The organism is Streptococcus mobilis, from assembly GCF_059727625.1.
In genome coordinates this window covers 1787197-1844867 of record NZ_AP041823.1, presented here as the reverse complement: position 1 = coordinate 1844867, position 57671 = coordinate 1787197, and the positions used below count along the sequence as shown (strand labels likewise).

Annotated in this window: 49 protein-coding genes, 2 tRNA genes, 3 rRNA genes and 3 pseudogenes (2 of these 57 only partly in view); 45 read left to right on the top strand and 12 right to left on the bottom strand. The window is 41.6% G+C overall.

Going from position 1 to position 57671, the window contains the following annotated elements; translation table 11 throughout:
- Positions 1-344: the 3' portion of a Fe-S cluster assembly protein SufB gene (gene sufB / locus AC6IZR_RS08860; RefSeq protein ID WP_003010279.1), read on the top strand. It extends 1069 nt beyond the left edge of the window; 344 of the gene's 1413 nt are visible here — the last part of the coding sequence; its start codon lies off the left edge, out of view; it ends in the stop codon at positions 342-344.
- A gap of 56 nt (positions 345-400) precedes the next feature.
- On the opposite strand, the gene AC6IZR_RS08855 is transcribed toward sufB, so the two are convergent.
- Positions 401-1642, bottom strand: coding sequence for a serine hydrolase (locus AC6IZR_RS08855; RefSeq protein WP_497848453.1), 1242 nt, complete (start codon positions 1640-1642; stop codon positions 401-403).
- 205 nt (positions 1643-1847) lie between these two features.
- Between AC6IZR_RS08855 and AC6IZR_RS08850 the strand changes: the two genes are divergently transcribed.
- From AC6IZR_RS08850 to AC6IZR_RS08805, 10 genes are all read left to right on the top strand, one after another.
- Positions 1848-3833 carry a peptide ABC transporter substrate-binding protein gene (locus AC6IZR_RS08850; RefSeq protein ID WP_497848452.1) on the top strand — a complete coding sequence of 662 codons (1986 nt, stop codon included), beginning with the start codon at positions 1848-1850 and terminating at the stop codon, positions 3831-3833.
- Positions 3834-3906: 73 nt separating this feature from the next.
- Positions 3907-5406 carry an ABC transporter permease gene (locus AC6IZR_RS08845; RefSeq protein ID WP_049475083.1) on the top strand — a complete coding sequence of 500 codons (1500 nt, stop codon included), beginning with the start codon at positions 3907-3909 and terminating at the stop codon, positions 5404-5406.
- Entirely contained in the window at positions 5406-6332 is a 927-nt protein-coding gene (gene oppC, locus AC6IZR_RS08840) for an oligopeptide ABC transporter permease OppC (protein ID WP_049475082.1), read from the top strand. The genes AC6IZR_RS08845 and oppC overlap by 1 nt, the downstream gene beginning before the upstream one ends.
- 11 nt (positions 6333-6343) lie before the next feature.
- Positions 6344-7411, top strand: a complete 1068-nt coding sequence (locus tag AC6IZR_RS08835; protein WP_003004369.1) for an ABC transporter ATP-binding protein — start codon at positions 6344-6346, stop codon at positions 7409-7411.
- 10 nt (positions 7412-7421) lie between these two features.
- On the top strand, positions 7422-8348 hold the full coding sequence (locus AC6IZR_RS08830; protein ID WP_003010296.1) for an ATP-binding cassette domain-containing protein: 927 nt from the start codon (positions 7422-7424) through the stop codon (positions 8346-8348).
- Positions 8349-8599: 251 nt separating this feature from the next.
- Positions 8600-10146 (top strand): 16S ribosomal RNA (locus tag AC6IZR_RS08825).
- A gap of 53 nt (positions 10147-10199) precedes the next feature.
- Positions 10200-10272, top strand: a tRNA-Ala gene (locus tag AC6IZR_RS08820).
- Between the two features lie 123 nt (positions 10273-10395).
- Positions 10396-13293 (top strand): 23S ribosomal RNA (locus AC6IZR_RS08815).
- A 79-nt stretch (positions 13294-13372) separates the two neighbouring features.
- Positions 13373-13488: ribosomal RNA gene (gene rrf, locus AC6IZR_RS08810) — 5S ribosomal RNA — on the top strand.
- Together the 16S, 23S and 5S rRNA genes with 2 tRNA genes alongside form the textbook arrangement of a ribosomal RNA operon.
- Before the next feature lie 5 nt (positions 13489-13493).
- Positions 13494-13567, top strand: a tRNA-Asn gene (locus AC6IZR_RS08805).
- Between the two features lie 40 nt (positions 13568-13607).
- On the opposite strand, the pseudogene AC6IZR_RS08800 reads toward AC6IZR_RS08805, so the two are convergent.
- Positions 13608-13712: pseudogene (locus AC6IZR_RS08800) on the bottom strand (IS30 family transposase); the annotation flags it as partial.
- Positions 13713-13875: 163 nt separating this feature from the next.
- Here AC6IZR_RS08800 and AC6IZR_RS08795 point away from each other — a divergent pair.
- A protein-coding gene (locus AC6IZR_RS08795) for an IS3 family transposase (RefSeq protein WP_152903631.1) occupies positions 13876-15227 on the top strand; the annotation gives its coding sequence in 2 pieces (ribosomal slippage) (positions 13876-14317 and positions 14317-15227; 1353 coding nt in all).
- Between the two features lie 56 nt (positions 15228-15283).
- Here AC6IZR_RS08795 and AC6IZR_RS08790 read toward each other — a convergent pair.
- On the bottom strand, positions 15284-16639 hold the full coding sequence (locus tag AC6IZR_RS08790) for an aspartate kinase (RefSeq protein WP_070586268.1): 1356 nt from the start codon (positions 16637-16639) through the stop codon (positions 15284-15286).
- A 240-nt stretch (positions 16640-16879) separates the two neighbouring features.
- Between AC6IZR_RS08790 and fabM the strand changes: the two genes are divergently transcribed.
- The 13 genes from fabM (at position 16880) to AC6IZR_RS08725 (ending at position 27548) form a co-directional block, all read left to right on the top strand.
- Positions 16880-17671 carry a trans-2-decenoyl-ACP isomerase gene (gene fabM, locus AC6IZR_RS08785; protein WP_070586269.1) on the top strand — a complete coding sequence of 264 codons (792 nt, stop codon included), beginning with the start codon at positions 16880-16882 and terminating at the stop codon, positions 17669-17671.
- Between the two features lie 96 nt (positions 17672-17767).
- Entirely contained in the window at positions 17768-18202 is a 435-nt protein-coding gene (gene fabT / locus AC6IZR_RS08780; RefSeq protein ID WP_003003993.1) for a fatty acid biosynthesis transcriptional regulator FabT, read from the top strand.
- The gene (locus AC6IZR_RS08775; RefSeq protein ID WP_497848451.1) at positions 18202-19176 is read left to right on the top strand and encodes a beta-ketoacyl-ACP synthase III; all 975 of its coding nucleotides are present in this window, start codon (positions 18202-18204) and stop codon (positions 19174-19176) included. The genes fabT and AC6IZR_RS08775 overlap by 1 nt, the downstream gene beginning before the upstream one ends.
- Positions 19177-19234: 58 nt before the next feature.
- On the top strand, positions 19235-19459 hold the full coding sequence (locus AC6IZR_RS08770) for an acyl carrier protein (RefSeq protein ID WP_003003892.1): 225 nt from the start codon (positions 19235-19237) through the stop codon (positions 19457-19459).
- Between the two features lie 114 nt (positions 19460-19573).
- Entirely contained in the window at positions 19574-20539 is a 966-nt protein-coding gene (gene fabK, locus AC6IZR_RS08765; RefSeq protein WP_497848450.1) for an enoyl-[acyl-carrier-protein] reductase FabK, read from the top strand.
- 22 nt (positions 20540-20561) lie between these two features.
- Positions 20562-21482, top strand: coding sequence for an ACP S-malonyltransferase (fabD, locus tag AC6IZR_RS08760; protein ID WP_061455934.1), 921 nt, complete (start codon positions 20562-20564; stop codon positions 21480-21482).
- 12 nt (positions 21483-21494) lie between these two features.
- Positions 21495-22229, top strand: a complete 735-nt coding sequence (fabG, locus tag AC6IZR_RS08755; protein ID WP_497848449.1) for a 3-oxoacyl-[acyl-carrier-protein] reductase — start codon at positions 21495-21497, stop codon at positions 22227-22229.
- A 61-nt stretch (positions 22230-22290) separates the two neighbouring features.
- Positions 22291-23523 (top strand): beta-ketoacyl-ACP synthase II, encoded by a 1233-nt coding sequence (gene fabF / locus AC6IZR_RS08750; protein WP_497848448.1) that lies wholly within the window; start codon positions 22291-22293, stop codon positions 23521-23523.
- 3 nt (positions 23524-23526) lie between these two features.
- Positions 23527-24015, top strand: coding sequence for an acetyl-CoA carboxylase biotin carboxyl carrier protein (accB, locus tag AC6IZR_RS08745; protein ID WP_070586272.1), 489 nt, complete (start codon positions 23527-23529; stop codon positions 24013-24015).
- A complete protein-coding gene (gene fabZ, locus AC6IZR_RS08740; protein ID WP_003004019.1) occupies positions 24012-24437 on the top strand; it encodes a 3-hydroxyacyl-ACP dehydratase FabZ in 426 nt (141 codons plus the stop codon). Before accB ends, fabZ begins: the two co-directional genes overlap by 4 nt.
- A gap of 13 nt (positions 24438-24450) precedes the next feature.
- Positions 24451-25815 (top strand): acetyl-CoA carboxylase biotin carboxylase subunit, encoded by a 1365-nt coding sequence (locus AC6IZR_RS08735; RefSeq protein WP_497848447.1) that lies wholly within the window; start codon positions 24451-24453, stop codon positions 25813-25815.
- A 103-nt stretch (positions 25816-25918) separates the two neighbouring features.
- Positions 25919-26785, top strand: coding sequence for an acetyl-CoA carboxylase, carboxyltransferase subunit beta (gene accD, locus AC6IZR_RS08730; RefSeq protein ID WP_003003810.1), 867 nt, complete (start codon positions 25919-25921; stop codon positions 26783-26785).
- A complete protein-coding gene (locus tag AC6IZR_RS08725) occupies positions 26778-27548 on the top strand; it encodes an acetyl-CoA carboxylase carboxyl transferase subunit alpha (RefSeq protein ID WP_151191458.1) in 771 nt (256 codons plus the stop codon). The genes accD and AC6IZR_RS08725 overlap by 8 nt, the downstream gene beginning before the upstream one ends.
- Positions 27549-27590: 42 nt before the next feature.
- On the opposite strand, the gene serS is transcribed toward AC6IZR_RS08725, so the two are convergent.
- The 7 genes from serS to AC6IZR_RS08690 all read right to left on the bottom strand — a co-directional run bounded on the left by serS (position 27591) and on the right by AC6IZR_RS08690 (position 34684).
- Complete coding sequence (gene serS / locus AC6IZR_RS08720; RefSeq protein WP_155200065.1) at positions 27591-28868, bottom strand: serine--tRNA ligase; 1278 nt, start codon at positions 28866-28868, stop codon at positions 27591-27593.
- A gap of 217 nt (positions 28869-29085) precedes the next feature.
- Complete coding sequence (locus tag AC6IZR_RS08715) at positions 29086-29454, bottom strand: DUF956 family protein (protein WP_023920226.1); 369 nt, start codon at positions 29452-29454, stop codon at positions 29086-29088.
- 80 nt (positions 29455-29534) lie between these two features.
- The gene (locus AC6IZR_RS08710) at positions 29535-30446 is read right to left on the bottom strand and encodes a PTS system mannose/fructose/sorbose family transporter subunit IID (protein WP_070586274.1); all 912 of its coding nucleotides are present in this window, start codon (positions 30444-30446) and stop codon (positions 29535-29537) included.
- Positions 30447-30464: 18 nt separating this feature from the next.
- Positions 30465-31268, bottom strand: a complete 804-nt coding sequence (locus AC6IZR_RS08705; RefSeq protein WP_003003888.1) for a PTS mannose/fructose/sorbose transporter subunit IIC — start codon at positions 31266-31268, stop codon at positions 30465-30467.
- Between the two features lie 27 nt (positions 31269-31295).
- The gene (locus tag AC6IZR_RS08700; protein ID WP_003003964.1) at positions 31296-32285 is read right to left on the bottom strand and encodes a PTS sugar transporter subunit IIB; all 990 of its coding nucleotides are present in this window, start codon (positions 32283-32285) and stop codon (positions 31296-31298) included.
- Between the two features lie 373 nt (positions 32286-32658).
- The gene (gene adhP, locus AC6IZR_RS08695; RefSeq protein ID WP_003003874.1) at positions 32659-33681 is read right to left on the bottom strand and encodes an alcohol dehydrogenase AdhP; all 1023 of its coding nucleotides are present in this window, start codon (positions 33679-33681) and stop codon (positions 32659-32661) included.
- 190 nt (positions 33682-33871) lie between these two features.
- Entirely contained in the window at positions 33872-34684 is an 813-nt protein-coding gene (locus tag AC6IZR_RS08690) for a Cof-type HAD-IIB family hydrolase (RefSeq protein WP_497848446.1), read from the bottom strand.
- A 175-nt stretch (positions 34685-34859) separates the two neighbouring features.
- On the opposite strand from AC6IZR_RS08690, the gene AC6IZR_RS08685 reads away from it, so the two are divergent.
- The 4 genes from AC6IZR_RS08685 (at position 34860) to lytR (ending at position 38850) form a co-directional block, all read left to right on the top strand.
- Entirely contained in the window at positions 34860-36281 is a 1422-nt protein-coding gene (locus AC6IZR_RS08685; protein WP_497848445.1) for an NCS2 family permease, read from the top strand.
- A 383-nt stretch (positions 36282-36664) separates the two neighbouring features.
- Positions 36665-37120, top strand: coding sequence for a tRNA (adenosine(37)-N6)-threonylcarbamoyltransferase complex ATPase subunit type 1 TsaE (gene tsaE, locus AC6IZR_RS08680; protein WP_031575203.1), 456 nt, complete (start codon positions 36665-36667; stop codon positions 37118-37120).
- A complete protein-coding gene (locus tag AC6IZR_RS08675) occupies positions 37113-37643 on the top strand; it encodes a GNAT family N-acetyltransferase (RefSeq protein WP_497848444.1) in 531 nt (176 codons plus the stop codon). Before tsaE ends, AC6IZR_RS08675 begins: the two co-directional genes overlap by 8 nt.
- 13 nt (positions 37644-37656) lie before the next feature.
- Positions 37657-38850 carry a glycopolymer--peptidoglycan transferase LytR gene (gene lytR, locus AC6IZR_RS08670; RefSeq protein ID WP_371585618.1) on the top strand — a complete coding sequence of 398 codons (1194 nt, stop codon included), beginning with the start codon at positions 37657-37659 and terminating at the stop codon, positions 38848-38850.
- Between the two features lie 21 nt (positions 38851-38871).
- Here lytR and AC6IZR_RS08665 read toward each other — a convergent pair whose 3' ends face one another.
- Both AC6IZR_RS08665 and AC6IZR_RS08660 read right to left on the bottom strand, forming a co-directional pair.
- The gene (locus AC6IZR_RS08665; protein ID WP_462129093.1) at positions 38872-39162 is read right to left on the bottom strand and encodes a hypothetical protein; all 291 of its coding nucleotides are present in this window, start codon (positions 39160-39162) and stop codon (positions 38872-38874) included.
- Between the two features lie 12 nt (positions 39163-39174).
- The gene (locus tag AC6IZR_RS08660; RefSeq protein ID WP_003012582.1) at positions 39175-39588 is read right to left on the bottom strand and encodes an HIT family protein; all 414 of its coding nucleotides are present in this window, start codon (positions 39586-39588) and stop codon (positions 39175-39177) included.
- A 67-nt stretch (positions 39589-39655) separates the two neighbouring features.
- Here AC6IZR_RS08660 and AC6IZR_RS08655 point away from each other — a divergent pair, with 67 nt between their 5' ends.
- From AC6IZR_RS08655 to AC6IZR_RS08580, 16 genes and pseudogenes are all read left to right on the top strand, one after another.
- Positions 39656-40387, top strand: a complete 732-nt coding sequence (locus tag AC6IZR_RS08655; RefSeq protein WP_049472475.1) for an ABC transporter ATP-binding protein — start codon at positions 39656-39658, stop codon at positions 40385-40387.
- Positions 40384-41439 carry an ABC transporter permease gene (locus tag AC6IZR_RS08650; RefSeq protein ID WP_497848443.1) on the top strand — a complete coding sequence of 352 codons (1056 nt, stop codon included), beginning with the start codon at positions 40384-40386 and terminating at the stop codon, positions 41437-41439. Before AC6IZR_RS08655 ends, AC6IZR_RS08650 begins: the two co-directional genes overlap by 4 nt.
- A 40-nt stretch (positions 41440-41479) precedes the next feature.
- On the top strand, positions 41480-42274 hold the full coding sequence (ccrZ, locus tag AC6IZR_RS08645) for a cell cycle regulator CcrZ (protein WP_003003852.1): 795 nt from the start codon (positions 41480-41482) through the stop codon (positions 42272-42274).
- A complete protein-coding gene (trmB, locus tag AC6IZR_RS08640; protein WP_024056398.1) occupies positions 42271-42906 on the top strand; it encodes a tRNA (guanosine(46)-N7)-methyltransferase TrmB in 636 nt (211 codons plus the stop codon). The genes ccrZ and trmB overlap by 4 nt, the downstream gene beginning before the upstream one ends.
- Positions 42907-43003: 97 nt before the next feature.
- Positions 43004-43483 carry a ribosome maturation factor RimP gene (rimP, locus tag AC6IZR_RS08635; protein WP_021154518.1) on the top strand — a complete coding sequence of 160 codons (480 nt, stop codon included), beginning with the start codon at positions 43004-43006 and terminating at the stop codon, positions 43481-43483.
- A gap of 44 nt (positions 43484-43527) precedes the next feature.
- Positions 43528-44670 carry a transcription termination factor NusA gene (gene nusA, locus AC6IZR_RS08630; protein WP_497848442.1) on the top strand — a complete coding sequence of 381 codons (1143 nt, stop codon included), beginning with the start codon at positions 43528-43530 and terminating at the stop codon, positions 44668-44670.
- Positions 44671-44684: 14 nt separating this feature from the next.
- Positions 44685-44981 carry an RNase P modulator RnpM gene (gene rnpM / locus AC6IZR_RS08625; protein WP_003010401.1) on the top strand — a complete coding sequence of 99 codons (297 nt, stop codon included), beginning with the start codon at positions 44685-44687 and terminating at the stop codon, positions 44979-44981.
- The gene (locus tag AC6IZR_RS08620; RefSeq protein WP_003010399.1) at positions 44974-45273 is read left to right on the top strand and encodes a YlxQ-related RNA-binding protein; all 300 of its coding nucleotides are present in this window, start codon (positions 44974-44976) and stop codon (positions 45271-45273) included. The genes rnpM and AC6IZR_RS08620 overlap by 8 nt, the downstream gene beginning before the upstream one ends.
- Before the next feature lie 16 nt (positions 45274-45289).
- Positions 45290-45413 (top strand): annotated as a pseudogene (locus AC6IZR_RS08615) (translation initiation factor IF-2 N-terminal domain-containing protein); the annotation flags it as partial.
- Between the two features lie 95 nt (positions 45414-45508).
- Positions 45509-48004: pseudogene (gene infB, locus AC6IZR_RS08610) on the top strand (translation initiation factor IF-2); the annotation flags it as partial.
- A gap of 72 nt (positions 48005-48076) precedes the next feature.
- Complete coding sequence (gene rbfA / locus AC6IZR_RS08605; RefSeq protein WP_003003976.1) at positions 48077-48427, top strand: 30S ribosome-binding factor RbfA; 351 nt, start codon at positions 48077-48079, stop codon at positions 48425-48427.
- 450 nt (positions 48428-48877) lie between these two features.
- Positions 48878-50509: a Na/Pi cotransporter family protein gene (locus tag AC6IZR_RS08600; protein WP_070586282.1), complete on the top strand. Its 1632-nt coding sequence runs from the start codon at positions 48878-48880 to the stop codon at positions 50507-50509.
- Between the two features lie 153 nt (positions 50510-50662).
- A complete protein-coding gene (gene nagA / locus AC6IZR_RS08595; protein WP_042760248.1) occupies positions 50663-51820 on the top strand; it encodes an N-acetylglucosamine-6-phosphate deacetylase in 1158 nt (385 codons plus the stop codon).
- Positions 51821-51992: 172 nt separating this feature from the next.
- Positions 51993-52211: a hypothetical protein gene (locus AC6IZR_RS08590; protein ID WP_003018530.1), complete on the top strand. Its 219-nt coding sequence runs from the start codon at positions 51993-51995 to the stop codon at positions 52209-52211.
- Positions 52208-53050 (top strand): aldo/keto reductase, encoded by an 843-nt coding sequence (locus AC6IZR_RS08585; protein WP_497848441.1) that lies wholly within the window; start codon positions 52208-52210, stop codon positions 53048-53050. The genes AC6IZR_RS08590 and AC6IZR_RS08585 overlap by 4 nt, the downstream gene beginning before the upstream one ends.
- 269 nt (positions 53051-53319) lie before the next feature.
- A protein-coding gene (locus AC6IZR_RS08580; protein ID WP_497848440.1) for a S8 family serine peptidase crosses the window boundary here: on the top strand, positions 53320-57671 show its 5' portion. It continues 67 nt past the right edge of the window; 4352 of the gene's 4419 nt are visible here — the first part of the coding sequence; it begins with the start codon at positions 53320-53322; its stop codon lies beyond the right edge, outside the window.

Sequence of the window (57671 nt, the reverse complement as noted above, 5' to 3'; positions counted from 1 at the left end):
GAAAGGTAGACTACCGTGGACAAGTTACCTTTAACAAAAATTCCAAGAAATCAGTTTCTCACATCGAGTGTGACACCATTATCATGGATGATTTATCTGCATCAGATACGATTCCATTTAATGAAATCCACAACTCACAAGTTGCTTTGGAGCACGAAGCCAAGGTTTCAAAAATTTCAGAAGAGCAACTGTATTATTTGATGAGTCGTGGTTTGTCTGAATCAGAAGCGACAGAAATGATTGTCATGGGATTTGTAGAGCCCTTTACAAAAGAACTTCCAATGGAATACGCCGTTGAGTTAAATCGACTCATTAGCTACGAAATGGAAGGATCTGTAGGATAATTCATTTTCATCTATCAAAAATCACAATGGATTTGACTCCATTGTGATTTTTTTGCTTATAATTTTTCGTTGACATAACGGACGAATTCATTCCACCAAACCTTTAAGAAAAAGCTTTTCTCAATGGTTCTTCCTGCTACCATATCGACCGTTGGCTCTTTATCTTCTAAGTAGCCACGTCCGATTTTATCTGGATCAGTGTAGTGTAATTTTCCAAGACTTGTGCCTGATTTGACAGGTGCTCGGAATGATTCTTGGTTACTCTTGAATTGAATTTTTGGTTCCGCTTGGCTGCCTTGCTTTTCGACGATATAGAAGTCTTTTTTTGCAACAGCTAAAACAGTCTCTGACTTCCCATCCATGATAGTTGCCTTACTTTTTCCGTAGGGATCTCCTTTTTTGACGACGATGGAAGAAACAAAGGTCCGTACCACGTAGTTCATCAGAGAAGAAGTAGCCACAAAGCGTGCGTATGGATCACCGTCAACTGCCTCAACTCCTAGGACAACTGTGATCATATGGATGCCATTTTGCGTCGTTGATGCAGCAAAGGTGATGCCTCCTTTGGTAGAGTTGCTGACCCGAAGGCCGTCAACGCCTGAACGGTAATTCGGCATGCCTTCTAGCATCAGATTGGGGTTTTCAATCTGCGTGTTTGAAAAAAGAGCAGTGGGTTTTGAAGTATATTTGGTCACTTCAGGAAAATCCTGGAGTAAGTGCTTGGCAATAACAGCAATATCATAAGCACTCAATTGATTTTCGTCTTCTTTCCCGTCAGGATCTCCATTGATGGTTTGAGTATTTAATCCGGTAGCATTGATTAAATGAGGAGATTGAATGCCCCATTCAGAAAGTTTTTGCTTCATTTTTTCAACGAAGCTTTTCTCAGAGCCCCCCACTTTCTCAGCTAAGGCCAAGGCAGCGGTGCTAGAATTTCCAACTAAAAGAGCAGTCAATAGCTGATCAACCGTATATTGGTTCGCCTCCATAGGAAGAGTACCAGCACCTTCGATATCATTTAAGGCCAGAGCTTTCTCAGACAATTTAATAGGATCTTTCAGAGAAAGTTTTTTTTCATGAATGGCTTCGAAAATCAGATAAGTGGTCAAGAGTGTAGATAGTCCCCCCACATCTCGCCTTTTCTCTGAATCCTTTTCATATAAGATTTTACCTGTATCAGCTTCAACAGCAATAGCACTTTGAGCAGGAAGATCTAGATCGTCTGCTAGAACGACATGATAAGGTAAACTGCATAACAGCAGGATGAAGGTTAAAAAAGAAAGAAAGAATTTTTTCACAGTTGTTTCCTCGTTGCTTAGTCCTCTCTATTGTATCATACAAATGATTAATGGAAAATTGTAAAATCATCAATTAGCCTAAAAAGTCAGTCATAGCAAGGTTTTTGAATAGTGAAAAATCAAATATTCAGAAAATTTAGTTTACTTTTTTTTCTACTTGTGATATAATCTTAAACAAATCTAAAAAAACTATTGGAGAATTCCTATGAAAAAAGGTAAAGTATTCGCAGTTGCCGGAGTAACACTCCTTGCAGCTGGATTGTTAGCTGCATGTTCTAGTTCAAATACTAGCAAAGCAAGCTCAGACGAAGACAAAAACTATGGTTATGTCTACACAGATGATCCTCAAACTTTGGACTACACTGTATCTTCTAAAGCTGCTACACATGATATCACTACAAATGTCGTAGATGGTTTGATGGCAAATGACAAGTATGGTAATCTCGTACCATCACTTGCAGAAGATTGGTCTGTTTCAAAAGATGGTTTGACTTATACCTACAAGATTCGTAAGGGTGTTAAATGGTACGATGCAGATGGTGAAGAACATGGTGAAGTGACTGCCAAAGACTTCGTGACTGGTTTGAAACACGCTGCAGATAAAAAATCTGAAACCCTTTCACTTGTTCAAGGTTCTGTCAAAGGCTTGGATGATTATGTCCAAGGGAAAATCACAGACTTCAGCCAAGTTGGTGTCAAAGCTGTAGACGATTATACACTTCAGTACACATTGAACAAACCTGAAACTTTCTGGAACTCTAAAACTACAAACGGAATCTTGTTCCCAATTAGCACAGAGTTCTTGAAGAGTAAGGGTGATGATTTTGGTCAACCAAACGATGTGAAATCAATCCTTGCAAACGGACCTTTCCTTCTTAAATCAATCACTTCAAAATCATCTGTTGTATTTGAAAAGAATGACAACTACTGGGATAAGAAAAATGTTCACCTTAAAGAAGTGAAACTCACTTATTATGATGGATCAGACCAAGATTCATTGGCGCGTGGTTTCTCTGATGGTGCTTATACAGCTGCTCGTCTTTTCCCGGCAAGTTCAAACTTTGCAACTGTATCTAAAAAATACAAAGACAACATCTATAATACACCGGCTGGTTCAGGTGTAGCGGTTCTTGGTTTCAACATTGACCGTCAATCATACAAACACACTGCTAAGAAATCAGATGCTGAAAAGACTGCGACTAAGAAAGCAATCTTGAACAAAGATTTCCGTCAAGCTATTACTTTTGCCTTGAACCGTGAAAACTACTCAGCACAAGTAAATAGTAAAGCATTTGCTAAACCAGCTATCCGTAATACCTACACAGCTCCAGCCTTTGTGCAAGTAAATGGAAAAGACTTTGGAGATGTGGTTGCAGATAAATTGAGCACATATGGTGATCAATGGAAAGGTGTCAACCTAGCAGATGGTCAAGATGGTCTTTACAACAAAGACAAAGCAAAAGCACAACTTGAAAAAGCAAAAGCTGAACTTCAAAAAGATGGCGTTCAATTCCCAATTCATATTGACGTACCAGTAGCACAAAACTCTACAAACTTTGTTTCACGGATGCAATCATTGAAACAAACAGTGGAAGATACTCTTGGTAAAGACAATGTCGTTCTTGACCTTCAAATGATGGACCAAGACGAAGTGTTGAACATCACATTGAATGTTCCATCAGCTGCAGATGCAGATTGGGATCTTCAAGGATTGGTTGGATGGAACCCAGACTATGATGATCCATCAACTTACCTTGATACTCTTCAACCATCATCAGAAGACCAAACAAAAGTCTACCTTGGTTTTGCAGGTGGTGTAGATAATGCTTCAGCCAAAGCAGTTGGCTTGGATGAGTATGCGAAACTTCTTGCAGATGCTAATAGCGAATCACTTGATGTAGCTAAACGTTACGAAAAATATGCTGCTGCTCAAGCTTGGTTGAGTGACAGTGCCTTGGTAATCCCAACAATGTCAAGCACAGGCGCAGCAACAGTTGTTTCTAAAGTGGTTCCATTCTCTGGCCCATCAGCTCAAACAGGTAACAAAGGTTCAGCATACTTCAAATATGTAGAAGTTCAAGATGAGCCGGTTACTAAGAAACAATACGATGAAGCCCTTAAGAAATGGCAAAAAGAAAAAGCTGAGTCAAACAAAAAAGCTCAACAAGATCTTGAAAAACACGTTAAATAATTAAATTATTGATTTTCATTAGAACTTTCTCTTCTAGGGGAGAAAGTTCTTTTGGACATTAAAGGAATGAAATATGAAAAAATATGTTTTTATGCGTATTTTGCGTTCGTTAGTGTCGATCTTTCTCGTCACGACATTAACCTACATGATTATCTATACGCTAACACCGAGAAATCTCATCTTTAAAAATGACCCCAACTACAATAAAGTAGCGAAGACAAAAGATTCGAAGATCAACTACGAAAATACTGTCTACGATCGCATGGGTTATTTGGAATACATGGATTCAAAGAGCTTGCAACAAAAAGCAAGTAAAGAAGATTCTTCCGTAACGGTTGATGCGACAAATGCCAATGAAAAGATCTACAAAAAATATATTGAAAAATTAGGTCATGGTTGGCAGTTGAAACGTTTCCCGGAAAGTAAGTCTTTCTATGCGGTGCGTGAAATTCCGGTTTTTGAACGTGTCATCAGCTTCTATGCGAATTTGATTCAGTTTGATCATCCAGGTTGGGTGAAAGATGCCTCAAATCCAAACCTCAAACGCTATATCCGTATTGAAAATGATCCATCTATTGGTTGGTCAGTAGTAGGTTCTGGTACGAAACACAAATACCTCTTGTACTTTAATGGTCAATTCCCATATGTACACCAAAACTTTGTAACCTTAAACCTTGGAAATTCATATCCAACTTATTCAAATACCCCTGTTCTTCAAGTTATTACCCAAGGACAAGGAACGACTAAGAAGAGTGAAGTGAACTTCCCAACAGGTAAAAAGACATCTTCCATCGATATCTACTCACGTACCTACAAATCACCAAGTAAGGCAGACTCACAAGACATCAGTCGATTTGGTAAAGGGGACGCTTATACAGCAACGTTGAGCAACTATGAGAATCCATCCATGATTGCATCTTCTTCAATCATTGGTTTGATTGGTATTGCGATTGCTTACTTGATTGCGATCCCATTAGGGTCTTACATGGCTCTGTTCAAGAACTCATGGTTTGATAGCATCTCAACAGCAACCTTGACATTTATGATGTCTCTTCCAACTATTGCCCTTGTTTACATTGTGCGTCTAGCAGGTTCATTTGTTGGACTTCCAGACTCATTCCCAGTACTTGGAGCACAGGATTGGCGTTCATATGTATTGCCATCTCTGATTCTTGGTTTGTTGAGTGCGCCATTTATCGCAGTTTGGATTCGTCGTTACATGATCGATATCCACTCGCAAGATTTCGTCCGTTTTGCTCGTTCAAAAGGATTGTCAGAACGTGAGATCTCAAGAAAACACATCTTCAAAAATGCGATGGTTCCATTGGTATCTGGTATTCCAGGTTCTATCATTGGAGTTATCTCAGGTGCGACACTTACTGAAACAGTCTTCGCTTTCCCAGGTATGGGTAAAATGTTGATTGACTCTATTAAAGCATCAAACAACACCATGGTCATCGGACTTGTCTTCATCTTCACATCACTTGGTATCTTTGCTGCCATGTTAGGTGATATCTTGATGACAGTGCTTGATCCACGGATTAAATTAACGAATACGAAAGGAGGCAAATAATGGCTACAATCGATAAAAATAAATTTCAGTTTGTAAAACGCGATGACTTTGCCTCTGAAGTAATCGATGCTCCAGCGTATTCATACTGGAAATCTGTATTCAGACAATTCTTGAAAAAAAGAACCACGATCATTATGCTTGCTATTTTGATTGGGATTCTCTTGATGAGTTTTGTCTACCCGATGTTTTCAAATTTTGATTACAACGACGTAAGTAAGGTAAATGACTTTTCAGCACGTTTGAATCCACCAAGTGGGAAAGCACTATTTGGTACAGATAATAACGGTAAATCCCTCTTTGATGGAGTTTGGTTTGGTGCTCGGAATTCAATTATCATTTCCTTCATCGCCACTGTTATTAACGTGGTTGTCGGAGTCATCGTAGGTGGAATTTGGGGGATCTCAAAATCTATCGACCGTATCATGATGGAAGTTTATAACGTTATTTCAAACATTCCATTTATGTTGATCGTTATCGTCTTGACTTACTCAATGGGATCTGGTTTCTGGAACTTGATTCTTGCCATGTCCTTAACCGGATGGATCGGAATTGCTTATACCATTCGTGTCCAAATCATGCGTTACCGTGATTTGGAGTACAACCTTGCCAGCCGAACATTAGGAACACCAACTTTGAAAATTGTTACGAAAAACATTTTGCCTCAATTGGTATCTGTTATCGTGACACAAACATCACAGTTGCTTCCAAGCTTTATTTCTTACGAAGCCTTCCTTTCCTTCTTCGGACTTGGTCTTCCAATCACAGTTCCAAGTTTGGGACGGTTGATTTCTGACTATTCTCAAAACGTAACTACAAATGCTTACCTATTCTGGATTCCGCTTACTGTTTTGATTTTAGTATCCTTGTCATTCTTTATCGTCGGACAAAACTTGGCCGATGCCAGCGACCCACGTACACATAGATAGGAGGAGTAGATATGACATCAAATAACAATATTATTTTATCTGCTCAAGATATCGTAGTGGAATTTGACGTGCGCGATCGCGTACTGACAGCTATTCGTGGCGTATCGCTTGAGCTAGTAGAAGGTGAAGTTCTTGCCTTGGTTGGTGAGTCCGGTTCAGGGAAATCAGTTTTGACAAAAACGTTCACCGGAATGTTAGAAGATAACGGCCGTATTGCCCAAGGTTCGATTAAATACCGTGGTCAAGAATTGACAGACTTGAAATCGAATAAAGATTGGGAAAATATTCGTGGATCTAAGATCGCTACAATTTTCCAAGACCCAATGACAAGTTTGGACCCAATCAACACAATTGGATCACAAATTACAGAAGTCATTATCAAACACCAAGGGAAAACAGCTAAAGAAGCCAAAGAAATGGCTTTGGACTATATGGAGAAAGTTGGAATTCCAGATGCTGAACGTCGTTTTGATGAGTATCCATTCCAATATTCAGGTGGGATGCGTCAACGGATCGTTATTGCCATCGCCTTGGCCTGCCGTCCAGATATTTTAATCTGTGACGAACCAACAACAGCCCTTGACGTAACCATTCAAGCGCAAATCATTGATTTGTTGAAATCCCTTCAAAAAGAATACCAATTTACAGTTATCTTTATCACCCACGACTTAGGTGTGGTTGCAAGTATTGCAGATAAAGTAGCCGTTATGTATGCTGGAGAAATTGTTGAGTTTGGTAAAGTAGAAGAAATTTTCTACGATCCAAAACATCCATACACATGGAGCTTGCTTTCAAGCTTGCCTCAATTGTCAACCTCAGATGGTGATCTTTACTCTATTCCAGGGACTCCGCCATCATTGTATGCTCCAATCAAAGGAGATGCCTTCGCACTTCGTTCAGACTATGCAATGCAGATTGATTTTGAAGAAGAGGCACCTGCTTTCAAAGTAACCGATACTCACTGGGCGAAGACATGGTTGCTACATCCAGATGCACCAACAGTTCATAAACCAGAAGTAATCGAAAACCTTCACGAAAAGATTGGCTCAAAAATGGGCTTCACTCACATTACAGAATAGGAGGAAGGAAATGACTGAAAAATTAGTTGAAATTAAAGATTTAGAAATTTCCTTCGGTGAAGGAAGTAAAAAATTCGTTGCTGTAAAAAACGCCAACTTTTTCATTAATAAGGGAGAAACGTTCTCTCTTGTTGGTGAATCAGGAAGTGGGAAGACAACAATTGGACGTGCGATCATCGGTTTGAATGATACAAGTGCTGGAGAAATTATTTATGACGGTCGCAAGATCAACGGAAAAAACTCTCATAGTGAAAAATCAGAGTTGATCCGTAAGATTCAAATGATCTTCCAAGACCCAGCAGCAAGTTTGAATGAACGTGCAACAGTTGATTATATTATCTCTGAAGGTTTGATCAACCACCATTTGTTTAACAGTGAAGAAGAACGTCAGGAAAAAGTAAAAAATATTATGCATGAAGTTGGACTTCTTGCAGAACATTTGACACGTTACCCTCACGAATTCTCAGGTGGTCAACGTCAACGGATCGGTATTGCCCGTGCACTTGTCATGGAACCAGAATTTGTCATTGCGGATGAACCAATCTCAGCTCTTGACGTTTCAGTACGTGCGCAAGTTTTGAACCTTTTGAAAAAATTCCAAAGAGAATTAGGCTTGACCTACCTCTTTATCGCCCATGACTTGTCAGTTGTACGCTTCATTTCTGACCGTATTGCAGTTATCTATAAAGGGGTTATTGTAGAAGTGGCAGAAACTGAAGAGCTATTTAACCACCCAATCCATCCATACACACAATCCCTACTTTCAGCAGTCCCAATTCCAGATCCAATTCTAGAACGTAAAAAAGTTCTAAAAATCTATGATCCAGAACAACATGATTACTCTGAAGATAAACCACAAATGGTTGAAATTAAACCAGGTCATTATGTATGGGCTAACAAAGCTGAAGAAAACAAATACAGACAAGAATATAAATAGAGAGGATTCCCTCTCTATTTTATTTTTTTCAAAAAAACTTTCAAAAAAATAAATTTTTTTAAGAAAAAGTGTTGACAGTAAGAGTAGGTCATGATATACTAATATAGTTGTCGCGCGAGAGCGACAAAGACCTTTGAAAACTGAACAAGACGAACCAATGTGCAGGGCACTACAATGAAAGTTGTAGTAACTGAACAATAAAAAAACAATAAATCTGTCAGTGACAGAATGAGTTTAAGACAAACAATTATTTTAATGAGAGTTTGATCCTGGCTCAGGATGAACGCTGGCGGCGTGCCTAATACATGCAAGTAGAACGCTGAAGCTTGGTGCTTGCACCGAGCGGATGAGTTGCGAACGGGTGAGTAACGCGTAGGTAACCTGCCTCTTAGCGGGGGATAACTATTGGAAACGATAGCTAATACCGCATAAAAGTCGATATCGCATGATATTGACTTAAAAGGTGCAATTGCATCACTAAGAGATGGACCTGCGTTGTATTAGCTAGTTGGTGAGGTAACGGCTCACCAAGGCGACGATACATAGCCGACCTGAGAGGGTGATCGGCCACACTGGGACTGAGACACGGCCCAGACTCCTACGGGAGGCAGCAGTAGGGAATCTTCGGCAATGGGGGCAACCCTGACCGAGCAACGCCGCGTGAGTGAAGAAGGTTTTCGGATCGTAAAGCTCTGTTGTAAGAGAAGAACGAGTGTGAGAGTGGAAAGTTCACACTGTGACGGTAACTTACCAGAAAGGGACGGCTAACTACGTGCCAGCAGCCGCGGTAATACGTAGGTCCCGAGCGTTATCCGGATTTATTGGGCGTAAAGCGAGCGCAGGCGGTTAGATAAGTCTGAAGTTAAAGGCTGTGGCTTAACCATAGTACGCTTTGGAAACTGTTTAACTTGAGTGCAGAAGGGGAGAGTGGAATTCCATGTGTAGCGGTGAAATGCGTAGATATATGGAGGAACACCGGTGGCGAAAGCGGCTCTCTGGTCTGTAACTGACGCTGAGGCTCGAAAGCGTGGGGAGCAAACAGGATTAGATACCCTGGTAGTCCACGCCGTAAACGATGAGTGCTAGGTGTTGGGTCCTTTCCGGGACTCAGTGCCGCAGCTAACGCATTAAGCACTCCGCCTGGGGAGTACGACCGCAAGGTTGAAACTCAAAGGAATTGACGGGGGCCCGCACAAGCGGTGGAGCATGTGGTTTAATTCGAAGCAACGCGAAGAACCTTACCAGGTCTTGACATCCCTCTGACCGCTCTAGAGATAGAGTTTTCCTTCGGGACAGAGGTGACAGGTGGTGCATGGTTGTCGTCAGCTCGTGTCGTGAGATGTTGGGTTAAGTCCGCAACGAGCGCAACCCCTATTGTTAGTTGCCATCATTGAGTTGGGCACTCTAGCGAGACTGCCGGTAATAAACCGGAGGAAGGTGGGGATGACGTCAAATCATCATGCCCCTTATGACCTGGGCTACACACGTGCTACAATGGCTGGTACAACGAGTCGCGAGTCGGTGACGGCAAGCTAATCTCTTAAAGCCAGTCTCAGTTCGGATTGTAGGCTGCAACTCGCCTACATGAAGTCGGAATCGCTAGTAATCGCGGATCAGCACGCCGCGGTGAATACGTTCCCGGGCCTTGTACACACCGCCCGTCACACCACGAGAGTTTGTAACACCCGAAGTCGGTGAGGTAACCGTAAGGAGCCAGCCGCCTAAGGTGGGATAGATGATTGGGGTGAAGTCGTAACAAGGTAGCCGTATCGGAAGGTGCGGCTGGATCACCTCCTTTCTAAGGAAATGGAAACCTGTACGTTGGTCTTGTTTAGTTTTGAGAGGTCTTGTGGGGCCTTAGCTCAGCTGGGAGAGCGCCTGCTTTGCACGCAGGAGGTCAGCGGTTCGATCCCGCTAGGCTCCATTAACACTGTAAGGGTGTTAAGATTGAACATTGAAAATTGAATATCTATATCAAATAGTAACAAGAAAATAAACCGAAACGCTGTAAATATTTAAAGAGTTTAGGTCGCAAGACCAAAAATAAGGTTAAGTTAATAAGGGCGCACGGTGGATGCCTTGGCACTAGAAGCCGAAGAAGGACGTGACAAACGACGAAATGCTTTGGGGAGCTGTAAGTAAGCGACGATCCAGAGATGTCCGAATGGGGGAACCCACTAGCTAATGGCTAGTACTCCTATCTGTTAAGGATAGGTAGAGGAAGACGTAGTGAACTGAAACATCTAAGTAGCTGCAGGAAGAGAAAGCAAAAGCGATTGCCTGAGTAGCGGCGAGCGAAACGGCAGGAGGGCAAACCGAAGAGTTTACTCTTCGGGGTTGTAGGACTGCAATGTGGACTTAAAGAATATAGAAGAATGACATGGGAAGGTCAGCCAAAGAGAGTAAGAGCCTCGTATTCGAAATAGTCTTTATACCTAGCAGTATCCTGAGTACGGCGGGACACGAGAAATCCCGTCGGAATCTGGGAGGACCATCTCCCAACCCTAAATACTCTCTAGTGACCGATAGTGAACCAGTACCGTGAGGGAAAGGTGAAAAGCACCCCGGGAGGGGAGTGAAATAGAACCTGAAACCGTGTGCCTACAACAAGTTCGAGCCCGTTAATGGGTGAGAGCGTGCCTTTTGTAGAATGAACCGGCGAGTTACGATATGATGCGAGGTTAAGTTGAAGAGACGGAGCCGTAGGGAAACCGAGTCTGAATAGGGCGGAATAGTATTATGTCGTAGACCCGAAACCATGTGACCTACCCATGAGCAGGTTGAAGGTGAGGTAAAACTCACTGGAGGACCGAACCAGGGCACGTTGAAAAGTGCTTGGATGACTTGTGGGTAGCGGAGAAATTCCAAACGAACTTGGAGATAGCTGGTTCTCTCCGAAATAGCTTTAGGGCTAGCGTCGACATTAAGATTCTTGGAGGTAGAGCACTGTTTGGGTGAGGGGTCCATCCCGGATTACCAATCTCAGATAAACTCCGAATGCCAAAGAATTATGGTCGGCAGTCAGACTGCGAGTGCTAAGATCCGTAGTCGAAAGGGAAACAGCCCAGACCACCAGCTAAGGTCCCAAAATAATTGTTAAGTGGAAAAGGATGTGGGGTTGCACAGACAACTAGGATGTTAGCTTAGAAGCAGCTATTCATTCAAAGAGTGCGTAATAGCTCACTAGTCGAGTGACCCTGCGCCGAAAATGTACCGGGGCTAAAACAATTTACCGAAGCTGTGGATACCTTTATAGGTATGGTAGGAGAGCGTTCTATGTGTGGAGAAGGTGTACCGTGAGGAGCGCTGGAACGCATAGAAGTGAGAATGCCGGTATGAGTAGCGAAAGACAGGTGAGAATCCTGTCCACCGTAAGACTAAGGTTTCCAGGGAAGGCTCGTCCGCCCTGGGTTAGTCGGGACCTAAGGAGAGACCGAAAGGTGTATCCGATGGACAACAGGTTGATATTCCTGTACTAGAGTATGTAGTGAAGGAGGGACGCAGTAGGCTAACTAAAGCGTGCGACTGGAAGTGCACGTCTAAGCAGTGAGGTGTGAATTGAGTTAAATGCTTAATTCTGTAACATTGAGCTGTGATGGGGAGCGAAGTTTAGTAGCGAAGTTAGTGACGTCACACTGCCAAGAAAAGCTTCTAGCGTTAATCATACTCTACCCGTACCGCAAACCGACACAGGTAGTCGAGGCGAGTAGCCTCAGGTGAGCGAGAGAACTCTCGTTAAGGAACTCGGCAAAATGACCCCGTAACTTCGGGAGAAGGGTGCTGGCTTTAAGTCAGCCGCAGTGAATAGGCCCAAGCAACTGTTTATCAAAAACACAGCTCTCTGCTAAATCGTAAGATGATGTATAGGGGGTGACGCCTGCCCGGTGCTGGAAGGTTAAGAGGAGTGCTTAGCGTAAGCGAAGGTATGAATTGAAGCCCCAGTAAACGGCGGCCGTAACTATAACGGTCCTAAGGTAGCGAAATTCCTTGTCGGGTAAGTTCCGACCCGCACGAAAGGCGTAATGATTTGGGCACTGTCTCAACGAGAGACTCGGTGAAATTTTAGTACCTGTGAAGATGCAGGTTACCCGCGACAGGACGGAAAGACCCCATGGAGCTTTACTGCAGTTTGATATTGAGTGTCTGTGCCACATGTACAGGATAGGTAGGAGCCATTGAGATCGGGACGCCAGTTTCGATGGAGGCGTTGTTGGGATACTACCCTTGTGTTATGGCCACTCTAACCCGGTAGGTTAATCATCTACGGAGACAGTGTCTGACGGGCAGTTTGACTGGGGCGGTCGCCTCCTAAAAGGTAACGGAGGCGCCCAAAGGTTCCCTCAGAATGGTTGGAAATCATTCGCAGAGTGTAAAGGTATAAGGGAGCTTGACTGCGAGAGCTACAACTCGAGCAGGGACGAAAGTCGGGCTTAGTGATCCGGTGGTTCCGTATGGAAGGGCCATCGCTCAACGGATAAAAGCTACCCTGGGGATAACAGGCTTATCTCCCCCAAGAGTTCACATCGACGGGGAGGTTTGGCACCTCGATGTCGGCTCGTCGCATCCTGGGGCTGTAGTCGGTCCCAAGGGTTGGGCTGTTCGCCCATTAAAGCGGCACGCGAGCTGGGTTCAGAACGTCGTGAGACAGTTCGGTCCCTATCCGTCGCGGGCGTAGGAAATTTGAGAGGATCTGCTCCTAGTACGAGAGGACCAGAGTGGACTTACCGCTGGTGTACCAGTTGTCTCGCCAGAGGCATCGCTGGGTAGCTATGTAGGGAAGGGATAAACGCTGAAAGCATCTAAGTGTGAAACCCACCTCAAGATGAGATTTCCCATGATTATATATCAGTAAGAGCCCTGAGAGAAGATCAGGTAGATAGGTTAGGAGTGGAAGTTGTGTGAGCAATGGAGCGGACTAATACTAATAGCTCGAGGACTTATCCAAAGAGTCAGAAGATATTGACAACGAAAGGTTAACTTGTTAGAATATAGATGTTCAATTTTGAATGTTTAATCATTCAGAGTTAAGTGACGATAGCCTAGGAGATACACCTGTACCCATGCCGAACACAGCAGTTAAGCCCTAGAACGCCGGAAGTAGTTGGGGGTTGCCCCCTGTGAGATAAGGTAGTCGCTTAGCTTTTTTCCGCCATAGCTCAGTTGGTAGTAGCGCATGACTGTTAATCATGATGTCGTAGGTTCGAGTCCTACTGGCGGAGTATAAGAATTAGATCAGCGGGCTGGTCTTTTTTATTTTCATTTTGATCTGCCAAGTGATGTCACAATATCTGAAACTTTTAGGTTTTCTTGATAGTATGCCTCTATCATTACAAGCTCGTTTGTGGTAAGATGAGTATGGGTCATTTATGTTAGTTCCTTTCAGACAAATGTGGTGTTTATCTGAGCCTAACATAAATAGCTTTTTTGGTCTTGCTTAATTTTACAAATTGGGAAATATAAAAGCTCCGTTTTGAACTGCACCCCAAAAGTTAGACAGAAAAAATCTAACTTTTGGGGTGTTTTTATTATGAAATTGACTTATAAAGATAAAGTTCAGATCTATGAACTTAGAAAACAAGGATATAGCTTAGAGCAACTTTCAAATAAATTTGGGATAAACAATTCTAATCTTAGGTACATGATTAAATTGATTGATTGTTATGGAATAGAGTTCGTCAAAAAAGGAAAAAATCGTTACTACTCTCCTGAATTAAAACAAGAAATGATTGATAAAGTTCTACATGAAAACTGGTCTCAAGATAGAGTTTCTCTCGAATATGCTCTCCCAAATCGTGGTATGCTTCCAAATTGGATGGCACAATACAAGAAAAACGGGTATACTATTGTTGAGAAAACAAGAGGGAGAGTACCTAAAATGGGACGTAAACGTAAGAAAACTTGGGAAGAAATGACAGAACTAGAGCGGCTCCAAGAAGAGAATGAACGCTTACGTACCGAGGTGGCTTACTTAAAAAAGTTAAAAGAGCTAGAAGTCAGGGACGAAGCCTTACAACTAGAAAGGCAGAGACAATTAGAGAAATGGCTTCAGGAGGATTTCGACTAGATTTACTTCTTGAAGCGGCTCGTTTACCTCGCTCAACTTACTACTATCAGTTGAAGCAACTGGATAGGTTTGACAAAGATAAAGATCTTAAAGCTGAAATTCAATCTATTTTTACTGAGCACAAAGGAAATTATGGCTTTCGCCGAATGACTCTTGAATTGAGAAATCGTGGTTATGTGGTCAATCACAAAAGAGTTCAACGCCTGATGAAGGTCCTTGGTTTAAGTGCTCGAATTCGTCGTAAACGGAAGTATTCTTCATACCAAGGAGAGATTGGAAAGAAAGCAGCCAACCTTATTCAACGCCAATTTGAAGCATCCAAACCAATGGAAAAGTGCTACACAGATGTGACAGAATTTACCATTCCAGCAAGCAGTCAAAAACTCTATTTATCGCCGGTTTTAGATGGCTTTAATAGCGAAATTATCGCCTATAATCTTTCGACTTCACCAAATTTAGAACAAGTGAAATCTATGTTAGACCAGGCCTTCAGTGAGGATCATTACACAAATACTATTCTCCATAGTGACCAAGGATGGCAGTATCAACATCAGTATTATCATCATTTTTTAGAGGATAAAGGAATCCAACCGTCCATGTCACGTAAAGGAAACAGCCCAGATAATGGCATGATGGAGTCCTTCTTTGGCATTCTTAAGTCTGAGATGTTTTACGGTTATGAGAAGACATTTCACTCACTTGAGCAATTGGAGCAAGCTATTGTAGACTATATTGATTATTACAACAACAAACGAATTAAGGTAAAACTAAAAGGACTCAGTCCTGTGCAATACAGAACTAAATCCTTTGGATAAATTAATTGTCTAACTTTTTGGGGTCAATACATTTTTATAACGGAGCTTTTATACTTTTAGTTATTTGGGAAAAATGCATTATATAAGGCTTTAATGGCTTTTTCTTCTTGATCTTTACTTACAACGAACATAATAGAAACCTCACTAGATCCTTGTGAGATCATTTGAATATTAATTTCATTTTCTGACAGTGCCTTAGCTGCAGTTGCGGTAACCCCTACTTGGCTCTTCATTTTTTCACCAACAATCATAATGATTGAAAGATCATGTTCAATTTCAGCTGTGTCAACTTCGAGTTTTTGTGTTAATTGTTTCAGAATTTCTTGTTCTTTGATCGGAGTCAGTTCACGTGAACGCAAAATGATAGACAAGTCATCGATTCCAGTTGGCATATGTTCCCAACTAATATTGAGATCTTCTAAAATTTGAAGGACTTTTCGACCAAAACCGACTTCTCGGTTCATGAGGTATTTGGTAGTGTTGATACTAACGAATCCTGAATCACCTGCAATCCCTACAACAGTCACATGATCATTTGAATGTTCCAAAACAATTCGGGTTCCTGGATGGTCTGGATTATTTGTATTTTTAATGACTAATGGAATTTTACCTCTGTATGCTGGAACGAGTGCTTCATCATGTAAGACTGAAAAACCTGCATAGGCTAATTCACGCATTTCCTTGTAAGTTAATTCAGGAATTGAATGTGGGTGTTTAATAATACCTGGATGTGCTGCAAAGATACCATTTACATCTGTATAGTTTTCGTATAAGTCTGCTTTTACGCCAGCTGCAATGATAGATCCTGTAATGTCAGATCCACCACGAGAAAATGTACAAATGTCCCCATCTTGGGTAACACCAAAAAAACCTGGAATGACAATTACTTCACTTGCATCTTTTAGTTCTTCAATTTTATCGTAACTAGAAGGTAAAATACGAGCGTTGGAAGGTTCTGCGGTGACTGTAATTCCTGCTTCTTTTGGATGGATATATTTTGCTTCTAATCCATTTTGATTAAAATAGGCAGCTATGAGTTTAGCGTTGTTGTTTTCACCGGCTGCCAAAAATGCATCGTATGTAAATGGATTTCCTTTTTTAGGCAAATTTGTCAGATCATAGATATCTTCAGCAATTTCTTGAATGATAGAATCTTTGAGACCCAATTCTTCTGTAATGGCACGATAACGCTCAATAATCCACTGTTGTGTTTGCGTAACATCTTTATCTGAAGTGAATTCTTTATAATAACGGATCAGTGCATCTGTTACTTTTGTATCTTCTGCATTTCGCTTACCAGGAGCTGATACAACTACAAATCTTCTTTCTGGATCATCTTTAATGATATTAAGTACTTTTTTTAATTGTGGAGCTGATGCTAGAGAACTTCCACCGAATTTAGTTACTTTCATATTTTCTCCTTAATAGTTTCATTAGTACATTATACCAAACTTCAGTTGTTGATACAATGTATTTATAAATAGGGCATAGAATAGGTGGATCTTATGAGGCTAGAAATTGTCATAATTCAAATTTTACAATTTTGTTACATCTTATAGATATATTTTACTATTCTTATTTTTTATGGTATGATATGTTATACTTAAAAAGTTTTAATATCAAAATATTTTATATTTAAACAAAAGGAGTCTGTGATGTTTGAAACAATTTTGTATTCTGTCGAAAACGATCTCGCGTCAATTTCTTTAAATCGTCCTGAAGTTTCCAATGGTTTTAACATTCCAATGTGTCAGGAAATTTTAGCTGCCTTGGAAGATGCAGAAAAAAATGAGGAAGTAAAATTCATTATTCTATCAGCAGAAGGGAAAATCTTTTCAGTTGGTGGAGATTTGAGTGAAATGAAACGCGCAGTCGATGCAGATGACATCGAGTCTCTTGTTTTAATTGCTGAATTAGTTAATACTATTTCTAAGAAGATTAAGCAATTACCTAAGCCGGTTATTATGGTAGCTGATGGAGCGGTCGCAGGAGCGGCGGCCAACATAGCAGTAGCTGTTGATTTTTGTATTATTAGTGATCGTACTAAATTTATTCAAGCCTTTGTTGGGGTTGGTTTAGCACCAGATGCGGGTGGGTTATTCTTATTAGGAAAAGCTATTGGTATGTCTCGGGCTACTCATTTAGTAATGACGGGTGAAGCTTTGACTGCTGAAAAGGCATTTGATTATGGCCTAGCTTATCGTCTTTGTGAATCTGAAAGACTCGATAAAACAGTTGAGCAATTGCTTAAAAAATTAAGAAGAGGATCTTCAAATTCTTATGCTGCCATGAAAGAAATGGTTTGGGAAGCATTCTTGAAAGAATGGGACCAATATGCGGGTCTTGAATTGGATTTGCAAAAGAAACTAGCATTTACAGAAGATTTCAAGGAAGGGGTTATTGCCTACTCTGAGAAACGTCGGCCACAATTTAAAGGAAAATAAATTTGTAATTTTTCTATGTTTTGTGAAAAAATACTTGCAAATTATTTTCATTTTTGATAAAATTTGACTATCAAAGTAAAATTAGGAGGTGGAGTTTTGAATTACCAATTAGTTAACGACTATTTAACATCCATCTTTAATAATGTTTTGGTTATTGAGGAGTCGAGCCTAAGAGCAAGTCGATTCAAAGATGTTTCTATTAAAGAAATGCATACGATCGATGTGATTGGTTCGACACCGAATGCAACCCCGAGTGATATTTCACGGGAGTTGATGGTGACTTTGGGGACTGTCACGACAAGTTTGAATAATCTTGAGCGCAAAGGGTATATCGAAAGAAGAAGATCGGAAGTTGATCGCCGGGTTGTACACTTGAGTTTAACAAAGAACGGTCGTCTACTTTATCGTCTTCATCAGCAATTCCATAAACGGATGGTCAACCAGATTATTGGAGATATGAGTCCCGAAGAGAAGAAAGTGATGCAAAAAGGATTGCAAAATCTGTATCGTTTCTTGGAGGAAATTAAATAATGGTCTTTGCTAAAATTAGTCAAGTTGCTCATTATGCACCTGACCAAGTCGTATCAAATGATGATTTGGCTGAGATCATGGATACAAGTGATGAATGGATCAGTAGTCGGACAGGTATCCTTCGGCGTCACATTTCAAAAGATGAGACGACAAGTGATCTAGCAACAATTGTTGCACAAAGATTATTAGCAAAAGCAAACTTAGATGCTGAGGAAATTGATTTCATCGTTGTTGCTACGATTACTCCAGACAGCTTAATGCCATCAACTGCAGCCCGGGTACAAGCTAATATTGGAGCTTCTCGAGCTTTTGCCTTTGATCTGACTGCAGCATGCAGTGGATTTGTATTTGCATTAGCCACTGCTGAAAAATACATTTCTTCAGGTATGTACCGGCGAGGAATTGTGATCGGTAGTGAGACGCTTTCAAAAGTATTAGACTGGTCAGACCGTTCCACTTCAGTCCTTTTTGGAGATGGAGCTGGTGGTGTCTTGCTTGAAGCAAGCGATCAAAAATCGTTTTTTGCTGAGAATCTTTTTACAGATGGTAGCCGAGGTGCTAGTCTTGAGTCTTGCTATTTGGGTCTGTCTTCCCCTTATTCAGAGGAAGTTTCCGATCGAAGATATCTGACAATGGATGGACGGGCAGTTTTTGATTTTGCCATTCGTGATGTCACGAAAAGTATTCAAAAAATTATAGCAGACGCCTCTATGGAAGCAGAAGAGATTGACTATTTTCTGTTACACCAGGCGAATGACCGAATGTTAGATAAGATGTCAAAAAAACTGGGTGTCTCTAGAGAGAAAATCCCAGCAAATATGATGGAATATGGGAACACTAGTGCTGCTAGTATCCCCATTCTATTATCGGAGTGTGTCGAGAATCATCGAATCAAGATGGATGGAAGTCAAAAAATTCTTCTGACAGGATTCGGTGGAGGTTTGACATGGGGCACACTTCTTGTTACAATCTAGTTAAACATGTGGAAACACATTTTAAAAATTTATATATTATTTTTTAAGGAGGCCTATCATGGCAGTATTTGAAAAAGTACAAGAAATTATCGTTGAAGAACTTGGTAAAGAACCATCAGAAGTAACTCTTGAATCTACATTCGAAGATTTAGAAGCAGATTCATTGGATTTGTTCCAAGTTATCTCTGAAATTGAAGATGCTTTTGACATCCAAATCGAAACTGAAGAAGGATTGTCTACAGTTGGTGACCTTGTCGCTTACGTAGAAGAAAAAACAAAATAATGATAGATGAGAGTATCGAAAGATATTCTCTCTTGTTTAGGTAATAGTTTGAGGCTCAAAGAAACAATCTTTTAAACTCAAACTATTACTTAAGCGAAAAAAGAGGTAGGTATAATGCAAACACGAATTACTGAACTATTGAATATTAAATATCCAATCTTCCAAGGTGGGATGGCATGGGTCGCTGATGGTGACTTGGCTGGAGCAGTATCAAATGCCGGTGGTCTTGGAATCATTGGTGGCGGGAACGCTCCAAAAGAAGTTGTAAAGGCTAACATTGATAAAGTGAAGTCTATTACAGATAAACCTTTTGGTGTAAATATCATGCTCTTGTCCCCATTCGCGGATGACATTGTTGACCTGGTGATTGAAGAAGGTGTAAAAGTTGTTACAACTGGTGCTGGAAATCCTGGGAAATACATGGATCGTTTCCATGAAGCAGGGATCACTGTCATTCCTGTTGTTCCATCTGTTGCCCTTGCAAAACGGATGGAAAAATTGGGTGCCGATGCAGTGATTGCAGAAGGAATGGAAGCTGGAGGTCACGTTGGTAAATTGACGACTATGACCTTGGTTCGTCAAGTGGTTGAAGCTGTTTCTATTCCAGTAATTGGTGCTGGAGGTGTCGCTGATGGTGCCGGTGCTGCAGCTGTCTTTATGTTAGGTGCCGAAGCTGTTCAGGTGGGAACTCGTTTCGTGGTTGCTAAAGAATCTAATGCTCACCAAAACTTTAAGAATAAAATCTTGAAAGCGAAAGATATTGATACGGTAGTTTCAGCATCAGTTGTTGGACACCCTGTTCGTGCGATCAAGAATAAATTGGCTTCTGCCTATAACCAAGCTGAAAAAGATTTCTTGGCAGGTAAGAAGACTCAAGAAGAAATTGAAGAATTAGGAGCAGGTGCCCTTCGCAATGCCGTTGTTGATGGAGATGTTGACAATGGATCTGTAATGGCAGGTCAAATTGCTGGACTTGTCAGCAAGGAAGAAACTTGTGCTGAAATTCTAGAAGATATCTATTATGGTGCAGCCAAGGTGATTCAAAGAGAGGCTGCTCGTTGGGCAGATGTAAACGTCTAAAAACGTCGAAAGGATTAGGATAGTGACAAAACGTGCGTTCTTATTTGCTGGTCAAGGGGCTCAGAAATTGGGCATGGCGAGCGATTTGTATGCGGCTTATCCCGTTGTTAAAGAGACATTTGATACGGCTAGTCGTATTCTAGGTTATGATTTGCGTGAATTGATTGATTCTAACGAAGAAAAACTGAATCAGACACGCTATACTCAACCAGCTATTTTGACAACGTCAGTAGCCATTTATCGTCTCTTAGCAGAAAATGGTATCACTCCTGATATTGTTGCCGGCCTCTCTTTGGGGGAATATTCTGCCTTAGTTGCGGCTGGAGCTCTTTCGTTTGAAGATGCAGTAGCTTTGGTTGCGAAACGTGGTGAATTCATGGAAACAGCAGCTCCTGCTGGAAGTGGGAAAATGGTTGCTGTTATGAATACAGATCCAAGTTTGATCGAGGAGATTTGTCAACAAGCATCCGAAAAGGGTGTAGTAACACCAGCTAACTACAATACGCCAGCACAAATTGTGATTGGTGGTGAGGTTGCGGCTGTGGACTATGCTGTGGAACTATTGCAGGAAGCAGGTGCCAAACGCTTGATCCCTTTGAATGTGTCAGGTCCATTCCACACAGCTTTACTGGAATCTGCTAGTCAAAAATTGGCGGCTGAACTAGAAAAAGTATCATTTAATGATTTTGATCTTCCTTTAGTTGGGAATACAGAAGCTACTATCATGAAGTCAGAAGATGTGAAAGCACTTTTGGCACGTCAAGTAAAAGAACCGGTTCGTTTCTATGATTCAATTGCTACGATTCAAGACTTTGGTGTAGATGAAGTCATCGAGATCGGACCTGGAAAAGTCTTGTCAGGATTCTTGAAGAAAATTGATAAAACTCTTCCAACTCATAACGTCGAAGATCAGGCTAGTCTAGATGCACTTCTGAATGCTTAAAACGAGGTAAAGATGGAACTTAAGAATAAAAATGTTTTTGTAACAGGTTCAACACGCGGAATTGGATTGGCTGTGGCTCATAAATTTGCGAGTCTCGGTGCCAATGTTGTCCTAAATGGACGTTCTGAAATTTCTGAGGACTTGCTTGCACAGTTTGCTGACTATGGTGTGACTGTTGTTGGTATTTCTGGGGATATTTCTAATGGCGAAGATGCGCAACGTATGGTTGCTGAAGCTATTGAAAAGCTTGGTAGTGTTGATGTTTTGGTCAATAACGCTGGCATCACAAACGACAAGTTGATGTTGAAAATGACTGAAGAAGATTTTGAACGGGTCTTGAAAATCAACTTGACCGGTGCCTTTAATATGACACAAGCTGTCTTAAAACCGATGTCTAAGGCTCGTCAAGGTGCCATTATCAACATGTCCTCTGTTGTTGGTCTAATGGGGAATATCGGTCAAGCTAACTATGCGGCTTCAAAAGCTGGTTTGATTGGTTTCACTAAATCAGTAGCGCGTGAAGTTGCGGCTCGTGGCGTTCGTGTGAATGCCATTGCACCTGGTTTCATTGAATCAGATATGACTGATGCTATTCCAGAGAAAATGAAAGATGCCATGCTAGCTCAAGTGCCAATGAAACGAATTGGTCAAGCTGAAGAAGTGGCAGAAGTTGCGGCTTTCATAGCAGGTCAAGAATATTTAACTGGTCAAACAATTGCCATTGATGGCGGCATGACTATGCAATAATGAATGCTCACTGATCGAAAATCACTTACTTAAATATCCATCCGACAAAAGGAGAATATATATGTCTACAAATCGTGTTGTTGTTACAGGTTACGGTGTAACCTCACCAATCGGAAATACACCAGAGGAGTTCTGGAATAGCCTTCATGAAGGAAAAATTGGAATCAAGCCTATTACGAAATTTGATGCTTCTGAAATTCCAGTCTTTAATGCTGGTGAAATTCAAGATTTCCCATTCGATAAATATTTCGTGAAAAAAGATCAAAATCGTATGGATACTTACTCATTGTATGCAATCTATGCTGCAATGGAAGCTATTGAAAATTCAGGCTTGAACATGGAAGAAGAAGATCGCGATCGTGTTGGTGTGATTGTCTCATCTGGTATCGGTGGTTTGCAAGAATTGGAAGATCAAATTATCCGGATGCATGAACGTGGGATGAAGAGAATCCAACCAATGTTTATTCCAAAAGCTCTTTCAAACATGGGGGCTGGAAACATCGCACTTAAGATTGGGGCTCAAGGGGTATGTAAATCCGTGACAACAGCTTGTGCTTCTGCCAATGATGCAATTGGTGAAGCTTTCCGTGAAATTAAATTTGGTATGCATGATGTTGTTTTGGCAGGTGGTGCTGAAGCTTCGATTACTAAGATTGGTATCGGTGGTTTCAATGCCCTGACGGCCCTTTCAACAACGGAAGACCCAGAACGTTCATCTATTCCATTTGACAAAGACCGTAATGGTTTTGTGATGGGGGAAGGTGCAGGGGTTCTCGTTATTGAAAGCTTGGAACATGCTCAAAAACGTGGTGCTAACATCTTGGCTGAGATTGTTGGTTACGGATCAAACTGTGATGCTTACCATATGACAACACCAACACCAGATGGTTCAGGTGCGGCTAAAGCGATTAAATTGGCTATTAATGAAGCTGGTATCAAACCTGAAGATGTTGATTATGTTAATGCTCACGGGACATCAACACCTGCCAATGAAAAAGGTGAAAGTGGTGCCATTGTTTCTGTACTTGGTAAAGAAGTTCCTGTATCATCTACTAAATCATTTACAGGGCACTTGCTTGGTGCTGCTGGTGCGGTTGAAGCGATTGCTACTATCGAAGCGATTCGTCACAGCTTTGTACCAAAAACTGCTGGTACCAAAGAATTGTCTGACTATATCGAAGCAAACGTTGTTTATGATGAAGGTCAAGAAGCGGATATTCAGTATGCTATCTCAAATACCTTTGGTTTTGGAGGACACAATGCTGTTCTGGCCTTTAAACGTTGGGAGGGTTAATTCATGAATATTTCTGAAATCAAAGATTTGTTGGCTCAATTTGATGCGTCAACTTTGCGTGAATTCTCATATAAAAATAATGGCGAAGAATTGAATTTGAGTAAAAACCAAACGAGTTCAGTTGCGACTACACCGGTTTCTCCTGCAGTTGAAGTGGTAGCAACTCCTCAAACTCCTGTAGTAGCCCCTGTTGTTGAAGCACCAGCAACTCCAGCTGTAGCGGCTGAACCAGTTGCTGCTCCAGCTCAGGCTGCAGAAGGTGATGTGGTTGAAAGTCCATTGGTTGGGGTGGCTTACTTGTCGCCAGCTCCGGATAAACCAGCCTTTGTATCTGTAGGAGACAAAGTTACTAAGGGTCAAACACTCTTGATTATCGAAGCCATGAAAGTGATGAATGAAGTCCCAGCACCAAAAGATGGGGTAGTCACTGAAATTTTGGTAACGAATGAAGAAATGGTTGAATTTGGAAAAGGATTGGTTCGAATCAAATGACAATTGATATTAATGCTATTCGTGAGGCTTTGCCGCATCGTTACCCAATGCTTTTGGTGGATCGCGTTTTAGAAACAAGCGAAGATACGATTGTTGCCATTAAAAACGTGACAATTAATGAACCATTTTTTAATGGACATTTTCCACAATATCCTGTTATGCCAGGTGTTCTCATCATGGAAGCTTTGGCACAAACAGCAGGTGTATTAGAGTTGTCAAAACCTGAAAATAAAGGGAAATTAGTCTTTTATGCAGGGATGGACAAGGTGAAGTTTAAAAAACAAGTCGTTCCAGGAGATCAACTGGTGATGACAGCTACTTTTGTCAAACGTCGTGGAACCATTGCTGTTGTTGAAGCGAAAGCAGAGGTAGACGGTAAGCTTGCAGCTTCAGGAACGCTTACTTTTGCAATTGGAAATTAAGAAAGGCCTATCTATGTTTCGTAAGATCTTAATCGCCAATCGTGGTGAGATTGCAGTACGCATTATTCGTGCGGCTCGTGAACTTGGCATCGAGACGGTTGCGGTGTATTCTACTGCTGATAAAGAAGCCTTGCATACCTTACTAGCGGATGAAGCAGTCTGTATTGGCCCTGCTAAATCAACAGAATCTTATTTGAATATGAGTGCTGTCTTGTCTGCAGCTGTTCTAACAGGAGCAGAAGCTATCCATCCTGGTTTTGGATTTTTAAGTGAAAACTCAAAATTTGCGACCATGTGTGAGGAAGTGGGCATTAAATTTATTGGTCCTTCTGCTAAAGTCATGGATTTGATGGGGGATAAGATTAATGCTCGTAAACAGATGATCAAAGCAGGAGTGCCTGTTATTCCTGGATCAGATGGTGAAGTGTATACTGCTGAAGAAGCCCTCGAGATTGCAGAGCGTATTGGTTACCCTGTGATGTTGAAAGCATCTGCAGGAGGCGGTGGTAAGGGAATTCGGAAGGTTGAAAAATCAGAAGATTTGGTTGCTGCTTTTGAATCTGCTTCCTCAGAAGCTCAAGCTGCTTTTGGGAATGGTGCCATGTATATGGAGCGGGTGATTTATCCGGCACGCCACATTGAAGTACAGATTTTAGCGGATCAGCATGGACATGTCATTCACTTAGGTGAACGCGATTGCTCTCTTCAACGGAACAATCAAAAAGTTCTAGAAGAATCCCCTTCAATTGCTATCGGAAAAACTCTTCGTAATCAAATTGGTTCTGCTGCTGTTCGGGCTGCTGAATCAGTTGGGTATGAGAATGCTGGAACGATTGAATTCTTGTATGATGAAGGCAAGGGTGAGTTCTACTTTATGGAAATGAATACCCGTGTGCAAGTAGAGCATCCTGTCACGGAATTTGTAACAGGAGTTGATATCGTTAAGGAACAGATTAAAATCGCAGCTGGACAAGAATTATCCGTTACTCAAGAGGATATTGTCATTAAAGGTCATGCGATTGAATGCCGGATCAATGCGGAAAATCCTTCCTTTAACTTTGCACCAAGCCCAGGTAAGATCACTAATCTCTATCTTCCAAGTGGTGGGGTTGGCTTGCGTGTGGATTCTGCTGTGTATCCTGGTTATACGATTCCGCCATACTATGATAGTATGATTGCTAAGATCATTGTCCATGGTGAAAATCGCTTTGATGCACTGATGAAAATGCAGCGTGCTCTTTATGAGTTGGAAATCGATGGTGTCATAACCAATAGCAGTTTCCAGTTGGATTTGATTTCAGATTCACATGTGATCGCTGGTGATTATGACACTGCATTTTTGATGGAACAATTCCTTCCAAATTATAATAAGGAATGATGAAAAAGCCTGGACTTGTGAGGGAAGTATGAACATCATCTTCACAGTTTCAGGCTTTTATAGTAATGCTGCAGATACTGTAGCATATTATAAGGAGTAAGTAATGGCATTATTTTCTAAAAAAGATAAATATATTCGGATCAATCCGAATAGGTCAGCCTGGAAGGAGCCTCAGCCAAAACCTGAAGTTCCTGATGAACTATTTTCACAATGCCCAGGTTGTAAACATACCATTTACCAAAAGGATTTAGGTAGTGAGCGTGTCTGCCCGAATTGTGGCTATACCTTCCGTATTTCTGCTAAAGAACGCTTGGCGCTGACAGTGGATCCGGCTAGCTTTGAAGAAATGTTTACAGGAATCGAAACAACAGATCCTTTGAATTTCCCAAATTATAAGAAGAAACTAGCAGCAGTGCGGGAAATGACAGGACTGGATGAAGCTGTTCTGACTGGAACTGCCTTGATTAAAGGACAAAAAGTTGCGCTTGGGATCATGGATTCCAACTTTATCATGGCTTCAATGGGTTCTGTAGTAGGCGAAAAAATTACTCGTTTATTTGAATTTGCGACAAAAGAAAAATTGCCAGTTGTTCTTTTTACCGCTTCCGGTGGTGCTCGGATGCAAGAAGGAATCGTGAGTTTGATGCAAATGGCAAAAATTTCTGCGGCTGTTCAACGTCATTCTAAAGAAAAATTATTCTATTTGACGGTATTGACAGATCCGACAACAGGTGGGGTGACAGCTTCGTTTGCTATGGAGGGTGATATTATCATGGCAGAGAGTCAGGCTTTGGTTGGCTTTGCTGGTCGACGCGTGATCGAATCAACTGTGCGTGAAAAATTGCCAGATGATTTCCAAAAAGCAGAATTTCTACAAGAACATGGATTTGTAGACTTGATCGTGGAGAGAAGCCAAATCCGAGCAACGGTTGGACAATTATTGGCCCTTCATGGAGGTAAACATGAGTAAAATAACACAGATTATTAAAGAGGCACGTGACCAAGGAAGATTGACTGCGCTTGATTTTGCTCAAGGAATTTTTGATGATTTTATCGAATTGCATGGAGATCGAAACTTCCGTGATGATGGTGCGGTGATTGGTGGGATTGGACGCTTAGGCGGTCAAACGGTTACAGTCGTTGGAATCCAAAAAGGAAAAAATCTTCAGGATAATCTAAAACGTAATTTTGGGCAACCCCATCCAGAAGGCTATCGAAAAGCTCTGCGCCTCATGAAGCAAGCAGAGAAATTTGGCCGTCCAGTTGTGACCTTTATCAATACAGCGGGTGCTTATCCTGGTGTTGGAGCTGAAGAACGAGGACAAGGTGAAGCCATTGCCCGCAACCTCATGGAAATGAGTGATCTAAAAGTTCCAATTATCGCGATTATCATCGGAGAAGGTGGCTCTGGTGGTGCCTTGGCTCTTGCTGTGGCAGATAAGGTCTGGATGCTTGAGAACTCCATCTATGCGGTCTTGAGTCCAGAAGGTTTTGCCTCTATTCTTTGGAAAGATGGAAGTCGTGCCATGGAAGCAGCAGAGTTGATGAAGATTACTTCTCACGAATTGTTAAATATGGAAATTGTCGATAAGGTGATTCCCGAGCATGGATTTTCAAATGGAGAACTACTGGCTCAAGTGAAGAAGGAATTACAGGAAGAGTTAAAGGTTTTACAAGCCTTACCTCTCGAAGAGCTTCTGGAGCAACGCTACCAACGTTTTCGTAAATATTAAAAAACTGAGCTTGCAATTTGCAAGTCTCAGTTTTTTTAAACTTTATTTTGGTGCGATGACTTCAGCGCCACCCATATATGGACGAAGAACTTCAGGAATGGTTACAGAACCATCTTCGTTTTGATAGTTTTCAAGAATAGCAGCGACGGTACGTCCAACAGCTAACCCTGAACCGTTCAAAGTGTGAAGAAGTTTGACTTTACCATCTGCTTCGTCACGGTAGCGGATTTGCGCACGGCGAGCTTGGAAATCTTCTGTATTGGAACAGCTTGAGATTTCACGGTAGGTGTTTTGCGCTGGAATCCACACTTCTAAGTCATAAGTCTTAGCAGCTGAGAAGCCCATGTCTCCAGTGGAGAGAGCTACCACACGGTATGGAAGGTTCAGTTTTTGAAGGATATTTTCAGCATTGACAACCATTTTTTCCAATTCATCATATGATTCTTCTGGTTTAGCAAATTTCACCATTTCAACCTTATGGAATTGGTGCAAACGGATCAAGCCGCGAGTATCACGACCAGCTGAACCAGCTTCTGAACGGAATGATGGACTCATAGCGGTGAAGTAGATTGGAAGGTCTTTTCCATCAAGAATTTCATCGCGGTAGTAGTTCGTCAAAGGAACTTCAGCAGTTGGAATGAGGACATAATTGGTATCGCTAAGTTCAAAAGTATCTTCCTTGAATTTTGGATACTGACCAGTACCAAACATAGAATCATGGTTGACCATGTAAGGAGGGATGACTTCAGTGTAGCCTTCCTTGCCATGTTCGTCCAACATGAAGTTGTAGATAGCACGTTCTAAGCGAGCTCCAAGACCTTTGTAGAAGAGGAAACGAGCACCAGTGACTTTAGCCCCGCGTTCCCAGTCAAGGATATCAAGGTCTTCTCCTAAATCCCAGTGAGCTTTTGGTTCGAAGTCAAACTCGCGAGGAGTTCCCCAACGGCGAACTTCAACGTTGTCATCCTCATCTGCTCCAACAGGGACACTATCAGCAGGGATATTTGGAAGGGTAGTAGTGAATTCAGTTAATTTGGCATCGATTTCAGCCAATTCTGTATCCAATGCTTTGACTTCTGCAGAGAGGGTTTGCATGGCAGCAATCTTATCATCTGCATTTTCCTTGTTGCGTTTAGCTTGTGCGATTTCAGCAGATACAGTGTTACGCTCTGCTTTGAGATTTTCTACTTTGACTAAGATATCTCGACGTTTAGCATCGATTTCTTTCATTTCATTCAAAATAGCTGCATCTACGCCACGTGTTGCCAATTTTTTAGCAACAGCATCAAAGTCTGTACGAATTCGTTTAATATCTAACATAGCTTCTCCTTTAACAAAAAACACACCTGTTAGAGTGTTGGAGTGGCAGAGCCACGGTTCCATCCAACTTCACAGGTGTGCACTTGATTCGATATTGTATTTTAAAGAAACGGTAGAATTTCAATTAAGATTTCTATCTGCTCGCAGCAACCGCAGACTTTCTGAAAGAACCTCTTAACTTACTTATCCGTTTGCGTCTATTATACAAGAAAAGATCCTATTTTGCAAATAGATTTTTAATTTTAGCCGTGATGATTTGGATCAACGTAGGAAGTTTGACAATTTTATCATTTCCTAGATGTTCCCGAGCAATCTTTAAAATTTTTCCAGAGTCTTTTGAAGCAAAGAGAAATTTTGATTCTCTGGTATAGATTTCAAAATGGCGGCTAATTTTACGTCCGGATACATTGGCTCCGATTCGCTCGATTTCTTGCCAGGGAATTTGGATGTAGTCTTCTACATTTGCATCCGCATAAAATTCAAAAGCGGCATTCCCGACTAGGATTTTTCCAACCTTTCCCCCCACTCCAAGGTAAGAAACCCCTGTAGTATGGAATTCAACGGTTTTATTCAATGATTGAGCCATGAGATCCTCCTGTATTGCTGTTCACTCCATTATATCATAATAAAAAGAAGGCCGAAACCTTCTTTTTTGTTGATCTTTGCTTACATCAAGCCAGCAACGTGTGCTAATACACCGATTACAAAGAGAGCGATGATGATAGTGATTGGAGATACTTTTTTCTTCAACAACCACATACAAGCAAAAGTAAGAAGCAATCCCATCAAACCAGGAATCAATGAATCCAAGTTTTGTTGGAAAGTTGTAACTTTTTCAGGTGTTTGAGATAGGCCTGAACCAACTTGAGCGAAGGCTTCTTGGATACCCTTGTATCCTTCAGGAAGTTTATCCCAGTGGATATAAGCTTTATCGGCTAATTTGACAGAAGAAACATTGAAGACGAATTTAATAGATACCCAACGTTCTACCAAAACAGCGAGGATGAACATCCCAAGGATAGAAGCCCCTTTAGTGATGTCTTGCAAGATCCCACCAGACATATCTTTGGTAATTTCAGAACCTGCTTTGTAGCCAAGTTCTTGCGTGTACCACAAGAAGGCCATACGAATTGCATTCCATGCGATAAAGAAGATAAGTGGACCAAGGATATTACCAGACGCAGCAAGTGATGCACCAAGGGCACCAAGGATAGGACGTACTGTAAACCAGAAGACTGGATCTCCGATACCCGCCAAAGGACCCATCATACCAATTTTAACCCCTTGGATGGCAGCATCGTCAATCGCAGCACCGTTTGCTCTTTCTTCTTCAAGAGCAAGTGTTACCCCGATGATAGGAGCGGCAACGTATGGGTGAGTGTTAAAGAATTCCATGTGACGTTCAAGAGCAGCCGCTTGGTCTTCTTTCTTTGTGTAGAGTTTTTTGATAGCTGGGATCAATGAGTAAGCCCAACCCAAGTTTTGCATCCGTTCATAGTTCCAAGAACCTTGCAAGAAGGTTGAACGCCACCAAACTTTTTGACGATCTGATTTAGATAATTGTAATTTTTCAGTCATGATAGTGTCACACCTTTCTTAATAGTCTTCGAGAATGTCGCCAATTGGATCGTTAGAAGTAGCGGCACCGCCACCTCCATTGCCACCTTTCTTAGAAAGAGTAAGGTAGATCAAGGCAAGGGCAACACCAATTGCTCCAAGGGCAATCAAGGTCAATTGGCTAACAGCTGCAAGAGCAAAACCGATGGCAAAGAATGGCCATACTTCACGGCTCGCCATCATGTTGATAACCATGGCATAACCAACGGCTACAACCATACCACCACCGATTTGCATTCCATCAGAGAGCCATTTTGGCATTTGTTCAAGAGCAGTTTTGACAGTTTCAGCAGGAATCATCAACAAGAGGGCTGCAGGAATGGCGATACGAAGACCTTGAAGAAGAAGGGCCACAAAGTGAGCGCGTTCTACACCTTTGATATCCCCTTTTCTAGCAGCAGCGTCGGCAGTGTGAACCAAACCAACGGAAAGGGTACGGACGATCATGGTCAAGAAAAGACCAGCAACTGCAAGTGGAATAGCGACACTTTGAGCGACAGCGATTCCTTTTGTACTGAAGTCTCCCCCAAGTACCATGATGATGGCAGCAGCGACAGATGCAAGGGCAGCATCGGGTGCAACTGCGGCACCAATGTTTGCCCAGCCAAGTGCAATAAATTGAAGTGAACCACCAAGCATAATGCCAGCAGTCAAATTACCTGTTACCAAACCGATTAAGGTACAAGCAACAAGGGGTTGGTGGAATTGGAATTGGTCAAGGATACCTTCAAGACCTGCTAAGAAGGCAACAACGACCACTAATACCATAGAAATAATAGACATGTTTAAAATCCTTTCGTAAGTAATCGATTATTGAACGTTAGCTTTGTTAATTAAGTCAAACAAATCTTTCTTAGAGTCATTTGGCACTTTACGGACGTCAAATTCAACTCCAAGATCACGCATTTTTTCAAATGTAGCCACATCATCTTTATCCATTGATAACACATTGTTCACCATGGTTTTACCAGTTGAGTGGGCCATTGAACCAACGTTCAAGGTTTTAATCGGAACACCACCTTCGATGGCGCGAAGAGCATCTTGAGGTGTTTCAAATAAGATCAAAGCATGGGTATTTCCAAAACGTGGATCTTTTGCAACGTCGATCAATTTTTGAATTGGGACAACGTTTGCTTTCACACCATTCGGTGCCGCTTGTTTGATCAATTCCTTACGGAGTTCATCTTTAGCAACAGAATCTGAAGCAACAATGATCCGATCGGCTTTTGAATCAGGTGTCCAAGCAGTTGCGACTTGTCCATGAAGAAGACGTGTATCTAAGCGGGCAAGGTTAATCTTGAGTTTTCCATCTCCGATAACCGTTCCTTCTGGAATAGCAGCTTGGGCTACAGGAGCAGCAGTGGCTGTACTAGCTTCTTCAACAGGATTCAATTCTTCTGGAAGGGCTTTGACACCGTCTTTTGCTTCCTTGATGATGTTTGCAGCGACTTGATCAACGCCGGCATTTGCATCCATCAAACGTTCTGTATAAGCTTGAATCAACATCGGAAGGTTCAATCCTGTGATGATCGCAAATTTACGATCTGGATTTTCTCCCATGACGCGACTTGCTTGGTTAAATGGAGAACCACTCCAAAGGTCAGCCAAAACCAAGACTTCATCTTCTGCATCAAATGCGGCAACAGCTGCATTAAATTTAGCATAGAGATCATCCGGGCCTTCACTTGGCATGAACGTAACCACTTGAACTTTCTCTTGATCCCCAAAGATCATCGAGCCGGATTGGTGGATTCCAGCTGCAAATTCACCGTGGCTAGCAATAATGATACCAATACTCATTATTGACATTCCTCCTTATAAAATTTGTTTGACTTTCAGTTTAAGAAAACTTTAAGCTACTTTATTATAAATCGTTTCCACACTTAAGTCAATTTTTCTATCAAAATCTCGATGTAAAAACATTGATTTATTATATTAAATCATCGTTAGATAGAAAAAGAATGCTCTTGAATGAATTTTGTTTATTACTTGTTGATGCTTAAAAAATCAATAATAGATATGTTTTATAGGATTTTGTTCTCAATGAAAAGATTCCGAGAATCAAACGATATTCTCGAAAACAAAAATAAATATATAACAAATTGTATATGAGAGTGATTGAGAGCACTCAAAAAGACTAGCCCAGTTGGGCTAGTCCTGTAGGTTCAGTTGTTTAGTTTGTAAAGTCAAGTACCATACGTCCTTGAATGGTTCCGGCTTCCATTTCGTCAAAGACTTTGACAGCATCTTCTACTGGACGTTTTTGAACGACAGGGACTACCAAGCCTTCTGCACCAAATTGGAAAGCTTCTTCCAAGTCTTTACGAGTTCCTACAAGAGAACCAATGACTTGGATACCATCTAATACAGTTTTCACAATGCTGAGGTCCATCATTTCAGAAGGAAGACCAACTGCGACCACGCGGCCACCAGCACGAACAGAATCTACTGCTTGGTTGAAAGCTACTTTAGAAACGGCTGTTACGACAGCAGAGTGAGCTCCACCGTTTGTTTTTTCTTTGATCAATCCTGGGACATCTTCGACTTCGCGACCGTTGATGACAAAGTCTGCACCAACTTCTTTCGCCAATTCTAGTTTATCATTGTTGATATCGACAGCGATGACATGTGCGTTGAAGACTTTCTTAGCATATTGAACAGCCAAGTTTCCTAGTCCACCAGCTCCATAGATAACGATCCATTGTCCTGGTTCAGCTTTGGCTTCTTTGATGGCTTTGTAAGTTGTAACACCTGCACACGTAATAGAAGATGCTTGGGCTGGATCTAATCCTTCAGGTACTTTCACTGCGTAATCTGCAGTAACGATACATTGTTCAGCCATCCCTCCATCAACAGAGTAACCAGCATTTTTTACAGTACGGCAAAGAGTTTCACGACCAGTTGTACAGTATTCACAAGTTCCACATCCTTCGAAGAACCATGCGACACTGACACGATCCCCAACTTTTAGGCTCTTGACATCTGGAGCAACTTCTTTAACAATACCGATTCCTTCGTGTCCAAGAACACGGCCTGGAACTTTACCGAAGTCCCCGTGAGCAACGTGCAAGTCAGTGTGGCAGACACCACAGTATTCGATTTGAACAAGTGCTTCCCCTGTTTCAAGTGGACGCATGTCTTTGTTTGCAACGATTTCAACACCAGTACCTTCTGGATTTACAACAACAGCTTTCATTTTGTTCCTCCTTAAGTGAACGAGAAGCGGTTTAAAATTTTTGAAAGCGCTTCTTTAATAACTATGTTAATAATATCACAAACTAGATGACGAGGCAATGAAAAAAATGGAAAAAAAGGGCGGTATTGATTAACCGATTAAGGATTTGGCGCAGAAAAAGACATGAGGGGATAACTCATGTCTGTTAGTTTTATAAGAATAATTGAATGAGTTGGCGCGCGACACCGTCTTCGTTATTCGTGAAATCTATGACGGAGTCTGCATAAGGGAGAAGGACGGAGCTAGCATTTTTCATAGCGTATCCATGACCAGCGAGAGCTAGCATGTCGGTATCGTTGTGCTCGTCTCCAAAGGCAATCAAATCCTTCTGATCCATATTGAGTTTATCTAGAAGGTAGGTCAGAGCAGATGCTTTGGTCACATTTTTGGGATTGCATTCCAGAATATTTAAGGGACCACCCCAAGTATTGATAGACAGATTGTAGTCATAATGCCGATTCATTTCATCTGCCAGAGCATATTTGTCTTCCGCTTTCGTTTGAAAGAGGATACAGTTTGGGTCGCTCGTTACCCGTTCGGGGTTGAATTGATTTTCTGGTTGGAAAGCCTCAATACCGAATAATTTAGGATCTGCGACGTGCTCATTTGGATCGGTAATAAAGAATTTATTGCGGTATTCGCCTGCTATAAAGTCAGCCTGGATGGTGTCTCGGTTGGCGACCATATCTAACAGGTATTTTTTATCTAAAGTCAAACATTGTTCATCCACCCATTTTTTCTCAGGTAGATGCGTAAGGGAGCCGTTAAAATTGATCATCGGAGTATCTAGCTCTAGTTGTTTGTAGTAGGTATGTGCCATACGGTAGGGGCGGCCTGTTGTAATAATAACTTTATGGCCAAGAGCACTAATTTTTTTAATGGTCTCAATGGTAAAGTCGCTCAATTTGCTTTCGGAATTTAAGAGGGTACCGTCTAGATCTAGAGCGATCATCTTTTTATGCATATTTCAGTTCCTTTCGAGAAGAATGAGACCATTATATCAGAAAAATCGGAAAAGCGCTCAAAAATCGAGAAGAGAAGCGGGATTTCTTGAAAGACGAAAGATCTTTTGATAGAATAGATATAACGTTCGCAAATTGATTGGGAGCGAGAATGATGAAAAAGGAGTTTATTCTGAAATGGATAAGTTTTTTAAACTTTCAGAACATGGAACCACTGTTCGAACAGAGGTTCTTGCTGGTTTGACAACCTTTTTTGCGATGAGTTATATCCTCTTCGTAAACCCTCAAATGTTGTCACAAACAGGTATGCCAGCTCAAGGGGTCTTCCTTGCAACGATTATTGGATCCGTTGTCGGAACCTTGATGATGGCTTTTTATGCCAATTTACCTTATGCACAAGCACCTGGGATGGGCTTGAATGCCTTCTTTACCTTTACCGTTGTATTTGGTATGGGCTACTCATGGCAGGAAGCTTTGGGAATGGTCTTCATTTGTGGTGTGATCTCATTGATTATCACATTGACAAATGTTCGGAAGATGATCATCGAATCGATTCCGACCGCTCTTCGCTCTGCTATTTCAGCTGGGATCGGGATTTTCTTGGCCTATGTTGGAATTAAGAATGCGGGATTTTTGAAATTCACGATTGACCCTCATACCTATACAGTGGTTGGAGAAGGAGCAGATAAGGCGAATGCAACGATCTCAGCCAATGCATCTGCTGTTCCTGGATTGGTTGCTTTTAACAATCCAGCTGTCCTCTTGGCTCTTGTTGGTCTTGCGATTACTATTTTCTTTGTTGTCAAAGGGATTAAGGGAGGGATTATCCTTTCTATCTTAGTAACGACTGTGCTTGGAATTCTCATCCATGTTGTTGATATCACTAAAATTGACTTTGCAAGTAATCATCTAGGAGCTGCCTTTAATGATTTAGGCACGATCTTTGGTCAAGCTTTGGGATCGAAAGGATTGGGTTCCTTGATTTCAAATACCTCTCGTTTGCCTGAAACCTTAATGGCAATCTTAGCCTTCTCCTTGACCGATATTTTTGATACAATTGGAACTTTGATCGGTACGGGTGAAAAAGTTGGGATTGTTGCGACGAATGGGGAAAACCATCAATCAGTGAAATTAGATAAGGCCCTCTATTCAGACCTTGTAGCGACTTCAGTCGGAGCCATTGCAGGAACTTCAAACGTAACGACGTATGTTGAATCTGCAGCTGGTATTGGAGCTGGTGGACGCACTGGTCTGACAGCCTTGGTTGTAGCGATTTGTTTTGCTATTTCAAGTCTCTTTAGTCCTTTGTTGGCGATTGTACCGACCGCTGCTACAGCTCCAATTTTGATTGTTGTTGGGATCATGATGTTGAGTGGCTTGAAAAATATCCATTGGGAAGATATGTCAGAAGCCGTTCCTGCCTTCTTCACTTCTATCTTTATGGGCTTCAGCTACTCGATTACACAAGGGATCGCTGCTGGATTTATCACCTATAGCTTGGTGAAAGTGGTTAAAGGAGAAGCCAAAGAAGTGCACAGCATGATTTGGATCCTAGATGTTCTCTTTATTTTAAACTACGTTAGCATGGCCTTGAATTAAGCATCAGGAAAGTGCCAAAAAGGAATGGGAGTTGTCTCCCATTCCTTTCAGATTGAAGACAAAGTTATACCAAAAACATTCCTTAGGTGAGTACGGACGTCAGCGAACTTCTTTGAAGTTCCATGACTAATTATTGAGCCTAAGGTCTCAATAATTCCGAGTGCCTGAAACGTTATTGTTTCAGGCACTTTTCTCACAGCGGAAAGTTTCAGTATTTTCTTAAATCGATTTAAAAATTGGAACTCAAATTTATTTTTTTTTTGCAGAATCACTTAACTTATTTTACTTTGAAATAGTTTGTCTATCTATCTAAAAAGCAAACCTGAGTCGAACAATTTCTAAAAGAAAGAGCAGATTTTTAAAAAGTTTGGTATAATAGAGAAATGATTAGTCACAATGAAACGGAGCTGATCGCTCTAGGAAAACAGCTAGGAAAACTCTTAGAAAAGCAAGACGTGATCATCTTATCAGGTGATCTAGGGGCAGGAAAAACGACCTTTACCAAGGGAATTGCAAAGGGGTTAGGGATTGATCAGATGATTAAAAGCCCGACCTATACCATTGTTCGTGAATACGAAGGTCGCTTGCCTTTATACCATTTGGATGTTTACCGGATTGGGAATGATCCAGATTCTATTGATTTAGATGATTTTCTATTTGGAGATGGTGCTACCATTATTGAATGGGGAGAGCTGATTGAGCCGAGTCTCTCGGATGCTTATCTAAAAATTTTTATCCGAAAATTAGAAGATGGGCGAGAGTTAGCTTTTGAAGCTCATGGAGCGCGTGCAGAAGCTTTGCTGGCATCCTTTGAGCAGGTGGAAAAAACCGATGACTAAGGAAAAGGAAGTAACATTAGAAATTCGGCAAGCTGACAGTGCAGACGCGGCTCTTGTCGTTGATTTCTTAAATCAAGTTGGGAAAGAGTCAGATTACATGACGCTAGATGAAGCTGGAATTGGCATGTCTCCAGCAGACATGGAGCAATTTCTAATGGTGCAAGAAATGGCGGAAAATCGGATTTGCCTCTTGCTATTTCTAGATCAGGAACTGGCAGCTTTGTTAAATATCACTGCAGCTTCTCAACGGTCTGTTCGGCATATTGGTGATGTCTTTATTGTGGTTCAAAAAGCTTATTGGAATCAAGGGCTTGGACAGATCTTGTTGGAAGAAGGAATTGAGTGGGCGCACTCGACGGGTGTTCTTAGGAAACTAGTCTTGAATGTCCAAGTGCGCAATGAACGAGCAGTTCACCTGTATAAAAAGTTAGGTTTTGAGATCGAAGGTTGTCAAGCTCGTGGAGCTTGTTCAGCTGAAGGAGAATTCTTAGATGTTTACCTTATGGGGAAACTGATAGATTAGAGAGAGATTCTAAATGGTTAAAAAAATTATTTTGATGTTTTTGAGCTTATTGACGGTAACAGTGATTGGGATTGGGGCCTATGGCCTTACCATCCTAAACCAAACGACTGGGACTCTCAGTAAGACCTATAAAGGCTTTGGAAATGAGACCAATGTCATTGCAGAAAACAAGCCGATGACTATCCTTTTGATGGGGGTTGATACAGGTAGCGGTTCTCGGGAAGATCCTTGGGCCGGCAATAGTGATACCATGATTTTGGTGACTGTCAATCCTCAAACAAAAGAAACAACCATGACGAGCTTGGAAAGAGATATCCTAACCAATATTACTTCAGATGGCGAAACGGTCCAAGCAAAATTGAATTCGGCTTATGCTCAAGGTGGTGCCAAGTTAGCCATTAAGACCATTCAAGATCTTTTGAATATCCATATTGACCGCTATGTCATGATCAATATGAAGGGATTGGTTCAATTAGTGGATAAGGTTGGTGGTATCACGGTTAACAATCCATTTGACTTCGATATCTCGATCGAGGAAAATGAGCCAGAATATACGGCTAAGATCGCACCAGGACGTCAGGAGATTAATGGGGACCAAGCTCTCGTTTATTCACGCATGCGCTACCAAGACCCAGAAGGAGACTATGGACGTCAAAAACGCCAACGTGAAGTGATCAAAAAGATTGTTGAGAAAGTTTTAAGCCTCAATAGTTTGAGTCACTACAAAGGAATCATTGAGTCTGTTAGTGACAATATGCAAACCAACATTTCACTTGATAGCAACAGTCTTCTTCAATTGTTAGGATATAAAGATGCCCTTTCAACGATTCATCAGTACCAGCTGAAAGGAGAAGATGCCACCTTAGCAGATGGCGGAAGTTATCAGATTGTCACTTCAAAACATCTCTTGAAAATTCAAAATATCATCCGCAAAGCTTTGGGGATGAAAGAAATTAAAACATTGAAAACCAATGCTTACCTATTAGATGGAGATGAAGAGTTGAAGAGTGCTTCTTCTCAAAATGATACGCCAGCGGCCTCATCTGAGGAAGCACCTGTTTACCAAGAGTTTAACCAACTACCAGTTGTACCATCGACCCAGGATACGGGAGTGGTGACACCTCAAAGTTCTGTTGCACCAGTGACACCAGTTGCTCCTGCAGCTACAGAGTCGAGCAGTGTGACACCTACGGTGCCTTCAGAATAAGAAAAAAACGATTGAGTTTTCTCAATCGTTTTTACTTGGTTGCCAGATGTCTTGAATTTCTTTTAGAGAAGCTGTTGCTTGTTGACTAAATAGTTTGGTCTTGTATTGGAAATCCGTTACCAATTCTTGAAGATTGGTCTTTTGGTCTTGGATAATATCCAGATTGCGTTGGATTTTTGCTAGGTTATCTTGAATTCCCTTGACCAATTGGCTGGATTCAGTCACCTCTGTTTTAATTTCTTTGCGGTTTTTTACTAGGTGGTAGCTCATGCTAGCTCCTGTTGCAAACCAAAAGAGATTTTTGAGTTTCATATGGCCTCCTTTTTAACTGTTTTTGATGGTTTCTGCGAGAACTGCTAGTTGTTCAAAATTAGGCTCGTGTTCAGTAAATGAAATGGCAAGCTCATCTTGATCGGAATAGCGAGGGATAATGTGGACATGTGTGTGAAAAACGGTTTGTCCAGAAACCTCTTCCATGTTGCTGATGATATTCATTCCTTTAGCTTGGGTAGCAGCTTCTACTTTTTTAGCAACTTTAGAGACACGTGCAAATAGTTGAGCTGTGGCGGTTTCGTCCATCTCTAATAGATTGCGAGCGTGTTTTTTTGGCACCACTAACGTATGACCTGGGGTAACCTGAGAGATGTCCAAAAATGCGAGAACTTCCTCGTCTTCATAGACTTTGGAGGAAGGAATGTCGCCAGCTATAATCTTACAAAAAATACAATCATCAACCATAAATACACCTCATTTAGACTAAATTTTGTTATAATATAAGAACATTATACCAGAAATCGGAGAAAATATGTTAGAAATCAACAAGTTGACAGGGGGCTATGTCAACATCCCTGTCCTGAAAGAGGTGAGCTTTTCAGTTCCGGATGGCCAACTGATTGGTTTGATTGGACTAAATGGAGCTGGGAAGTCAACCACGATTAATGAAATTATTGGTCTCCTGCATCCTTATGCTGGGGAAGTACGGATTGACGGCCTGAGTCTGCCAGAAGCTCCAACAGACTATCGTAAAAAAATCGGCTATATTCCAGAAACCCCTAGCCTATATGAAGAATTAACCTTGAGAGAGCATATCGAGACCGTAGCTATGGCCTATGATTTAGACATGGATCAGGTCATGGTGCGCGTCCAGCCTTTATTGGAACGATTTCGTTTGGCTGAAAAATTAGATTGGTTCCCGACCCAGTTTTCAAAAGGGATGAAGCAAAAGGTCATGATTATTTGCGCCTATGCAGTGGATCCAAGTCTTTATATTGTCGATGAACCCTTTTTGGGATTGGATCCTGTTGCGATTGCAGATTTGATTCAGTTATTGGCCGATGAGAAAGCAAAAGGGAAATCGATTTTGATGAGTACCCACGTTCTGGATTCGGCTGAAAAGATGTGTGATGGTTTTGTGATCCTCCATAAGGGTCAGATCCGAGCACAAGGGACCTTGGACGAGCTGCGTTCAACTTTTGGGGATGAGAAAGCAAGTCTAAATGATATCTACATGACCTTGACAGAAGAGGAAACAGCATGAAAGAGTTGATGAAAAAACGGCAAGAAACGTTTCGAACTCAATGTGTAAAATATAGCCGCTATGTTCTCAATGATCATTTCGTCCTCTTTATGCTGATTTTCATAGGATTTTTGGCAGTTCAATACAGCCAATTCTTGCAAGATCTACCCAAAGATACAAGCCTGATCCGCTGGAGTCTCATGATTGGTTTGCTCCTCTTGGTTCCGATAGGCTCCATTGCGACCTACTTAGAGAAACCCGATGCTTTATTCCTTTTAGTAAAGGAAGAGGAAGTGAAACGTTATATCAAAGGGCAGGCCAAGAAGTCTTTTGTGTTTTGGTTTTTGATTCAAAGTTTTGTCCTTCTATTATTTGTGCCTCTTCTTCTGGCAACGGGGCTGGATAAACTTGCTATTGTAGCTTATATCCTTGTCTTAGGAGTGGCTAAAGGGGCTGTTTTTAGCTGGAAGGAAGCGCGCTTCTACCAGGATGGAAATTTGAATTGGACCTTGGCCATTGCTCGTGAGAATGCAAGGAAACAATTGATTCTTCGTTTCTTTGCCTTGTTTACAACGGTGAAAGGTATTACTAACAGTGTTAAAAGAAGAGCTTACTTGGATGGTTTCTTAGGGCTTCTTCCCAAAACACATGGCAATACGTGGCTTCACTTATATATGCGCTCCTTCCTACGGAATGGAGATCTTTTCTCTATGACTCTCCGACTCTTGGCTCTTTCCATTTTCGCTATCATCTTTATTCCCCAGCCTCTCGTAGTGATTGCTCTTGTAGCCTTGCTCAATTACTTGGTTATTTTTCAATTACTGGGGCTATACAGTGCTTTTGATTACCAACCCTTGACCCTCCTTTTCCCAATGAAAAAGGGCAGTAAAAAGGCAGGGTTGAACAAAACGATTCAGCTGGTCATGGGGATGGTAACGGTGATAGAAGGGGGAATTGGCCTGGTCTTTATTTCAGATAAAGTCCTGTTGTTAGGCTTATTGGCTTATACAGTTGCTTTAATCCTACTCTATCTTCCATTTAAGATGGCGCGCTTGGTTGACGAAAGTCGTTAAAATTAGTAAAATAGATTGGAAACTTTTTACGGAGGAAAAGATGGACTCGAATGAAAAAGAGCTAAGCCTCACCCCAATTCCTGGGAAGAGTGGGAAGGCCTACATGGGGACCTACCCAGATGGTGGGCGCGTTTTTGTAAAAATGAATACGACCCCAATCCTTGCGGGTCTAGCAAAAGAACAGATTGCTCCTCAATTGTTATGGAGTCGACGATTGCCAGATGGAAATGTGATGAGTGCCCAAGAATGGTTGAATGGGGAAATTCTCACGCCAAATGGGATGTCGAAAAAACAAGTCGTCAATATTTTAACGAGATTGCACCGTTCTAGACCTTTGATGACCCAATTGAAAAAACTTGGCTATCCTGTAGAATCTCCATTAGAATTGCTCAATTCTTGGAGCAATCGGTTACCAATTGCCCTACGTCAGAACCACTATATCCAATCAGTCGTAAAGAATTTACGTAAGACAGTGCCTGCCTTCCGGGAGGATTATGCGACGATCGTTCACGGGGATGTTCGTCATAGTAACTGGATTGAGACAGAGAGCGGCTTGATTTATCTAGTCGATTGGGACTCTGTTCGTTTGACAGACCGGATGTTGGATGTGGCGCATATCTTGAGTCACTATATCCCAGATTCTAATTGGCGCGATTGGTTAGGCTATTATGGCTACAAGTACAATCAAAAAGTATTTGATAAACTCTATTGGTTTGGTCAATACTCTTTCTTGTGCCAAATTGCTAAATACTATGAAAATAATGATTTAGAAAATGTCAATCGCGAGATCTATGCTCTGCGCAATTTCCGGTTGAAATATGGAAAGGAAATATGAGAGTTAGAAATCGCAAGGGAGCGACTGAATTATTAGAAGCGAACCCGCAATATGTGGTCCTAAATCCAGAAGATGCCAAGGGAAAGTGGCATGAAATTTTCGGGAATGACCATCCTATTCATATCGAAGTGGGTAGCGGAAAAGGGGCCTTTATTACTGGGATGGCCAAGGCCAATCCAGAGATCAACTACATCGGAATTGATATTCAAAAATCGGTCTTGAGTTATGCTTTAGATAAGGTCTTAGAAGCTGATGTTCCTAACATTAAATTGCTTTGGGTAGACGGAGATAGCTTGACCAACTATTTTGAAGATGGGGAAATTGATCAACTCTATCTGAATTTTTCAGATCCATGGCCTAAGAAACGTCATGAGAAGCGCCGTTTGACTTACAAGACCTTCTTGGATACCTTCAAGCAAATCCTTCCAGAACATGGGGAGATTCACTTTAAAACAGATAATCGAGGTCTGTTTGAATACAGTTTGGTGAGCTTTTCTCAATACGGAATGACTTTGAAGGGTGTCTGGCTAGACCTTCATGCTAGTGATTTTGAGGGGAATGTCATGACGGAATATGAGAAAAAGTTCTCAAGTAAAGGACAGGTCATTTACCGTGTAGAAGCACAGTTTTAGCATATTCCTTGCAATCGTTGGGGAATCGTGTTATAATACCTTAAATGAATAGAAAAGGAGAGGCGGGGAAATATCTTCGCCTCTTATCTATGAGGAGGTGGCAACCATCGCAACGATTGTTGACTTAGTAACAGAAGTGATTCAGCCAGCTATAAAGGAACCATTTGAATTGGTCGATGTTGAATATGGCAAAATGGGTGGTGACTACGTCTTAAGCATTTTCGTAGACAAACCAGAAGGGATCACACTGAATGATACAGCGGATTTGACAGAAATCATTAGCCCGCTATTGGATCAAATCAAACCAGACCCATTTCCAGAACAGTACTTTTTAGAAGTTACCAGTCCTGGCTTGGAGAGACCATTGAAAACCAAGGAAGCACTCGAGGGAGCTGTTGGCAAGTATGTCAATATCAGTTTGTACAAGGCTGTTGAAAAGCAAAAGGTCTTTGAGGGGAACTTGGTAGGTTTTGAAGAGGATGTTTTGACCATTGAGTATATGGATAAAACACGAAAGAAAACTGTAGAAATTCCTTATAACCTTGTGTCCAAAGCAAGGTTGGCTGTAAAATTGTAACAGAATGAAAGAAAGGATGCCTTTATAGTAAAGGCAAGAAAAACATGAGTAAAGAAATGCTAGAAGCCTTCCGCATTTTGGAAGAAGACAAAGGGATCAAAAAAGAAGATATCATCGAAGCCGTCACAGAATCATTGCGTTCAGCTTATCGCCGTCGTTATGGACAATCAGAAAGTGCAGCGATTGAATTCAATGAAAAAACTGGAGATTTCCGTGTTTATACGGTTCGTGAAGTGGTGGATGAAGTCTTTGATAGCCGTTTAGAAATCAGCTTGAAGGATGCCTTGGCCATTAGCTCTGCTTATGAGTTGGGGGATAAGATCAAGTTTGAAGAAGCACCAGCTGAATTTGGTCGTGTAGCAGCTCAATCTGCTAAACAAACGATCATGGAAAAAATGCGTAAGCAAACGCGCACCATCACCTATAACACTTATAAAGAACATGAAAATGAAATCATGAGTGGAACAGTGGAGCGCTTTGATAATCGTTTTATCTATGTCAATCTTGGTTCGATCGAAGCTCAATTGTCTAAGCAAGATCAAATTCCAGGAGAAGTGTTCCAATCTCATGACCGGATTGAAGTCTTTGTCTACAAGGTAGAAGATAATCCACGTGGTGTTAATGTCTTTGTTAGCCGAAGCCATCCTGAAATGATCAAACGTTTGATGGAACAAGAAATTCCTGAAGTCTATGATGGAACTGTTGAGATTATGAGTGTAGCGCGTGAAGCTGGAGATCGTACAAAAGTTGCGGTTCGTAGCCATAATCCAAACGTAGATGCAATTGGGACGATCGTTGGTCGTGGTGGATCGAATATTAAAAAGATTACCAGCAAATTCCACCCAGCTCGATACGATCAAAAATTAGACCGTATGGTTACGACAGAAGAAAATATCGATGTCATCGAGTGGGTTCCAGATCCAGCTGAATTCATCTACAATGCGATCGCTCCTGCAGAAGTGGACCAAGTTATTTTTGATGATGAAGATAGCAAACATGCTCTCGTTGTGGTTCCAGATAATAAACTATCTCTTGCCATCGGTCGTCGTGGTCAAAACGTTCGTTTGGCGGCTCATTTGACTGGTTACCGCATTGATATCAAATCTGCTAGTGAGTTCGAAGAAATGGAAGCAGCTCAAGAAACTTTTGAAGACCAAGTAGAAAGTGGCGAAGAGCAAGTCGATTAAGAGAGGGAGGGAACATGGTAAAAACAAGAAAAATCCCTTTAAGAAAATCTGTCGTTTCAAATGAAATTATTGATAAGCGCGATTTGCTCCGTATTGTCAAAAATAAAGAAGGACAAGTCTTTATCGATCCAACTGGCAAAGCCAATGGTCGAGGTGCTTATATCAAGCTAGACAATGAAGAAGCGGCACTTGCTAAGAAAAAGAAAGTTTTTAATCGTAGTTTTAATATGGAAGTGGAAGAAGCTTTCTATGATGAATTGATCGCTTATGTAGATCATAAGGTGAAGAGAAGAGAGTTAGGCCTTGAATAAGCAAAAGATAAGTAATTTGTTGGGCTTGGCGCAAAGAGCAGGAAAACTCATTTCTGGAGAAGAACTCGTGATCAAAGCCATCCAGGAAGAAAAAGCAAAATTAGTTTTTCTGGCAAATGATGCAGCTAGTAACCTGACAAAAAAGGTGACAGATAAGGGTCACTATTATGAGGTTCAAGTATCTACCGTGTTTTCAACACTAGAATTAAGCACTGCAATTGGACGTGCCCGTAAGGTCGTCGCTGTTGTAGATGCTGGATTTTCAAAGAAAATGAGGTCTCTTATGGAATAGAAGAGGAGGACAGCAATTGTCTAAGAAAAGATTATACGAAATTGCCAAAGAATTGGGCAAGGAAAGTAAGGAAGTCGTCACTCGTGCGAAAGAATTAGGTTTTGACGTCAAGAGTCATGCATCTAGTGTCGATACTGATGTTGCTGAAAAGTTGATCAAGAGCTTTGCAGCGAAAAAAGAAACAGTCGAAAAGAAAGTAGCAGAAGTGGCTGCCAAGGCAACGGCTGTCGCAGAGAAAAAAGAAGCAGCGCCCGTCAAAAAAGAAGGAGCAACTGAGACAAAATCAGTAACGCCAGCTGCTAAACCAAAGAGTCGTAACTTTAAAGCGGAACGAGAAGCGCGTGCAAAAGAACAGGCTGAACGTAGGAAACAACAAGACAATCGTCCAAAACGTGATCGCAAAGACAATCAGCGTCATGGTGACAACCGAAAACAACGACCACAAGAGCGAAATGAACAACGAAATCAAGGTTCTGATCGTCGCAATAACCGACCAGATCAAAGACGTGGTGAACAACCCCAAGTGGCACCAAAAGTTGATTTCAAAGCGCGTGCAGCGGCACTGAAAGCTGAACAAAATGCTGAGTACGCACGTGGAAGTGAAGATCGCTACAAACAACAAGCTGCAAAAGCAGAACAAGAACGTCAACAGCGCCGGAAACGGGTAGAAGCACCAGAAGTGAAAGCACCGGTACAGGAGCCAGCTGTTGAGAACCGTACAAAACCAGCTGTTGCTGCTGCTCCAGCTCAAGTCGATACACGTCGGAAGAAACAAGCGCGACCAGATAAGAAACGCGATGATTTTGATCGTGAAGAAGATGGTCCAAGAAAACAACAAAGGAATCGAAATAGTCAAAATCAAGTGAGAAATCAGAAAAATAGTAACTGGAATAACAATAAGAAAAATAAAAAAGGAAAGAACAACCGTAATGATGCTCCAAAACCAGTAACAGAGCGTAAATTCCATGAATTACCAAGTGAATTTGAGTATACGGATGGAATGACGGTTGCAGAAATCGCAAAACGCATCAAGCGTGAACCGGCTGAAATCGTCAAGAAACTCTTTATGATGGGAGTCATGGCGACTCAAAACCAATCGCTGGATGGAGATACGATTGAACTCTTGATGGTGGATTATGGAATTGAAGCCAAGAAAAAGGTTGAAGTGGACAATGCCGATATCGAACGCTTCTTCGTTGAAGATGGTTATTTGAATCCAGATGAGTTGGTAGAGCGTCCACCAGTTGTCACCATCATGGGACACGTTGACCACGGTAAAACTACCCTTTTGGATACCCTTCGTAATTCACGTGTAGCAACTGGTGAAGCGGGAGGAATCACTCAGCACATCGGTGCCTACCAAATCGTGGAAAATGGTAAGAAGATTACCTTCTTGGATACACCTGGACACGCGGCCTTTACTTCTATGCGGGCTCGTGGTGCATCTGTTACCGATATTACCATCTTGGTTGTAGCAGCAGATGACGGGGTGATGCCACAGACCATCGAAGCCATCAACCACTCAAAAGCTGCCAATGTTCCAATCATTGTGGCCATCAACAAGATCGATAAACCAGGAGCTAATCCAGAGCGTGTCATCGGTGAATTGGCAGAGCATGGGGTTATGTCAACTGCTTGGGGTGGCGATTCTGAGTTTGTAGAAATCTCAGCCAAGTTCAACCAAAATATCGACGAACTCTTGGAAACGGTCCTTCTTGTGGCTGAAATCCAAGAACTCAAGGCAGATCCAACTGTTCGTGCCATCGGTACTGTTATCGAAGCGCGCTTGGATAAAGGAAAAGGTGCGGTGGCAACTCTCCTTGTTCAACAAGGTACCTTGAATGTTCAAGACCCAATCGTTGTCGGAAATACCTTTGGACGTGTCCGTGCCATGACCAATGACCTTGGACGTCGTGTGAAGGTGGCAGGACCATCTACTCCGGTTTCTATCACTGGTTTGAACGAAGCGCCAATGGCGGGTGACCACTTCGCGGTTTATGAAGATGAAAAATCAGCGCGTGCAGCGGGTGAAGAACGTGCCAAACGTGCTCTGATGAAACAACGTCAAGCAACCAACCGCGTCAGCCTTGAAAATCTCTTTGATACCTTGAAGGCTGGGGAAGTGAAATCTGTTAATGTCATCATTAAAGCCGATGTACAAGGTTCGGTTGAAGCTCTTTCTGCTTCCCTTCAAAAGATTGAAGTAGAAGGTGTGAAAGTGACCATCGTTCACTCAGCAGTTGGTGCGATCAACGAATCAGACGTGACCCTTGCAGAAGCTTCAAATGCCTTCATCATCGGATTTAACGTCCGTCCTACTCCACAAGCACGTCAACAAGCTGAAGCTGACGAGGTGGAAATCCGTCTTCACTCAATTATCTACAAAGTGATTGAAGAAATGGAAGATGCCATGAAGGGTATGTTGGATCCTGAGTTCGAAGAGAAAGTCATCGGGGAAGCAGTTATTCGTGAAACCTTTAAGGTCTCTAAAGTGGGTACCATCGGTGGATTTATGGTCCTCAGTGGTAAGGTTACACGTGATTCCAAAGTACGTGTCATTCGTGACGGTGTCGTGATCTACGACGGAGCTCTTGCAAGCTTGAAACACTTCAAAGATGATGTCAAAGAGATCACAAATGGTCGTGAAGGTGGATTGATGATTGAAGGCTACAATGATATCAAGACAGATGATACTATCGAAGCCTATATCATGGAAGAAATTAAAAAATAAGCAAGCTGACTAGGAAAAAAGAGGGGGCCTCTGATTTCCTAGTTTTTAAACACAGAGCAGAAAGGAGTTCCTATGGCAAGTCATTTTCGGACAGACCGAGTAGGGATGGAAATCAAGCGTGAAGTCAACGAGATTTTACAAAAGAAAGTCCGTGACCCGCGTGTTCAAGGTGTCACCATTACGGATGTTCAAATGCTAGGTGATTTGTCTATGGCCAAAGTGTATTATTCAATTATGAGTGATTTGGCTTCAGACAATCAAAAGGCTCAGACAGGCCTTGAAAAAGCAACAGGAACCATCAAGCGTGAATTAGGTCGGAATCTGAAATTGTACAAGATTCCAGATCTTACTTTTGTGAAAGACGAATCCATCGAATACGGGAATAAGATCGATGAGATGTTGCGCAATTTGAACAAAGACTAGAGAGGTTGGAAATTTTCCACGCCCAGATTGAAAGACAAAGTCTTCTTAGAAACTTTCCTTAGGTGAGTACGGACGTCAGCGAACTTCTTCGAAGTTCCATGACTAATTATTGAGCCTAAGGTCTCAATAATTCCGAGTACCTGAAACTATTAAGTTTCAGGTACTTTTCTCACGACGAAAAGTTTCAGTAGATGATTGAATCACTCTAACGAGTAACATTTCTTTTTATAGAATTTATTAGATTTATAAAAAAGAATAGTTTGTCTACAGTCTCGGGTTGGAAATTTCCAACCTCTTTTTTTGGCTCCTAAAATGAGGAAAATAAAACAGAAAGAAAAAAACGGTTTCAAAAAATAATAGAAATTTACAGAAATCTCTTGTGTGATTGGAAATTATCCTTTACAATAGGAGAGGAGTTTTATTTCTGATCTCATATTTGGAGGAATGATCATGTCCATTAACTGGCAGGAAATTTTGTTTAACTTTTTGGGAGGGTTGGGTCTCTTTCTCTATAGTATTAAAACCATGGGAGAAGGACTGCAACAAGCTGCAGGGGACCGTCTTCGCTACTATATTGATAAATATACCAGCAATCCCTTTCTTGGAGTCTTAGTAGGGATTGGGATGACTGCCTTGATTCAGTCGAGTTCAGGGGTTACAGTGATTACGGTCGGTCTGGTGAGTGCAGGACTTCTAACCCTCCGTCAAGCTATTGGTATTGTTATGGGGGCCAATATTGGAACGACTATTACCTCCTTTATCATTGGTTTTAAATTAGGAGACTACGCTCTTCCCATGCTCTTTATCGGAGCGGTTTGTCTCTTCTTTACCAAAAATCGTTTGGTTAATAATGTTGGACGAATCGTTTTTGGTGTCGGTGGTATCTTCTTTGCCCTCAACTTGATGAGTGGGGCTATGGAACCTCTTAAAGATTTGCAAGTCTTTCGTGACTATATGGTGCAGTTAAGTAAAAGTCCTATCTTGGGTGTCTTTGTTGGATCAGGCTTAACACTTTTGATTCAGGCCTCTTCTGCAACCATTGGTATCTTGCAAAATCTCTATGCTAGTCATTTGATTGACCTGAAAGGAGCCCTCCCAGTTCTCTTTGGTGATAATATCGGAACGACCATTACAGCTATCATTGCTTCCTTGGGAGCTAATATTGCGGCCAAACGTGTGGCAGGTGCCCATGTAGCCTTTAATGTTATCGGAACCATTATCTGTCTTGTCTTCCTTGTTCCGTTTACCTCTTTGATTCAATGGTTTGAAACGACTCTTCATTTATCCCCAGAAATGACCATAGCCTTTGCTCACGGAACCTTTAATATAACCAATACCATCATCCAGTTCCCATTCATTGGAGCTTTGGCATACTTTGTGACCAAGCTGATTCCTGGTGAGGATGAGGTTGTCAAATATGAACCGCTCTACTTGGATGAAAACTTGATCACCCAAGCGCCTTCGATTGCTCTTGGAAATGCGAAAAAAGAGTTGCTTCATTTAGGTGGATATGCAGACAAAGCTTTTAATCTTTCTTATGATTATATTGTTCATCAAAATGAGAAAACAGCTGAAAAGGGTCATAAGACAGAAGAAGCCATCAATACCATTGATGATGATTTGACTCGCTACCTGATTCGTTTGTCAAGTGAAGCCTTGAGTCCGAGAGAAAGTGAAGTTCTCACCAACATCCTAGATTCCTCACGAGATTTGGAGCGGATTGGAGATCACGCGGAAGCCTTGATCAATCTGACCGATTATTTAATTCGTAAGAAAGTGGTCTTTTCAGAAGCGGCCTTGGCTGAATTGGAAGATATTTACAACCAAACCCATCAATTTGTAGAGGATGCTTTGAAAGCTGTTGAGAACAATGATGTGAGTCTTGCAAACCAACTGGTAGTACGTCACGAGGCAATTGAAAAGTTGGAGAAAAGACTTCGGAAAACCCATATTCGTCGTTTGAACCATGGTGAATGTACACCTCAAGCTGGAGTGAACTTTATTGATATCATTTCTCACTATACACGTGTTGCTGACCATGCCATGAATCTCGCTGAAAAAGTACAAATCGAGCAAATTTAAGGAACGTCAAACAGAGTAAGTAGGAAGCTTACTCTGTTTTTTGTTGGATTCTATTCAAAAATAGGTCTAGACCATTTACAAATGGAAGTGAAAGCGTTATAATATGTATGAATATAAATGGAACACAGTTCCTACAATGGAAAGGACGATTTTATGTCTACATATATTAAAGCAGATCAATTTTATTACCCACATGGGGTTCGCCGCGGAGGCTATTTGGAGCTCGTTGATGGCAAGTTTGGAAAACATGTGGAAAGCTTACCTGAAGGTGCGGATGTGCTGGATTATTCTGGTTACAGTATTGCGCCTGGCCTCGTAGATACCCATATTCACGGATTTGGTGGGGTAGATGTGATGGATAACAATATCGAAGGCACTCTCCATACCATGAGTGAAGGTCTCTTGAGTACAGGGGTTACGAGTTTTTTGCCTACGACCTTGACTTCCTCTTACGAACAGCTTTTGGCAGTAACTGAAAATATCGGTGCACGATACAAAGAAGCAACAGGAGCCAAGATTCGCGGGATTTATTTTGAAGGACCTTATTTCACAGAAAAATACAAGGGAGCTCAAAACCCGTCTTATATGAAGGATCCAAGTATGGAAGAATTCCGTGCTTGGCAAAAAGCTGCCAATGGTCTGTTGAATAAGATTGCCCTTGCTCCCGAGCGTGAAGGGGTGGAAGAATTTGTTCGGACTATTACAGGAGAAGGGGTGACAGTCGCTTTGGGACACTCCAATGCTACTTTTGAAGAAGCTAAAAAAGCGGTTGATGCAGGTGCGAGTGTCTGGGTGCATGCCTACAATGGTATGCGTGGTTTGACGCACCGTGAACTCGGTATGGTTGGTGCCATGTATGAGTTGCCTCATACCACAGCAGAGTTGATCTGTGATGGCCATCACGTTGATCCGCTAGCATGTGATATCCTGATGAAACAAAAAGGAAAAGAAAATGTTGCCTTGATTACTGACTGTATGACAGCTGGGGGATTAGAAGACGGGGATTATATGCTTGGGGAATTCCCAGTCGTGGTTGCTGAAGGGACTGCTCGCTTGAAATCAACTGGTAATCTAGCTGGCTCAATCTTGAAATTGAAAGATGGATTAAAAAATGTTGTAGAGTGGGGAATTGCTAACCCTCACGAAGCAGTGATGATGGCCAGCCTCAATCCGGCAAAATCAGTCCATATTGATGATGTTTGTGGTCAAATTCGAGAAGGGTATGATGCGGACTTCATCGTGCTTGATCAAAATTTGGATCTGGTTGCGACCTATCTCGATGGGGTCAAACGTTACCAAGCTACCAATTAGATTCAAGAATCGCAGATAGAATACTTCCTCTCTAGGTCATACCTAGAGAGGTTTTTGTGACGTATTCATGGGGTTAAACAGTCTGTAGGGGCTTTTTGTTTACCGATGGTAGTGCAATTTTGTGAATGCTGTCTTTTCATGCTATAATGGGAATTGAAATGTGAGGTAGCTTATGAAGGCAATTGATATACGTTTTTTATTGATGGGAATTTTTTTCTTGCTCTATGGGATTGTAAGAAAAAATATCTTTATTGTGATCGTTGGTGGGGCATTTTTACTCTATAGTTTTTATAGCAAGAAGATGGAGCCAACCAAGAAGAATATTTTTAAGCCAGAGCTTAAGCTTCGAGGGCCTAAGAAACCGAAATCGAAGAAAGGAAAGAAAAAATGAATCATTATCGTTTGAATAATGGGGTGGAGATTCCTGTATTGGGATTTGGGACGTGGAAAGCAGCGGATGGAGAAGAAGCCTATCAAGCTGTCTTAGCTGCTTTAAAAGCAGGTTATCGCCATATCGATACAGCTGCGATTTATCAAAATGAAGAGAGTGTGGGTCGTGCCGTTAAAGACTGTGGTCTTGCGCGCGAAGACCTGTTTATTACCACCAAACTTTGGAATACTCATCACACCTATGAAGATGCTCAAGCTGCTTTGGAAGAGTCTCTTGAGAAACTAGGCTTGGACTATGTGGATCTTTATTTGATTCATTGGCCAAATCCAAAACCCCTTCGAGACAATGATGCTTGGAAACAACGAAATGCTGAGGTTTGGCGAGCAATGGAAGATATGCTAGCTGCTGGCAAGGTTCGAGCTATTGGTATTAGCAATTTTCTGCCTCATCATTTGGAAGCCCTCCTTGAAACAGCTCGGGTCATTCCGGCTGTGAACCAAATTCGTCTAGCACCTGGGGTGTACCAAAGTGAAGCCATTGCAGCAAGTCGCAAGCATGGCATTTTACTAGAGGCTTGGGGACCTTTTGGCCAAGGAGAATTGTTCCAAAATGAACAAGTAAAAGAAATGGCTACTAAATATGGAAAGACCGTCGCTCAACTAGCCCTGGCTTGGAGTTTGCAAGAAGGTTTCCTTCCATTGCCAAAATCGGTTACGCCTGAGCGGATTGCGAGTAATTTAAAGTGCTTTGATTTTGAATTGACGGCAGATGATATGGAACTCCTTCGCCATCTTCCGGTTGAAGCAGGTGCACCAGATCCAGACACCAAAGATTTTTAAAAGAGAATTTCTATTCATTAATGAAAACCGAGGACAGTTTCGTTCTCGGTTTTTAAAATCCTTTCAACGATTAAATAATTTTAAATCTCCAATAAAAACAGATGTTCTATAATACTTTCCTATACCAATTTATATTTTTCCGAACGAAAATAAATTAATAGTTAGTAACATTCGTGAATGTTACATTTGTGTTACAATTTGTTTTTTGAATGAATTTTCAGATAATTTTGCGTTATAATAGTTACTATTAAAATAAAAGGGGAGTTTCTATGAATAGACAAGAACGTTTTTCATTAAGAAAATACAAATTTGGTGTAGCCTCAGTTTTATTAGGGGCTGTTTTGGTATTTGGATCTGCACAAGCGAGTGCTGAAGAACAAGCGGCTAACCAAACGAGTGCTGGAACACAGCTTGTAGCCACTGCTCAACAGGCACCTGCTGAAGAAGAGCATTCACAAGCAACAGAAGCAAGTACAGCAGTTGCTAGTGAGAAAGTAGAAGTTGCAAAAGAAGCAACAGTTGCTGAAAAGACAACGAATACAACAGAAGCAGCTCATGTTGAAAAAACAGAAGCTCCGAAAGAGGCAGCTGTTGTTCCAGAAACAAAACCGGAAGTAGCGGAAAAACCTGTAGAAAAAGCAACAGAAGTGGCTACTGCGACAAGTTCGGAAACAACGAATCGCCATGAGGCAGCTGAAAAACCTCAAAGCATCGAAAGTGACGAAATTATTACAGTTCCCCAAACCTGGAAGCAAGGCTATAAAGGGGAAGGGATGGTTGTCGCCGTCATCGACTCTGGCTTGGATGTGAACCACGAGGTTCTTCGGATTACCGATCCTTCAAAAGCTAAGTTTAAAAACCAAGAAGAAATCGAAGCTGCTAAGAAAGCGGCAGGAATCGATTATGGTAAATGGTACAACGACAAGGTTGTCTACGCTTATGACTACTTTGATGGGACCGACAATATCAAAGAGGCCGAAAGAGATTCTCACGGGATGCACGTTACAGGGATTGCAACAGGGAATCCTGATAAAGAAGCAGGAAACGGAGAAAAGATCTATGGTGTAGCACCAGAAGCGCAAGTTATGTTTATGCGTGTCTTTTCAGATCGTCAAAAAACAACGGGTTCTGCTCTTTATGTAAAAGCAATTGATGATGCTGTAGCTCTTGGTGCAGATACCATCAATATGAGTCTTGGATCTTCTACTGGTTCTACGGTCAATGCAGGTTCAGATATCATTGACGCCATCAAACGGGCGCGTGCTAAAGGTGTATCTGTCCTAATCTCTGCAGGAAATAGCAATACTTTTGGGAATGGCTATTCAAGACCAGCTGCAGAAAATCCAGATTACGGCTTGGTCGGAAACCCATCAACAGTAGAGGACTCTATTTCTGTTGCTTCAATCAATAATAAAATCATTACCACAGAGGTTTTCGAAGTCAAAGGTTTGGAAGGTAATGCAGAAGTAGATAACGGGAAGTTTGACTACAGTAAATCTGCAACAGATACAGACTTTGAAAAAGGTAAAGAATATGAGTATGTATCAGTTGGTCTTGGGAAAGAAGATGATTTCAAAGATCTAGATCTTACCGGTAAATTGGCGCTTATCCAACGCGGGGAAATTCCATTCTCAGAAAAGATTGCCAATGCCCTCCATCATGGTGCAGTAGGGGCCATGGTTTACAATAATGTAGAAGGATCTAATCTTGGAATGGCAATTGATGGAGATGCTAAGAAAATTCCATCTGTCTTCATTTCAAAACGCTATGGGGAAGCTCTTAAAGCTGGATCTTACAAAGTTGTCTTTAACAATACCATGGCTAACCGTCCATCTCCAGAAGCAGACCAATTGTCTGATTTCTCAAGCTGGGGAGTGACAACAGATGGTCAGTTGAAACCAGATGTCACAGCACCTGGTGGGAATATCTTCTCTTCTTTGAATGACAATACCTACGGGGATATGAGTGGTACTAGTATGGCCTCACCTCACGTAGCAGGTGTTGCAGCCTTGGTTAAAGAATACCTTGTGAAGAACCATCCAGAATTGACTCCAGAACAAGTTTCTGCAACTGTGAAAGCCTTGATTATGTCTACGGCTAAACCACATGTTAACAAAGAAACCGGTGTCTATACGTCTCCACGTCAACAAGGAGCAGGGGTTGTCGACACAGCAGCGGCTGTTTCAACAGACTTGTATGTGACTGGTGAAAACAACTATCCAAGTGTCACTCTTGGAAATGTTGGAGATAGCTTTACCTTTGATGTCACTGTCCACAATATTTCAGATACCGATCGTACCTTGAAAATGTTGGTGAATACTGACACAGATGAAGTGAAGGATGGTAAATTTACCCTTCGTCCACGTAAATTAACAGAAACTGCTTGGCCTGAAGTAACCGTGAAAGCACATAGTTCTGAAACAGTTACAGTGAAAGTCGACACAAGTAAATTCACAGAAGAATTAAGCAAAGAAATGCCAAATGGCTATTTCCTTGAAGGATTTGTTCGTTTTGTCGATCCAGCAGATGATGGGGATGTAGTTAGCTTGCCATTTATGGGATTCAAGGGAGAATTCCAAAACCTTCCAGCTGTTGAAAAACCAATCTATGATTTGGTTCGTGAAGGAAAAGATGGCTTCTACTATCATGTTCCAAAAGATTTGAATATCTCATCGAGTGCCAATGTTTCTGCGCTCGTCACCCTTCAAAATGACCTTCTCCTTACACAAGGGAAACGAGATGGTCGTCGAATTACAGTTCTTGGTATTGAAGAAAATGCAGAAGGAACTCACTCTCTTCAACTAGATGAGAATGGAAATGTTCGCATTGCCATTTCACCAAATGAAGATGGGAATAAAGACCTTGTTGAATACAAAACAGTTGCTCTTCGAAACATTGAAAACCTTCATGCAACGGTCTACGCAGCAAGCGATACGGAACATAAAAATCCACTGTGGGAAGGAACTCCATCTGATCATCGTAAGAACTTCTTTGATGGCAATGAAAAGAACCCACGCAGCTACACACTAGATAATACTGCTTGGAATGGTACCGATGCAAATGGGAAAGCAGTAGCAGATGGTGTATATGATTATGTCATTCGTTACACACCAATGGTTCCTGGAGCTGAAGAGCAATCAACGACCTTCAAGGTTCGGGTCGATACTCAAAAACCAGTGATCACATCTGGCTATATTCGCTTTAAAGACGGAGCACAACAGTTTGTAGCACGTAAAGCCAAAGATGTTGGCGAAGGTGGTATCTTAACTGAAAAACTCGTCTACGTGACTCCATTCGATGATCAGGGGACAATGGTCCAAACCAGTGAAGATAAGAATGGTACACGTGCGCTTGAAAATTACCATGTGATCAAGGCCAATGCAGATGGTAGCTTCGATCTTCCTGAAAACATCGATAAGAAGAATATCTACTACTATGTAGAAGACTTTGCGGGGAACGTAGACTATGTTTCACTAGCAGATTTAGTTCGGGATCAAAATAGTGGTCGGGTTCAAATTGCAGTTCGTGACGTTAAAACGAACAAAGATTTGGATACTATGTATGTTTACCGAATCAAAGATAGCAACGGCAAATACGTGTCAGTTGATAAGACAAAAGATATTAACTTCTTGAACTTTGGTCATTATACTGCTGAAATATTTACGTATGATCGTACAGAAGTGAAATTTGTCAGCAGCTTGACGCAAGAATTTGATTTGACAGAGGATAATAGTTTCCAAACGATTGCTTTTCTTGCCAATACTTTAGAATATGCACCAGTTAGCATCAGCTTTGATCAACCGGTTTCAAAAGCAGCTACGATCGTATTAAAAGGGGCAGATGGTGAAAACTTTGTCTTGCCTGCTGAAAAATATGGTAAAAATGGCTTTGGTAAATCTGTCGCAACTGGTCAATATACCTTGGTTGCAACTCTTCCTACAGGCTATGAACTAGCTGAGGAAGCACCAGTGATCTCAGTTGTCGCAGGGCGCAATAACCATTATCGTATTGGAGTGATCTCAAAAGTAGATCTCTTGGCTGCTTTGAACAACCAAGCAGATATTACAAAGACAGCTCAATACTTCAATGCGAGTGCGGCTAAGAAAGAAGCTTATGATCAAGCCTTGCAAGCTGCCCAAGCAGCCTTGACCAATAAGGTCAGTCAAGAGCAAGTCAACCAAGCAGTAGCTAGTCTTGAAGCTGCCAGCCAAGCTTTGGATGGGAAAGATTCAAACGTTGCGGCTTTGAAAGAAGCCATGCAAGCTTATGATGCTACGACTAAAACGGGTCGTTATGCTAATGCCAAAGAAAAAGTACGTCGAGACTACGACCGCGCTTTCCAAACAGTGGCCTTGCTTGCAGTTGATCCAACTGTGAAACAAGAACAAATCAATCAAGCACTTGCTGAGCTTAGCCGTGCGGAAGGAAAATTAAACGGGAAAGCAACTGATTTTTCAGGCCTTGAAAAATACATCAAGGAAGAATTGAAGTTCCAAGAAAAGAATGCTAAATTCATCTATGCTGGAAATGAAGAAAAAGAAGCTTACCTAGCAGCCTTCAAGGATGCACAAACTATCCTTTCAAATCCAGGAGCAAGCCAACAAGATGTAAAAGATGCTTT

Bases quoted from the DNA above. Each gene is read 5' to 3' on its own strand.
- AC6IZR_RS08850 (WP_497848452.1), top strand. From the start codon at position 1,848: ATGAAAAAAGGTAAAGTATTCGCAGTTGCCGGAGTAACACTCCTTGCA.
- AC6IZR_RS08845 (WP_049475083.1), top strand. From the start codon at position 3,907: ATGAAAAAATATGTTTTTATGCGTATTTTGCGTTCGTTAGTGTCGATC.
- oppC (WP_049475082.1), top strand. From the start codon at position 5,406: ATGGCTACAATCGATAAAAATAAATTTCAGTTTGTAAAACGCGATGAC.
- AC6IZR_RS08835 (WP_003004369.1), top strand. From the start codon at position 6,344: ATGACATCAAATAACAATATTATTTTATCTGCTCAAGATATCGTAGTG.
- AC6IZR_RS08830 (WP_003010296.1), top strand. From the start codon at position 7,422: ATGACTGAAAAATTAGTTGAAATTAAAGATTTAGAAATTTCCTTCGGT.
- AC6IZR_RS08790 (WP_070586268.1), bottom strand. From the start codon at position 16,639: ATGAAAGTAACTAAATTCGGTGGAAGTTCTCTAGCATCAGCTCCACAA.
- AC6IZR_RS08775 (WP_497848451.1), top strand. From the start codon at position 18,202: ATGGTCTTTGCTAAAATTAGTCAAGTTGCTCATTATGCACCTGACCAA.
- AC6IZR_RS08770 (WP_003003892.1), top strand. From the start codon at position 19,235: ATGGCAGTATTTGAAAAAGTACAAGAAATTATCGTTGAAGAACTTGGT.
- fabK (WP_497848450.1), top strand. From the start codon at position 19,574: ATGCAAACACGAATTACTGAACTATTGAATATTAAATATCCAATCTTC.
- fabG (WP_497848449.1), top strand. From the start codon at position 21,495: ATGGAACTTAAGAATAAAAATGTTTTTGTAACAGGTTCAACACGCGGA.
- fabF (WP_497848448.1), top strand. From the start codon at position 22,291: ATGTCTACAAATCGTGTTGTTGTTACAGGTTACGGTGTAACCTCACCA.
- accB (WP_070586272.1), top strand. From the start codon at position 23,527: ATGAATATTTCTGAAATCAAAGATTTGTTGGCTCAATTTGATGCGTCA.
- fabZ (WP_003004019.1), top strand. From the start codon at position 24,012: ATGACAATTGATATTAATGCTATTCGTGAGGCTTTGCCGCATCGTTAC.
- AC6IZR_RS08735 (WP_497848447.1), top strand. From the start codon at position 24,451: ATGTTTCGTAAGATCTTAATCGCCAATCGTGGTGAGATTGCAGTACGC.
- accD (WP_003003810.1), top strand. From the start codon at position 25,919: ATGGCATTATTTTCTAAAAAAGATAAATATATTCGGATCAATCCGAAT.
- AC6IZR_RS08725 (WP_151191458.1), top strand. From the start codon at position 26,778: ATGAGTAAAATAACACAGATTATTAAAGAGGCACGTGACCAAGGAAGA.
- serS (WP_155200065.1), bottom strand. From the start codon at position 28,868: ATGTTAGATATTAAACGAATTCGTACAGACTTTGATGCTGTTGCTAAA.
- AC6IZR_RS08715 (WP_023920226.1), bottom strand. From the start codon at position 29,454: ATGGCTCAATCATTGAATAAAACCGTTGAATTCCATACTACAGGGGTT.
- AC6IZR_RS08710 (WP_070586274.1), bottom strand. From the start codon at position 30,446: ATGACTGAAAAATTACAATTATCTAAATCAGATCGTCAAAAAGTTTGG.
- AC6IZR_RS08705 (WP_003003888.1), bottom strand. From the start codon at position 31,268: ATGTCTATTATTTCTATGGTATTAGTGGTCGTTGTTGCCTTCTTAGCA.
- AC6IZR_RS08700 (WP_003003964.1), bottom strand. From the start codon at position 32,285: ATGAGTATTGGTATCATTATTGCTAGCCACGGTGAATTTGCAGCTGGA.
- adhP (WP_003003874.1), bottom strand. From the start codon at position 33,681: ATGAAAGCTGTTGTTGTAAATCCAGAAGGTACTGGTGTTGAAATCGTT.
- AC6IZR_RS08690 (WP_497848446.1), bottom strand. From the start codon at position 34,684: ATGCATAAAAAGATGATCGCTCTAGATCTAGACGGTACCCTCTTAAAT.
- AC6IZR_RS08685 (WP_497848445.1), top strand. From the start codon at position 34,860: ATGGATAAGTTTTTTAAACTTTCAGAACATGGAACCACTGTTCGAACA.
- tsaE (WP_031575203.1), top strand. From the start codon at position 36,665: ATGATTAGTCACAATGAAACGGAGCTGATCGCTCTAGGAAAACAGCTA.
- AC6IZR_RS08675 (WP_497848444.1), top strand. From the start codon at position 37,113: ATGACTAAGGAAAAGGAAGTAACATTAGAAATTCGGCAAGCTGACAGT.
- lytR (WP_371585618.1), top strand. From the start codon at position 37,657: ATGGTTAAAAAAATTATTTTGATGTTTTTGAGCTTATTGACGGTAACA.
- AC6IZR_RS08665 (WP_462129093.1), bottom strand. From the start codon at position 39,162: ATGAAACTCAAAAATCTCTTTTGGTTTGCAACAGGAGCTAGCATGAGC.
- AC6IZR_RS08660 (WP_003012582.1), bottom strand. From the start codon at position 39,588: ATGGTTGATGATTGTATTTTTTGTAAGATTATAGCTGGCGACATTCCT.
- AC6IZR_RS08655 (WP_049472475.1), top strand. From the start codon at position 39,656: ATGTTAGAAATCAACAAGTTGACAGGGGGCTATGTCAACATCCCTGTC.
- AC6IZR_RS08650 (WP_497848443.1), top strand. From the start codon at position 40,384: ATGAAAGAGTTGATGAAAAAACGGCAAGAAACGTTTCGAACTCAATGT.
- ccrZ (WP_003003852.1), top strand. From the start codon at position 41,480: ATGGACTCGAATGAAAAAGAGCTAAGCCTCACCCCAATTCCTGGGAAG.
- trmB (WP_024056398.1), top strand. From the start codon at position 42,271: ATGAGAGTTAGAAATCGCAAGGGAGCGACTGAATTATTAGAAGCGAAC.
- nusA (WP_497848442.1), top strand. From the start codon at position 43,528: ATGAGTAAAGAAATGCTAGAAGCCTTCCGCATTTTGGAAGAAGACAAA.
- rnpM (WP_003010401.1), top strand. From the start codon at position 44,685: ATGGTAAAAACAAGAAAAATCCCTTTAAGAAAATCTGTCGTTTCAAAT.
- rbfA (WP_003003976.1), top strand. From the start codon at position 48,077: ATGGCAAGTCATTTTCGGACAGACCGAGTAGGGATGGAAATCAAGCGT.
- AC6IZR_RS08600 (WP_070586282.1), top strand. From the start codon at position 48,878: ATGTCCATTAACTGGCAGGAAATTTTGTTTAACTTTTTGGGAGGGTTG.
- nagA (WP_042760248.1), top strand. From the start codon at position 50,663: ATGTCTACATATATTAAAGCAGATCAATTTTATTACCCACATGGGGTT.
- AC6IZR_RS08590 (WP_003018530.1), top strand. From the start codon at position 51,993: ATGAAGGCAATTGATATACGTTTTTTATTGATGGGAATTTTTTTCTTG.
- AC6IZR_RS08585 (WP_497848441.1), top strand. From the start codon at position 52,208: ATGAATCATTATCGTTTGAATAATGGGGTGGAGATTCCTGTATTGGGA.